We start from the raw sequence: 57,671 nt of genomic DNA, 5'->3' as shown, positions 1-57,671 counted from the left end.
GGTATTTACTTGTAATTAATTTGTATGATGACCATACATACTATGTTTGGTGTGGTCGATCATAGGTAAAAAGTGATACCGTGTCAACGTATCGCACCCTGGCGAACTCCCGGCGAACCATTGATTACGTTACACGTGCACTGACATGACTAATCCGACTTCCCAGCCCCCATCGTCCGTCGAGTTCGACACGCCGAAAATCACGAACGTCGGCACCCTGGCCGACCGGGTCACGGCCGTACTGCTCGAAAAAATCAAGGGTGGCGAGTTTCCTGCTGGCTCACGCCTGCCGCCCGAACAGGTGATCTGCGAGCGCTTCGGCGTGAGCCGCACCGTCGTGCGTGAAGCGATTTCGCGGCTGAAGTCGGACGGTCTCGTCGAAGTCCGGCAAGGCAGTGGTACGGTGGTTCGCGAACCCAACCGAACGACCGCGTTCCGGCTCGACATCGACCCGAAGGATTCCGTCGAGGCGGTGCTGCGCGTCACCGAGCTGCGGCGCGGCGTCGAAGCGGAAGCCGCCGCGCTCGCTGCTCAGCGGCGCACACGCGCACAGCTCGCGGACATCAAGCGCGCACTCGCAGCTATTGAGGCGGCAGCGAAGAAACAACACGACGGCGTCGACGAAGACCTCGCATTTCATATCGCGATCTCCCGCGCGACCGGTAATCCGCTCTACCCTCCGCTGCTCGAGTTTCTCAGCCAGTTCATCCATGCTGCCATTCTCGTGACGCGGACCAATGAAGCGCGCCGCGCCGACTTCTCCGCGCAGGTCCGCGACGAACACAGCGCGATCTTCGAAGCAATCGCCGCACAAGATCCGGTTGCCGCACGACGCGCCGCGATCACCCATATCGACAACGCGGGGAGGCGCATTCAGGAGGCTGACCCGGCGTTCTGGGCGGGCGTCGGCACTGCCGCGGCGCAGCCGCTGCTCACACAGGAAAAGCGCGCCGCGAAGAAAACGTTGCACAGCTAAAGTCACACGGATAGATGTGTTTGCCATGCACATCGACATGATATATGATCATCATACAACTTTTGCGGCACTCCTTCGCCGCGTATTGTATGGAGACAAACATGAAGATCGTGGTGACCGGTGCGGCGGGTTTCCTTGGCAGGCGTCTGATTCGCGCGCTGCTGGCGCGCGGCGAGCTGAGCGGCCCGACTGGACAGTCGCATCGCATTGAGAAGATCAGCGCGTTCGACGTCGTTCCGCTCGAAGGCATCGACGATCCGCGCGTTGAGTCATTTGCCGGCGACATTGCCGATCCTGGTCAGATTGAGCGTCTGATCGATGCCCACACCACCAGCGTTTTCCATCTCGCGGCAATCGTCTCCGGTCAGGCCGAACAGGACTTCGACCTTGGCATGCGGATCAACTTCGATGCGACGCGCGCACTGCTTGAACGGATTCGTGCCCTCGGCACGCAGGCGCGCTTCGTGATGACGAGTTCAGTCGCCGTGTTCGGCGGTGCGCTGCCGTCGACCGTGCCAGATACGCACGTGTGGTCGCCGCAGAGTTCTTATGGTACCGAGAAAGCGCTCGCCGATCTGCTGCTCGCCGACTATAGCCGGCGCGGTTTTGTCGATGGCCGCAGCCTGCGGATGCCAACCATCGTGGTACGGCCGGGCAAGCCGAATCGCGCGGCATCGAGTTTTGCGAGCGGCATCATCCGTGAGCCGGTCAACGGGGTCGACGCGGTGTGTCCGGTCGCACCGGAGACGCTGTTGTGGCTGATGTCGCCCGCTCGTGCGATCGACAATCTGCTGCACGGCCACGACGTGCCGAAGGACAAGCTCACGTTTGGCCGCGTCATCAATATGCCGGGCCTGTCCGTGACGGTCGAAGAGATGCTCGCGTCGCTGCGTCATATAGCGGGCGAAGAAGTCGCCGGGCGCGTGCGCTTCGAGCGGGATCCCGCGATCGAGCGTATCGTCAATTCATGGCCCGGCAACTTCTCGGCGGACTACGCGCGCGCGCTCGGCTTCACGTTTGACGCGGATTTTGACAGTGTCGTGCACGCGTTCATCGAAGACAACGCCGCGCTTGCGCGCTGAGCGGTAAGGCTTCAGAAAAGTTCAATCATGTCCCCATCCCCTGTGCTGCTCGGCTGCATCGCCGACGACTTCACTGGCGCGACCGATCTCGCGAACATGCTCGTTCGCGGCGGCATGCGCACGGTCCAGACCATCGGCGTGCCCGACACGCCGCTCGACACACCCGCGCAGGCGGTCATCGTCGCGCTGAAGTCGCGCACGGCCCCCCGCGACCAGGCCGTGGCCGAATCGCTTGCGGCGCTAGCCTGGCTGAAGACGCTCGGCTGCCGCCAGTTCTATTTCAAGTATTGCTCGACCTTCGATTCGACCGACCAGGGCAACATCGGCCCGGTCGCCGACGCGCTGATGACTGAGCTCCAAACGTCGTTCGCGATTGCGTGCCCGGCCTTTCCTGAGAATGGGCGCAGCGTGTATCGCGGCAATCTGTTCGTCGGCGATCTGCTGCTCAACGAATCCGGCATGCAAAACCATCCGCTCACGCCGATGACTGATGCGAACCTCGTGCGCGTGTTGCAACGCCAGACACCGACAAAAGTGGGGCTGCTGCGCTACGACGCGGTTCAGCGCGGCGCCAATGCGGTTGCGGCTGCGCGCTCGACGTTGCTCGCAAACGGCGTCGGTATTGCGATCGCCGATGCAATCTCGGACGAAGACCTGTACACACTTGGTGCTGCGTGCGCGGACGATGTGCTCCTCACGGGCGGCTCGGGTCTCGCGCTGGGCCTGCCCGGCAACTTCGCGCGCGCTGGCCTGCTGCCGCATTCAGAACACCCCGAACAGCTTCCGGTGGTCAACGGGTTGAGTGCCGTGCTATCCGGAAGCTGCTCGCGCGCGACCCAGGCACAAGTCGAACACTGGCGCAGCACCGGACGACCCGCGTTCCGGATCGATCCACTTGAGCTTGCCGCCGGCAACGCGGTCGTCGATGAAGCTTGCGCGTTTGCCGAACAACGCATTCGTACCGAACCGGTGCTCGTATACGCCACCAGCGCGCCGGAAGAAGTCAGTGCCGTGCAAAAGAAGCTCGGCACCGCGGCATCGGGTGAACTGGTCGAACGGGCGCTGGCGAGCGTCGCGCGCCGCCTGCGAGATTCCGGCGTACAGCGCTTCGTCATCGCCGGCGGCGAGACGTCGGGCGCGGTCGTCAACGCGCTCGGTGTCGACGCGCTGCGTATCGGCTCGCAGATCGACCCCGGCGTGCCGTGGACCGTCTCGCTCGGCGCAGCGCCGCTCGCACTCGCACTGAAGTCCGGCAACTTCGGCACGACCGATTTCTTCAGCAAGGCGCTGACGATGTTCGACGAACTCATGGAGCTCAGCCAATGAGCACGCCGCTCTCATCCGCGGATGCCGCCGAAAACCGGGCGCGCGAAGAAATCGCTCGTATCGGCGCCGATTTATATCAGCGTCGGTATACGGTGGGCTCGGCGGGCAACATCAGCGCGCGGCTCGACGACGGCTGGCTGATCACGCCGACCGACGCGTGCCTCGGTCATCTCGATCCGGCCAGGATCGCGAAGGTCGATCGCGACGGCGAATGGACCAGCGGCGACAAGCCGTCGAAGACGCTCGCATTGCACCGTAACGTCTATGACTGCAATCCGGCGATGCATGGCGTCGTCCATACGCATTCGACGCATCTGGTGGCGCTCACGCTTGCCGGCGTCTGGCAGCCGGCTGACGTACTGCCGCCGATCACGCCTTATTATGTAATGAAAGTCGGTCATATCCCGCTGATTCCGTATTGCCGACCCGGCGATCCGCGTGTTGCCGAGCGTGTGCGCGGACTAGCGAACGGCGTGCGAGGCGTTCTGCTCGAACGGCTCGGACCGGTCGTTTGGGGCGCCAGCGTGTCCGAGGCCGCGTGGGCGCTTGAGGAACTCGAGGAGACCGCGCGCCTGTGGCTAATGACTACGCCTCGGCCAGCCCCGCTGACCGAGGTGCAGATCGAAGAACTACGCACGACGTTTGGCGCGCGCTGGTGAGGCGCGTCGCGCGCGAAGCTGTCCAGAACGCCGATTGCCGATCAACTGCTCCGACCCAACGGGCTCACGCCCCCCCTGATATCCAGACACGACCATGCCACGCTTTGCCGCCAATCTCACGATGATGTATCGGGAACACGAGTTCCTCGACCGTTTCGGCGCCGCCTCGGCTGACGGTTTCAAAGCCGTCGAATATCTGTTTCCCTACGATTACGCCGTCGAGGCGCTCGCTACGCGCCTGAACGAACATGGCCTCACGCAGGCGCTGTTCAACGCGCCGCCTGGCGACTGGGCGAAAGGCGAGCGAGGAATCGCATCGCTGCCCGGCCGCGAAGACGAATTCCGACGCAGCATCGAGACAGCGCTGAGGTACGCGCAAGCGCTCGGCAACGACAAGGTCCACGTGATGGCCGGACTGCTCGGTGCAAGCGACGATCGCGCGCAGCATCGCGATGTCTATCTGAAAAACCTCGACTACGCAGCTTCACAGGCGGCAGCGCACAGCAAGACGATCGTGATCGAGCCGATCAATACGCGCGACATGCCCGGCTATTTCTTGAACCGGCAACACGAGGCGCAGCAGATTTGCCGTCAAGTCGGCGCGGGGAATCTGAAGGTGCAGTTCGACCTGTATCACTGTCAGGTCGTAGAAGGCGACCTCGCGACGAAGCTCAAGGACCTGATCGCGGACATCGGACACATCCAGATAGCAGGCGTACCGGATCGCCACGAGCCCGATGAGGGCGAAGTCAACTATCCTTATCTGCTGAAGCTGATCGACACGCTCGGCTATGATGGCTGGATCGGCTGCGAATATATTCCGAAGGAAAAAACGTCTGCCGGCCTCGGATGGATTCGCGAATGGCTGCCAAACTAATGCGCGGTCCCTACGTTTCCAAGTCGAGGGGTATTGTCAACTTGTTGGCGGGCGTGCGGCCGAACACGAAGTACGTGAGGATAGCTAACTTAAGCGATAACGCGATCCAGCATCGGAGCGCACGTCACACTTTCCCACACCTCGAGGGCCTGGGTGCGTAGGGCCCGCTTTTCCTTTGCGTCGGTGTGGTAACGGCAATGCATGAAGAGATTGGCTACCTGATCTTGGACCGAAGCGAAACGTTGCAGGTGACGCGACGACTTGAAACGAGGGTATTCGTCCTTTTCGTGCTTGTATGGACTCGGCGCCTTTTGCAAGCTTCTTGTTCGTGATGTCGAAACGGTCTGCATGCATGTATCCGGCTTGCAATTGGACGATAGCCGAAGCACGCCCGCAGCCTTGATGAGATCCGCGCACCCTGTCCTTAGCAAAATCGCGGCTTGCCTAAAAGAGCAGCCGGCACGAAAAACAGGCTTCAGGATGCTGGTTCAACCAATTTCGTCATCGCTTTTGAGAAGCTTCGCAAACCAACGCTGGTGGTACTCTCCGCTGAAAACTGTTTGCCTACGCCGTGGTGCCTGGCGAAACATAACTGGCCTCGCCGCTGAGCAGCGCCTGGATGATTCGCGCGTTCTTGTTGGCCAGTGCGACCGCAGTGCAATTGTGTCCGCGTCGGGCGATCATCTGTTGCAGCCAAACACTATGTGGATCGGTTTTACCCTTCACATACCTCAGGACTGCGCGAGCGCCATGGATCAACAGCGTGCGCAGGTAGGTGCCCGCGCCGACTGATCCCCTGCAGCCGTGACTTGCCGCCTGAGGAATACTGGCGCGGCACCAGACCGAGCCACGCGGCAAGATGCCGGCCATTCCTGAATTGCGTGGCATTGCCGACGGCACCGACGACTGCCGTGGCGGTAATGGACCGATCCCCGGGACGGCAGCAATCTTCTTGCATAACGTGGAATGCTTCATGAAGGCCTGGATCGACGTGTCGATGAGATGAATGCGCTCTTCAATCGCAGTCAGGTGCTGCAGCAGTTCTGCCAGCAGCGTCTGGCAGAACGCAGTCAGTTCGTCGGCGCTCGTTCGCAGCAGTTCCGGAATTGCACGTTTGAAGGCTTCCGGCGACCGTGAGATGGTGAGCCCGCGCTCTCCGAGCAGGCCACGCATCTGGGGGTTATCGTACTTTCGGTGCGAAATCTGGCGGTTTGATCCTGAAAGTCCATGTGGATCAATTACTTGCAAAATCCCCGAATGCGAGAAAGTCGCAGAACCGCTGAGCCTTACTGCAAGCGGGTCTTCACGCGACTACCGCCAGATTTGGCACGATTTGGACGATTACCCCTGACCAAACACCGCGACGGCGTCACACTACATCACGCCTTCGCGCTGGAGCTCACCCGCGCATTCGCCGAAGCGATCGCCGTCATGTTGATGATCCGACGCACGGTCGCAGCCGGCGTCAGGATATGCACCGGCTTCTCCGCGCCCAGCAGGAACGGACCCACCGTCACGCCTTCGCCGCCGACCATCTTCAGCAGGTTGTACGCGATGTTCGCCGCTTCGACGTTCGGCATGATCAGCAGGTTCGCTTCGCCGGTCAGCGTCGTGCCCGGGAACGCAGCTTTGCGGACCACTTCCGACAATGCCGCGTCACCGTGCATTTCACCGTCGATCTCGAGCGTCGGTGCACGTTCCGCGATAAGCTTGCGAGCCGCGGCCATGCGTTGCGACGACGCAGACGGCGCGCTGCCGAAGTTCGAGTTCGACAGCAGCGCGACCTTCGGTGTGATGCCAAACTTCTCGATTTCGCGCGACGCCAGCATGGTCATGTCGGTGAGTTGCTCGGCCGTGGGCGTTTCGTTCACATACGTATCGCAGATGAACAGATTACGGCCCGGCAGCATCAGCAGGTTCATGGCGGCGAAGTTCTGCACGTTATCCGCCTTGCCTAGCACCTGTTCGATGAACTTCAGATGCGTGTGGTACTGGCCGATCATCCCGCAGATCATGCCGTCGGCTTCGCCGAGGCGCACGAGGATCGCGCCGATCAGCGTATTGAACTTGCGCATCGCGGCTTTCGCGACGTCCGGCGTCACGCCTTCGCGCGCGCCCAGTTCGTGGTACGCCTGCCAGCATTGCTGATAGCGCGGATCGTCTTCCGGATCGACGATCTCGAAGTCTTCGCCGCACTTGAGCTTCGAGCCCATCTTCTTCAGACGCATCTCGATCACCGACGGACGGCCGACCAGGATCGGCCTGGCGATCTTTTCCAGCAGCACGAATTGCGCGGCGCGCAGCACGCGCTCGTCCTCACCCTCGGCGAACACGATGCGAGCCGGCTCCGACTTGGCCGCCGCGAACACCGGACGCATCACCATGCCCGTGCGATAAACCGTGGTGCCGAGTTCTTCGCGATATGCGTCCATGTCCTTAATCGGACGGGTCGCGACGCCCGAATCCATTGCCGCTTGCGCGACGGCCGGCGCGATCTTGATGATCAGACGCGGATCGAACGGCTTGGGAATCAGATACTCGGGACCGAATTCGAGCGAGTGGCCTTCGTACGCCTTTGCGACTTCATCGCCCTGATCGGTTTCTTCGGCGAGTTCGGCAATCGCGCGCACGCACGCGAGCTTCATTTCTTCCGTGATCGTGGTCGCGCCCACGTCGAGCGCGCCGCGGAAAATGAACGGGAAGCACAGCACGTTGTTGACCTGGTTCGGATAGTCCGAACGGCCGGTCGCGATGATGCAGTCCGGACGCACTTTCTTCGCCTCTTCCGGGCGGATTTCCGGCTCCGGATTGGCCAGCGCGAGAATCAGCGGCTGTGTGCCCATTTCAGCGACCATCTCCGGCTTCAGCACGCCGGCGCTCGAGCAGCCGAGGAACACGTCGGCGCCGCGAATTGCGTCAGCGAGCGTGCGCGCTTCGGTGTTCGCTGCGTAGCGTTCCTTCGACGGATCGAGATTGCCGCGGCCTTCGTAGATCACGCCCTTGGAATCGGTGACGAGAATGTTCTGCTTCGACAGACCCAGGTTCACCAGCAGATCCAGACACGCAATGGCAGCCGCGCCCGCGCCCGAACACACCAGCTTCACTGCGTCGAGCTTCTTGCCGACCACTTTGAGGCCGTTCAGGATCGCCGCCGACGCGATGATCGCCGTGCCGTGCTGATCGTCGTGGAAGACGGGAATCTTCATCCGCTCGCGCAGCTTCTTCTCGATGTAGAAACACTCGGGCGCCTTGATGTCTTCGAGATTGATGCCGCCCAGCGTGGGCTCGAGCATCGCGATGGCTTCGACCAGCTTGTCCGGATCGGATTCGGAAAGTTCGATGTCGAACACGTCGATGCCGGCGAACTTCTTGAACAGACAACCCTTGCCTTCCATCACCGGCTTCGCCGCGAGCGGGCCGATGTTGCCGAGGCCGAGCACAGCCGTGCCGTTCGTGATCACGCCGACGAGGTTGCCGCGCGAGGTGTACTTCTGCGCGTCGAGCGGTTCGTCGTAGATCGCCATACAGGCTGCGGCGACACCCGGCGAATATGCGAGCGACAGATCGAGCTGATTCGATAGCGGCTTGGTGGGTGTAACCGAAATCTTGCCGGGTTTCGGATTCTGGTGATACGCGAGAGCGCTTTGCTTCAGTTGTTCGTCCATGCTGGTAGAAACCTTCCCTTCTTTATTAATTTACTGGACCTGTCTGCGACAGTCATCTGCTGTCGCATTATGGAGGCAGAAGCTCCACGACGGGCGCTGTCTTTGCATTGCTCTTTGGACCCGGCATATACCAGATCAGGAAGCGGCCAAACTCCTGTTGCGACGGAACCCAACAGGTAAAGCCATCCGTGACAAGCCTGATCAACAGCCGCCAATCCATCTTCAACACAGCACAATGTCCGCCACCCATGACATCTTCTCAAGGCGATCGACCATCACTTTCAGTGACTCGAAAGATGTGCGGGAGAACGATATTGTGATTTCCTCGTATCCCTGACTTTGATCGATCGCAATCCTTATGTTTTCGATGTCCCGGGCAACCGACATCAGCACTTGCCAGACTGCCGCGACCCTCAGGCCATGGTTCTTCGCACGAACGGTGAGCTGATGGCGGCTGTCCGGAAATGTCACTGGTGTTCGATTTGTCGTCAAGTGGTCGTGCATAGCCATGTCGGTTTTCAGTGTGTTCGACTATCCGCAGTTCATGCCAGCCAGTCCGGCACCACACCATGGTGATTCGTGTTCTTTTGTGGCGAGAGGCTTAAACTCGTTCCGTGCGCCCCGTCCGCACCCATGTGTGCCCGCTCATTTCACGTCATCGGATGCCTCCGCCTTTCCGGGATCCTGGCCAGTCTCCGCAGCAATGCCCGCGCCAGTTCCCTGTCGGCTGTTGAGACCCCGGCGCTCTCCAGCAACATGCCGATGCGTCCGCGCCAGTACTCCGGTTGGCCAACAAGGGAGGTGGCGGCAATCGAATCGCCTAGGGCTGATAGCTGCTCAAGGCGGATTACCATCGCTTCGAGATGCACCAGATCATTCTTGTGACACGTACTAGTCCACACTTGGTCTCCGATGTGATCTGCTTTCTAAATACATGAGTCGCGCGGTCACCATCGCCCACGCGTGCGATACCACAAGTCATGATGATCCAGGTGTCGAAGCAGTTGTGCCCGATGTCGTTCTCGTCGATAGTGGCCCATCACCAGTGGCAGCGCGATAGCGAGAGCCGAGCATCCGATCACCAGCCCCACCCATGTTTCGCTCATGCCGGGTTCCTCCTGGAAGAACAGTGGTATCGCATCATTCCGCGAACGACTCTAAGGCCGTGGGGCCAGCCACACTGCCGCTTCGCCATCCTGCCATCCGGGTACCTCGACCGGACGGCGTGGCATGTTCGCATTCCGGCGGGTCTCTGCGCAGGATGCAGCGGACCTCGTGCGGAATAGCGTTCCATGTGACCTGAGCGGTGGTGCGTCGCGCCGCCTCACTGCATATGCTGGCCGCCGTTGATCGCGATATTGGACCCCGTCACAAAACCGGCGTCGTCGGAGCACAGGTAGACGACCAGCGATGCTACCTCCTCCGGCTTGCCAAGACGACCGGCCGGAATCTGCGGCAGGATCTTCGTGTCCAGGATTTCCTGCGGAATCGCCGTCACCATTTTGGTGGCGAGATAGCCCGGCGAAATGGTGTTGACCGTTACGCCCTTGCGCGCCACTTCCAGCGCCAGCGACTTGGTGAAGCCGTGCATGCCAGCCTTGGCCGCTGCGTAGTTGGTCTGCCCAATGGAGCCCTTCGAACCGTTGACGGACGAAATATTGATGATCCGGCCCCAGCCGCGCGCAATCATGTCTTCGCACAGCGGCTTGGTCATGTTGAATACCGAATCCAGATTGGTTCGGATGACCGCATCCCAGTTGATCTTGTCCAGCTTTTTAAGCGTCATGTCCCGCGTGACACCCGCGTTGTTCACGAGAATACCGACCGGACCAATCTCAGCCTTAATCTTCTGCGCACAGTGCTGGCACGAGTCATAGTCGGCCACATCTACGGGGTAGGCGCGGAACTTGTACCCCTGAGATTCCATTCTGGCCAGCCAGTCATCTGCACCAGCGTTGTTCGGCGAGTACGTGACTACCACGGCATAACCCGCATCATGCAGTTTCACGCTGATCGCCTCTCCAAGGCCGCCCATACCACCTGTCACCACTGCGATTCGTTTCGTCATCTTACTCATCCGTGATATTAATGTTTACGAGAGTCGCGAATCTCCAGTGGCAGCACTGCACCGGCTACAACTGGCCTTGCCACCATCCACCGCTGCCTTCGGCGCGACCAAAGGCCAGACCAGGCATTGTTCAAATCGCGTGAGTGCTTGTTGGTTTCTTATCTCGCGCAAATGAAATACGGTTCGTCTGCGAACCACGATCGGAGTCGCAAACGCACTGCTTCAAATGCGTTGAATGTTTAGCCGCGCTCGGCTGCGAGCGCCACACCCATACCGCCACCGATACACAGCGACGCCAGACCCTTCTTCGCATTGCGCTTCTGCATTTCGTGCAGCAGCGTGACGAGAATCCGGCAGCCGGACGCGCCGATCGGATGGCCGATGGCGATCGCGCCGCCATTCACGTTGACCTTAGACGTGTCCCAGCCCATTTGCTGATGCACGGCGAGCGCCTGAGCCGCAAATGCCTCGTTGATCTCCATCAGGTCCAGATCGGCCGGTGTCCAGCCCGCACGCTCCAGGCAGCGGCGCGAAGCGGGCACTGGGCCGATGCCCATGACCTTCGGATCAACGCCGGCGTTGGCGTACGCCTTGATGCGTGCGAGCGGCGTCAGACCCAGCGCTTCGGCCTTCTTCGCCGACATCACCACCACCGCAGCCGCACCGTCGTTCGAGCCCGATGCATTCGCCGCCGTCACCGTGCCTTCCTTCGAGAAGGCGGGCTTCAGACCGGCCAGCGATTCGGCCGTCACACCGTGACGCACGAATTCGTCGGTGGCGAAGCGCAGCGGCTCGCCCTTGCGTTGCGGAATCTCGACCGGCACGATTTCATCATTGAAGCGGCCCGACTTCTGTGCGGCTTCCGCCTTGTTCTGCGACAAAGCAGCGAAGGCATCCTGCTGCTCGCGCGTGATGCCGTATTCCTTCGCGACGTTTTCCGCCGTCACGCCCATGTGGTACTGGTTGTACACGTCCCACAGGCCGTCGACGATCATGCTGTCGATCAGCTTGGCATCGCCCATGCGGAAGCCGTCGCGCGAGCCTGGCAACACGTGCGGTGCGGCGCCCATGTTTTCCTGGCCGCCCGCGACGACGATGTCCGCATCGCCCGCGATGATGGCGTTCGCCGCGAGCATCACCGCCTTCAGGCCCGACCCGCAGACCTTGTTGATCGTCATGCCGGGCACCGCGATCGGCAGCCCAGCCTTGATCAGCGCCTGGCGCGCCGGGCTCTGGCCGGAGCCGGCCGCCAGCACCTGCCCCATGATGACTTCGCTGACCTGCTCGGGCCTCAGGCCCGCGCGTTCGAGCGCGGCGCGAATCGCCACTGCACCCAGCTCGGGCGCAGCGATCTTCGCCAGCGACCCACCGAATTTGCCAACAGCAGTACGTGCCGCCGATACGATCACAACATCAGTCATTCCGACTCCTTATATGGCAACAAGTAACTTCAACCGCTTCAGCCACTTTTGCTGAACTTGCCGTGGCAAGTCATTGCGCCGCAGTCAGCTCCCGTTAGGCGCACTGCTTCACGTAACGCCCCGGCGCCGGCTCGATGACCGGATACGCGTTCGAGCCTTCGCCTGGACCCGCCCCCACGCGCGCGCCCCCGTGCTGCGCAAGCCAGCCCGTCCAGACGGACCACCAGCTGCCCGGACGCTGCGCCGCACTGCAACCTTGTTCGCCTGATGTGATAACCGCTTTATACTAGGCTCCTTTCCGCCGCGCCGTCCGGCGGCATTCAAGCGGCGTAACCGTGTTGTGCAAACGCGTCGCGCTAAGCACGTGCGTCCCGCTTGGACGACCTGACACGCGCCTTGAGAAGCGCCTCGCAATCCCGATTGGCAAGGCGCGGTGATATCGGGCTTGCCGATGGACTTGTCTCTCGCGAGCTAGTGCGAATGGCGGGGATCGCCTCGCGTTTCAATCACTTTCAGGTAAAGCGTCGCGGGTTCAAGACACCCGCCGGTCGAGAGCTGGCCGACCGTCTGGCGGTATAGCTCCTGCCACGGCGTTTGTGCCGGTGGAATTTCGAAGCCGGCCATTTCGCGGCGCCGCGCGAGTTCTTCTTCATCGACGAGCACCGTCACGCGGCGCGAATTCAGGTCGACGCGGATACGGTCGCTCGTGCGCAACAGCGACAGCCCACCGCCGACAGCTGCTTCTGGCGACATGTTGAGAATCGACGGGCTCGCGGACGTGCCGCTTTGCCGGCCATCGCCCAGCGTCGGCAAAGACGTGATGCCCTGACGCACGAGGGCCACCGGCGGCGCCATATTCACCACCTCGGCGCTGCCCGGATAGCCCACGGTGCCGGCGCCGCGAATCACGAGAATGCAATGCTGGTCGATTTCGAGCGACGGGTCGTTGATGCGCGCGTGATAGTCTCCGGGACCGTCAAAGACAATTGCGCGGGCTTCGAACGTGTTTTCCGCACCGCGTTCGCTTAGATAAGTCTGCCTGAACGCATCCCCCACTACCGACATCTTCATGATGGCGCTGTCGAAGAAATTGCCCGAGAGCACGATGAAGCCTGCGCCGTGCTTGAGCGGTTCCTCAGCAGTCTTGATCACATCGCGGTCGGCCGCAGGCGCAGCCGCTGCGATGTCGCCGATGGTGTGTCCCGACACGGTCAGACAGTCGCGATGCACGAGGCCAGCCTGGGCGAGCTCGCGCAGCACGGCGGGCACGCCACCCGCCCGGTGGAAGCTCTCGCCGAGATACTCGCCTGCCGGCATGCAGTTCACAATCAGAGGCGCCGCCTCGCCCACGCGCTGCCAGTCATCGAGGCTCAGCTCGATGCCCATGTGACGCGCAATTGCAATCAGGTGCGGCGGGCAGTTCGAGGCGCCAAGTGCGGAGGCCACGACGATGGCGTTTTCGAATGCCGCCTTCGTCAAGATGTCTGAGGGCCGCACGTCCTCGCGCACGAGCTCAACGATCCGCTGGCCGGTGGCGTAGGCCATTTGCCCGCGCTCGCGATACGCGGCGGGAATACTCGCGCAGCCGGGCAGCGACATGCCAAGCGCTTCGGCCAGACTGTTCATCGACAGAGCGGTGCCCATCGTGTTGCAATGACCGATGGACGGTGACGAAGCGGTCGTCAGCTCCATGAAGCCCTCGTAGTCGATCTCGCCGGCTGCAAGCAGATTGCGTGCATGCCAGATGACCGTTCCCGAACCGATGCGCTTGCCATGGTGCCAGCCGTCCAGCATCGGGCCACCCGACAGCACGATGGCCGGCATGTCGACCGTTGCGGCAGCCATCAGGCAAGCCGGTGTGGTCTTGTCGCAACCAGTGGTCAGCACCACCCCATCGAGCGGATAGCCGTGCAGCACTTCGACGAGGCCCAGATAAGCGAGGTTGCGGTCGAGCGCAGCGGTCGGCCGCCGGCTCTGTTCGGCGAGCGGATGGACGGGAAACTCCATCGGGATGCCGCCTGCGTCGCGGATCGCGGCATTGGTTCGCTGCGCCAGTTCGATGTGGTGGCGATTGCACGGGGCGAGGTCGCTGCCGGTTTGCGCAATGCCGATGATCGGCCGCCCGGACTGCAACTCTTCACGCGTCAGGCCATAGTTCATAAAGCGCTCGACATAGAGCGCGGTCATGTCCGCGTGCGACGGGTCGTCGAACCAGTTCTGGCTTCTCAGCCTGCGCGGGGTGGATTCTGACATCTCGCTTATCCCTCAGTCATGTTGAAGGTCGGACCGCTCGCGCGCGGCGCCGTTTCGCGGCGACGCCCGCGCTCGCTGATGCTTGCGATGCCGGCGGCGCCAGCCGCGCCGGAGAGTCAACCCGGCGCACTCCGCCCACGGTTAAGTTACCGGTAACACGACGGATGTTACGCCGCAGTCAGAAGGCGGGCAACTAAGGGTTACCCCTGGACTGAATCCCGCAACCGTGAAGCGATGGCCGACGCTCAGTGACAGAGGTTTTTAGAGCAGTGGCATGACGGTACAAGGCCTGTTCGTGGCCTAACGACAAGGACTGCGTGCATAGGCGCAGGACAAGGACTTCAAGCGCTTTCGCGCGGCACGACCGTGTACTCGATCCGGATGGATCTGGGCCGCCTCGCCGGTACTGTCTCGCCCGATCTGGACGACCCGCTGCCGAACGCGGCAAGGAGTGCCTCGCCGGTGCGCAAGCCGATTCCGTACGCGTCGACCGAGACCGTTGTAATCGTCGGATGGCAGCACGCCGATACTTCGAAGTTGCCGAATCCCGCCACCGCGATGTCGCCCGGTACCGAAAGCCCGCGTCGATGGCATTCCATGATCGCGCCGAACGCGGACATGTCGCTCACGCACATCACTGCTTCGGTGTCAGGCCATTGCTCGAGCAACGCGGCAATTGCCGGCGCACCGTGGCTCATTGTGATTGGCGATTCGCCGACCCGGATGACCCGCGGCGCGCCCAGTTCCAGCGCCTTCACTTCGCTGACGTAACCTCGCATCCGGTCGAGGCCCCGGCGATCGAGTTCGCTCGCCCCGCCGAGAAAGCCAATACGGCGATAACCGCGTTCGTACAGATGACGCACCATCGCACGCGCCGCTTTCACGTTCGAAAAACCCACTGCGGTATCGATCGGATCCGTTGGCAGATCCCACATCTCGACGACGGGAATGCCCGCCCGCTTCAGCAACGTGTGCGTCGCCTCGGTATGTTGTCCGCCCGTCAGCGCCATGCAGCGCGGTTGATGCCGCAACATCGAACGCACGAGCCGCTCTTCCTGATCGAGCCGATAGTCGGTGTCGCCGAGCAGTAGCTGCAGACCATGCGGCGCCATCGCCGTGCTCAGGCCTCTCACGGTGTCGGAGAAGTTCGAACTCGACAGCGACGGCACCAGCACGGCGACGAATTCCGAGCGCCCGGACGACAACGCGCCAGCCGCTGCATCGGCCACGTAGCCAAGTTCGTCGATCACCTTCTGCACCCGCGCGCGGGTGGCCTGCGACACGTTGCGCCCGGCCAGCACGCGGGAGACGGTCATCTTCGAAACGCCCGCGAGGCGAGCCACATCGGACATCCGAGGCGGAGTAGAGTGCAAAAGAGCCGTCGTGTCGGTCATCGATCGTGCGCAGCAAGTCATGGAATCCATATGATACCTGGCGCACCGGCCAGGCCGCCACGCCATGCGGCTTGCGCGCGTCCTCGCACCTCACCGGAACATACATTGGCGCTTCGTGGCCAAGGGAAAACCCCCGCGTCGTCCGCCTTGCCCGTCTGAATACTGACGTGCTAACTTAAAATACGTTACCGGTACCATTTCGCCTTCCGCGGACGGGCGGCCTGGCCGTAATACTGCTACTGACAGACGTCCCATCGTCGCGCCGTGCCGGTTCCACGAGGCAGCGAAAGGGCAAACAACAAAGCCAGATAGGCGTACGAACAAGCGCCGACCTTTTTCCAATGTGTCTGACGCGCAGGAGACGAAATGAGTTCAGAACGGGTTTTCGACAGCGGACTACCATCCCTGACCACCACCCACACAGAGCGTAAGGTAGCTTCAGGCGAGCAGTTGCGTCGTGCGATCGTGACCGGGGCGATCGGCAGTGCGCTCGAATACTACGACTTTGCGATCTACGGGCTGGCTTCCGCAATGGTGTTCAACCGTGTCTTCTTTCCGAGCCTCGGCACCACGGCTGGCCTGCTCGCCAGCTTCGCGACATTCGGTGCGGGCTTTCTCGCCCGGCCGCTCGGCGGCCTTTTCTTCGGCTCGCTCGGCGATCGTAAGGGACGCAAATTCGTGCTGCTTGCCACCGTCGCGCTGATGGGGGTGGCGACGACGCTGATCGGGGCATTGCCGACCGGCGCAATCGGCGCGGTGCTGCTGGTGGTATTGCGGCTGTTGCAAGGCTTCGGCGCAGGCGCGGAGCAAACCGGCGCTGCAACGCTGATGGCGGAAATGGCCCCTGTGAAGCACCGCGGCTTCTTTGCCGCGCTGCCCTTCATCGGCATATTCAGCGGTCTTACGCTGGCCACGTTTACATTCAACATCCTGCAGTCGACGCTCACTGAAACCGAGATGCTGGACTGGGGCTGGCGTTTGCCGTTTCTGGGCAGCATCGTGCTGATCGGTATGGCTATCTGGATTCGTCTGAGGCTCAAGGAAAGCCCAGTATTCGAGGAGCTCGCAGCCAGTCGTGAAGTGATCCAGGCGCCGATGCGGCTGATGCTCAAGTCGGGACGCCGTCCGTTGATCGCGACGGCGCTGATGCGCCTCGGCGAGACGGGCGGATCGACAATTTACACTGCGGTGGCGATTGCCTATCTGTCCGGATTCGTCGCGGCCCAGCACCATCTTCCGCGCGGCGAACTCAGTGCGATCGGCACGCGCGCGGTGCTGCTCGCCAGCCTGCTGAGCATCTTCACCACGCCGCTTTTCGGCGCATTGACCGACCGCATCGGACGCCTGCTGGTCTATCGGGTCGGCGCACTCTTTTCCGTGATCTGGGCCGTGCCGGCGTGGTGGATGATCGGCACCGGCAATCCGCTGTGGGTGACGGTTGCGCTTGTCGGCGGCTTTGCGTTTGGCGCGAACGCCATGCTCGGATCGCAATGCGCGCACTTCGCCGAACTCTTCGGCAACCGCTATCGCTATTCGGGCGTGGCGCTGTCGCGCGAAATCGGCGCACTGCTTGCCGGCGGCCTCGCACCGTTGCTGGGACTTTATCTTGTCGGCTTGTCCGGTGGACAGTTCTGGGTGATGGGCGTGTACATGGCGACGCTCGCGGTGCTGACATTCATCGGCACCCTGCTGTCGACGGAAACGCGGGGACGCGACCTGACCGTGTTGGGCGATGCGATCGGCAAAGGCAGGTAACTGAAGGCGCGGATAACCGACAGGGCAATCGAATTGCTGTCCAGCCACGAAATCGCCAGCAACTAACCGCTAGCTATTGTTGTGAATGGACCCGACTGGGCAGGCAATATGCTGCCCAGCGTTTCCTTCGTTTCATCAAAACATCACACACCATGCTTGCGTCCAACCCACGACATCCACTGCCACCCCGGGCTGATGCAAATGTTCCGCACGGACATGGCCAGCACACTGCGCAAACGTTACCTGCGGCTCAACACATTTATGCTCTGGCTGCATAAAAAGTCCAGATGAAATAGGTTTTCTCAACCAGCTTTTCACCATTGCGATAGGACTCGCGCTCACCGTATTACGCGTGTTGATCGTATGTGCATCGTATTGATACATGGAGGTTTGTCTAATGAGTTCAGAAGTCGGCAAGATCGCATTGATCACTGGAGCAGGCAGCGGTATTGGACGCGCCACCGCTCGCAAGCTGTTTCAGCACGGCTACCGTGTGGTGCTCGCTGGACGAAGCAAAGCACCCCTCGAGGCGCTAGCCGACGAGGCGCAGCAACTCGGCCACGAGGCACTTGCTGTTCCCACCGACGTCACCGACGCCGCTAGCGTCGCCGCCCTCTTCGACGCGATACGACAACGCTACAACCGCCTCGATCTTCTCTTCAACAATGCCGGCCGTGGCGCACCGGCCGTCGATATCGACGAACTCAGTCTGGACGATTGGCACGCCGTCGTGGACACGAATCTGACGGGTGCCTTCCTCTGCACGCGCGCTGCCGTCGCGTTGATGAAAACGCAACTGCCGCGCGGCGGACGTATCATCAACAATGGCTCGATCTCCGCGCACGCGCCACGTCCGAACAGTATTGCCTATACGGCCACCAAGCACGCGATCACCGGCCTGACCAAATCGACATCACTCGATGGACGCAAGTACGACATCGCCTGCGGACAGATCGACATCGGCAACGCTCTCACCGACCTGGCGGCACGCATGGCAAAGGGAGTGCCACAGGCCAACGGTGCAATTGCCGTCGAACCGCTGATGGATGTCGAGCACGTCGCTGGTGCGGTCCTTCATATGGCCGATTTGCCACTCGAGACGAACGTGCAGTTCATGACCATTATGGCCAGCAAGATGCCGTTTGTCGGACGTGGGTAGCGAAGAGACGGCTGCGGGCGAAATCCGGCGTCCAACTGGTTGCGGGTTCTTTCAGCGCTCGAATTTGGCTTCAAGCTGCAGCAGGAAGGGGTTTTCGCAGATACGAGCGAACCGGCTAGAATCTCGTTGCTTTGGTGCTCGAGATGGCGAGAAGCAAGCCACGACAAGGGATTCCAACGAAATTGAGTGCCGCGCAGTTCGAGCAATTTGTCTTGCCACATCTGAGCAAGGGCAGTCGCCGCCCTTCGAAGAAACTGAGCTTTCACGCGATCTTCAACTACATTTTGCGTTTGCTCTACCTGGGCTGCCAGTGGAAGGAGCTGCCGATCGAAAACGATTCGCAGGGCCTCCCGGAGATCCACTACACGCACATCTATCGAGCCTTTCGGCGGTGGCAACCGGACGGCTGTTTTGAAGCCATTTTCGAAGGCTCGGTGTTCAGGCTTCGACAAGACGATCGTCTGGACACCACCGTCATTCATGGCGATGGCACGACCATAGCGGCGAAGAAAGGAGGCGACAACCTCAAAGGCGACAAGGTTGTCGCCTTCTGCGACCGGCATTGCAACGTGATCCCGCCGTTCGTGACGGCCCCTGCCAATCGCAATGAATCGCCTCTGTTGCGAGAAGCGCTGCCGCAACTCACGCGCATCGCCCGTACCGTGGGCTTGGACCTGCGGGGCACCATCGTGAGTCTGGATGGCGTGTACGATTGCCGGCAGAACCGCAAAGCCATTTTTAACCGCGAAAGCACTGACGACGATCATCGCGCTGGAAGGGAATAAGTCGATTTAAAAGAATTTCCGGTTTCAATCGTCCGTCGAAAGACGGCTTTGTCCCCGTCGACGGCGGAAATCGGCGAGACTAGTGGCTTGCGTATTCTGCCTGTCACCCCCCGTAGTTCACGTTTGCCATGGCAACTCGTCTTCTGAAAGCACTCGCTGTGCTGCTCATGACAGGCGCGGGCTTCTGCCCTGTCGTGGCGCACGCGTACGCGCTTGATGCGCAATTCGACTGCAGGGCGCGTCCACACGGGTTCATTGAGCAACTCATCAAGGCTCTGTTGCAAATAGGGTCGGCGAATCGGTTAGAGTTGTCGGAGCCAAACGAACTGATGACCTGCGATGAACAAGCTGAAGAGTCTGGAGGAGTTGTTCGGTGGACGCCATTTTGATCGGGAGATCATCATTCTGTGCGTTCGCTGGTATCTGCGCTACAAGCTCAGCCTGCGCGATCTGGTCGAGATGATGGCCGAACGGGGATTATCGTTGGCTCACACGACGATCCTGCGCTGGGTGAGACGTTATACGCCCGAGTTCGTCAAACGCTGGAACCGCTTTGCTACGCCGGCCGGTCGCTCGTGGCGCGTCGACGAAACCTACATGAAGATTCGAGGCAAATGGGTCTACCTGTACCGGGCGGTGGATCGGGCTGGCCAGACGGTGGACTTCATGCTCAGGGCGAGACGCGACGTGGCCGCGGCCAAAGCCTTTTTCAGCAAGGCTATCAGGCATCAGGGCCAGTCGCCGGAGACCGTCACGCTCGACGGCTATGCTGCCTCGCACCGCGCGGTGCGCGAGATGAAGGCCGATGGTCTGCTGCCTGAAGACACGAAGGTCCGGTCCTCAAAATATATGAACAACTTGATCGAACAGGACCATCGTCACATCAAGTCCAGAACGAACGTGATGCTTGGATTCAGGCGGTTCAGGAGCGCCGCGACCACAATCTCAGGTATCGAATTGACGCATCGCATTCGCAAGGGCCAGTTCGATCTCACGGAGCTCGGCCTCAAGGAGGCTACTGCGCCCGCAGTATGGAATGCGGTCCTGTCCATTCGGTAAGTTATCCTTCGTATAGGAAACTTCTCAACTTGCTTTCCTATTTGCACCAGAACCCACAAGGGGATGTTGAAGGCCCCCGATGTGACACAAAGTGCCGTACTTTATGGCGTTTTTGATCTGCGCACTGAGATGGGCACCTTCCGAAGATCAAAAAAAATGACCTCCGGTATTTGCACTTGCTGCCGCTTCAAGCGAATGCACCTATCGCGCTCCTCTACAACCGCATTAGCCGAATTAGCGGACACGACAAACGCGTTAGCAAAATCAACGGACATCCGGGCGTGCGTGCGTTGCTGAAACGCAACGCCTAGAAAGGCGTGTGAAACCGGTGCTATGCCTTATTTTGGCGGGGCCAAAATACAGGCTTACATTGCGTAATCTATGGGCGCGATTAGCAGTTTTAAGGACTTCAACACAAACCGCGAATGCGGGGCCTTCACCCTTCAAAACGTCGTCGCAACGGTAAGGCTTTGCGGCTGGAGCGGTCAACCGCGTACATCCGCCGCCGCAAGACCGCGCTCCAATGCATGCTTCGCGATGAGTTCCGTCAAAGCGTCGAGGTCGGCCGGCTTGATTAAGTGATGGTCCATGCCGGCAGCCTTTGAGTTCTGCCGGTCCCCCTCTTGCCCGTATCCACTCAACGCGATAAGCAGGCAACCTTGCATGTCCGTGTCTTCGCGCATCCTCCTCGCGACTTCGTACCCCGTCATTCCCGGCAGGCCGATGTCCAGAATGGTCACTTGCGGTCTGAAGCTGCGCGCCAGTACAAGGGCGGATGGCCCATCGTACGCACAAGATACCTCGTAACCTTGCATTTCCAGGAACAGGGCTACGCTTTCTGCTGACGCCATCGAGTCGTCGACCACGAGGACGCGGAGTGCGCGGACGGCACGGAGAGGAACCAGGCCGGGCGCACTCGCGAGCGGCTTCGCCTCGACCCTGGCGGGTAGACGTACCGTGAATTTTGCGCCCTTGCCTCGCCCGTCACTGCTGCAGGTAATTGAACCGCCGTGCGATTCAACAATGTGGCGTGCCAGCGTCAGTCCGATCCCGAGGCCGCCTTGAGCGCGATCGAGCGAGCTATCGCCTTGCGCGAACAGCTCGAACACGCGGGGCAGCCACTTCGGGTCTACTCCCTCGCCGTCGTCGGTGACGCTGATAATCGCCTGGTCATCGCTGAAGTCTGTGGACAGGCCTATGTTACCGGCCACTGGCGTGAACTTCGAGGCGTTATTCAGCAGGTTCGCGACGACCTGCGTCAGCCGTACTATATCGCCCTCGACCATCACATGATCAGCGTGCGCGTTCAACACGAACGCTTGCGAACGCCTGGCGAAATGCGGGCGGCTGGTCTCTATCGCGCGCTCGACCACCAGGCTCAAGGGGACTGGCTCACGGCGCAGGGACACTGTGCCCCGCGCTATGCGTGACACGTCCAGTAAGTCGTCCACGATATGTACCATGTGATCGATCTGCGTGCCAATGATCTCGCAAGACCACTTCAAGAGCTTCTCGTCGGTCCAATCAGCGGACTTCATGACACCTACCGCATTGGAGATCGGCGCGAGCGGGTTGCGCAGTTCATGCGCGAGCATTGCCAGGAATTCGTCTTTGCGCCGGTCTTCCTCCCGCAACGCGGAGAACAACAATGCATTCTCCAACCCGATGGATGCTCGGCTCACGAACTCGGTAATCACCGCAGCCAACTCACTGCGACTCTCACGAACACCAACGCCAAGCGCAAGCACCGCCTTGTGCTGCGCTGTGTTCAGTAACGGATAAAATGTGACTTCGCCGGTCTCGGTGACACAGGGGGCGCGCTGAGGCTCGGCAGATGCACTTCCGAAGATTTCCGCTGTACTACCGCTAAATGCGACAGCCTCTCCAAGCTGAAGCGACTGCTGCGCATGATCGAAAAAGCCCTTGACCGGCACCAGTGGCACGCACGGAGGCTGGCGAGCTTGGTCCACTTCATGCGAGCTCGCAGGGCGCGTGCGGATCACCGAGCGCGGCACGGACTCATTTTCGAGTATAAGAAGGACGCACGCCACGTCCGCCAGCGTGGGCACGGCGGTGTCGACAACGCGTGCCAACGTGGTCTCGACATCCAGGGACCGAGTCAGCTGATGGCTGACATGGGAGAGGAAGTCCGCTCGCTGTCGAGCCTGGTCTGCCGACGCACGCAGGGCCTCGGCACGGGCGAGCTCCTCGCGCTCTGCGGCGCGCGAAATCAGCTCGAGGTTCATTCTGTAAAGCTGTACAAACACCCGGACCTTCGCGCGAAGGATCTCCGATACGACTGGCGAGGATATGTAGTCGACGGCTCCGAGAGAGTAACCGCGCGCCATTTCCTCGTCGTCGACGTGCGCTGTCACGAAGATGATGGGCGTCGCGGCGGTGCGTCGATAAGACCGAAGCAGGCTGGCTGTTTCGAAGCCGTCCATGTCCGGCATGTTGACATCCAGCAAGATCACTGCGAAATCTTGCCTCAACACTTCCTTCAATGCCTCTCGTCCAGACAGAACGCAGACGACGTCCTGCCCTGGCTCCTCCAGCACCGTGCGGAGGACCACATGTTGACTGACCAGGTCGTCCACGACCAAAATGCGCACGCTCTCCGGCGCAGCAACGTCCACATTCAACATGGCCGCCTACCGATGCAGCCAAGCGTGCAACACCGCGAGCAGGTCGTCGCGGTTCACGGGTTTGGACAGGTAATCCCAGGCCCCCGCCTCCATGCACTTCTCCCGATCGCCCTTCATGGCCTTGGCTGTCACCGCAATGATCGGGAGCACCCGACCCACTGGCCGCTTGCGAATCTCTCGCATGGTGCTGAGGCCATCCATCTCGGGCATCATGACATCCATTAGCACGATGTCGATCTCCGGATCCGCCTCTACCTGGCTGATAGCATCGCGTCCGTTATCTGCCCATGCATGACGCATGCCGAGGTCCTCCATCACCGTCGCAAGGGCGAATATGTTACGCATGTCGTCGTCGACGATCAGTGCCTTTTTGCCGCTGAGCGTTCGTTGCGGAGTCCGCAATGCGCCCAGCATGGCATTCGTTTCGGGAGTGAGCGCATCCGACTCGATATGAAGAGCCGCGACGCAAAGGTCCAACAGCATTTCGGGGCTCGCCGCCGGATGAGTGACGAAAGTCTCGCATCGGTGCTGCCATCGCGTGTTTTCAACAACATCGGCCCCGCGAAGGATGACCGATAACGGCGCGAAGCCACGCGATGCGTAGAGCGCTTGCTCGATTTCCTCGGGCGCCACTCGAACGGTGTCATCGGCCAGCACCAGGACGTCGAAACTTCCCGACGATAAATGCCCAAGCACCGTCTCTCGCGAATCGGCGAATGTGACGGCGGCCGGCGACCCGTCAAGGCCATGCACGAGCAGTTCGCGCTCTGCGCCTTCTGGCAAAGCAGCAAGCACCGTGCGCTGCCTCGGACCGACGTATCGCACCAGAGACAAGAGCGCACGGTCGAGAGTTTCCTTTGATTCGATAGGCTTAGGTACGAATGCAAAGGCTCCCGACCTCAGCGCGCGATCACGAGACTCGTCGGTGGAAATGACGCATACCGGTATATGGCGGGTAGCTATATTGTTCTTGAGGCGGCTTAGGACCCGCCAGCCCTCCATGTCGGGCAGGAACAGGTCGAGAGTCAACAGATCGGGCTTGTATTGATCGGCGAGGGTCAAAGCGTCAGCCCCGTAGGCCGTAGCGAGGGCCTTCATTCCTCGCTCTCGTGCGGCGTCCACCATCACGCGTGCGAACGCGGCATCGTTCTCGATAACGAGCATGACACGATCACCTTGCGCAATGGTGTCGCGGTCATCGGAGACTGGCACGACAGCCTTCGCGTCTGTGGCCGTGTCTGGGCGGTATGATTGCGCCTGGGAAATATCGGGCACCTCCGTGATACGCCCGGCACCGTTTGCGGGCGCCCCCGACGCGCTGTCGAGGAACGGGAGCGTCCGGCGCCCCGAACGAGCGCTGTCGTTCTTGCCCGGCAGGTAGAGCGTGAAGGTACTTCCCTTGTTCGGGGTGCTCAAGAGACGAATCTCACCGCCGAGAAGCTTTGACAGTTCGCGGCTGATTGCAAGTCCCAGCCCTGTGCCGCCATACTTGCGACTCGTACTGCCATCCGCCTGCTGAAACGCTTCAAACACGATCTGCTGCTTGTCGGGCGAAATACCAATGCCAGTGTCCTGCACCGAGAATGCCAGCACCTGGCCCCCGTGACCGAACGTCTCGTTGTCATCACCCCATCCGCCGGACGCTTCGTCAATAGTCAACGTCACATGCCCCCTATTCGTGAATTTGAAGGCATTGGACAGCAAGTTCTTGAGAATCTGCTGGAGGCGCTTCAGATCGGTGACGATGGAAGACGGCACGTCGGTGCCGAGCTGTATGAAGAAGTCGACGCTGCGCGCCTCAGCGACATGACGGAAGGTCCGCTCCACGAAGAGTGTCAGGTCGGCGAGACGATGCTCGGCAACGTCCACGACTACTGTTCCGGACTCGATCTTCGCGAGATCGAGAATATCGTTGATCAACATCAGCAGGTCGTTGCCTGACGAGTGAATCGTCTTCGCGAACTCAACTTGTTTCGGCGAAAGATTTCCTTCCGGGTTCTTGCATAACTGGTCAGACAGAATCAACAAGCTGTTGAGCGGCGTGCGCAGTTCGTGCGACATGTTCGCCAAAAATTCCGACTTGTACTTGGATGTGAGGGCGAGCTGCTTTGCTTTGTCCTCGAGCGCTTGTCGAGCTTGCTCGACTTCCGAGCTCTTTCGCTCGACCTCCTGGTTTTGATGAGCGAGCAGGCGAGCCTTCTCCTGTAACTCCTGATTAGTCTGCTGCAACTCTTCCTGCCGGCTTTGGAGTTCGTGAGCAAGCGATTGCGACTGCTTCAGGAGATCCTCGGTGCGCATGTTTGCTTCGATCGTGTTAATCACAATGCCGATGCTTTCGGTCAGTTGGTCGAGAAACGCCTGATGAGTCGAATTGAAGCGCTCAACCGACGCCAGTTCGATCACGCCCTTGACATGGCCCTCGAAGACGATCGGCAGTACAAGGACGTTGTGCGGCAGAACACTGAGAAGTCCTGAGACGATGCGGTAGTCGGTCGACGATGACGGAGCCAGCAAGATCTTGCGCTTCTCGACCGCGCATTGCCCGACCAGGCCCTCGCCAAGCTCCACGCGCTTGCCGTGCGAGCGGTGACCGTCAGACGCGTAACTTCCGACGAGCTTGAGGGAGGTGCCCTGCACGCCTGCATCCAGCACGAAGAACTCAGCCTGTTGAACACCGACGACCGGCGCCAGCTCAGAGAGAATGAGATGGCCGACCGCAACGAGGTCCTTTTGCCCCTGCAGCATGCGGCTGAACTTGGCCAGGTTGGTTTTGAGCCAGTCCTGCTCGGTGTTGAGGGCGGTAGTGTCCTTCAGGTTACGAATCATTTCGTTGATGGTATCTTTCAACGCCGCCACCTCGCCCAGCGCCTCCACCGTGATCGAGCGCGTCAGGTCGCCCTGCGTCACGGCAGTCGCCACTTCCGCAATCGCCCGCACCTGCGTCGTCAAGTTGGCCGCCAACTGATTGACGTTCTCGGTGAGGCCCTTCCAAGTGCCTGCTGCCCCAGGCACTTTGGCCTGGCCGCCGAGCTTACCCTCGACGCCGACTTCCCGCGCTACCGTGGTGACCTGGTCTGCGAAAGTGGCGAGGGTGTCCGTCATACTGTTGATCGTGTCGGCAAGGGCAGCGATTTCGCCCTTCGCTTCCACCGTCAACTTGCGCGCCAGATCACCGTTTGCCACCGCCGTCACCACTCGCGCTATGCCGCGAACCTGGCTTGTGAGATTGCCCGCCATGAAGTTCACGTTGTCAGTCAGGTCCTTCCACGTCCCGGCCACGCCCTGCACGTCAGCCTGACCGCCCAGCTTTCCTTCGGTGCCGACTTCCCGTGCAACGCGTGTGACCTCCGATGCGAACGAGCGCAGTTGGTCGACCATCGTGTTGATCGTGTTCTTCAGCTCAAGAATTTCGCCCTTCACGTCGACGGTAATTTTCTTCGACAGGTCACCCGCTGCAACGGCTTTCGTCACGTCCGCAATGTTGCGCACCTGGCTGGTCAAATTGCCTGCCATGAAGTTCACGGAATCGGTTAGATCCTTCCAGGTGCCAGCCACGCCCTGCACGTCGGCCTGTCCACCGAGCTTGCCGAGCGTCCCAACTTCGCGCGCCACCCGAGTCACCTCCGAGGCGAACGAGCTCAACTGGTCGACCATCGTGTTGATCGTATTCTTGAGCTCAAGAATCTCGCCTTTCACGTCCACGGTGATCTTCTTTGACAGGTCCCCCGCGGCGACTGCTTTGGTCACGTCCGCGATGTTGCGAACCTGGCTGGTGAGGTTGCCGGCCATGAAGTTCACGTTGTCGGTGAGGTCCTTCCACGTTCCGGCCACGCCTTGCACATCGGCCTGACCGCCCAGCTTGCCTTCCGTGCCTACCTCCCGCGCCACGCGGGTGACCTCAGAAGCGAAAGAGCGCAGTTGATCGACCATGGTGTTGATCGTGTTCTTCAACTCGAGAATTTCGCCCTTCACGTCCACCGTGATCTTCTTGGACAGGTCGCCCGCTGCCACTGCCGTCGTCACCTCGGCGATGTTCCGCACCTGCGCGGTCAGGTTGCTGCCCATTGAGTTGACTGAGTCGGTCAGGTCCTTCCACGTGCCGGCGACCCCCTGGACATCGGCCTGGCCGCCGAGCTTGCCTTCCGTGCCGACCTCGCGCGCCACGCGCGTGACCTCGGACGCGAATGAGCGCAACTGATCAACCATGGTGTTGATTGTATTCTTGAGCTCCAGGATCTCGCCCTTGACGTCCACCGTAATCTTCTTCGACAGATCGCCCGCGGCGACCGCCGTCGTAACATCGGCGATGTTGCGGACCTGCGCCGTCAAGTTGCTGCCCATCGAATTGACGGAGTCGGTCAGATCTTTCCATGTGCCCGCCACACCCTGGACGTCTGCCTGTCCGCCGAGCTTGCCTTCGGTGCCCACCTCGCGCGCCACACGCGTGACCTCGGACGCAAACGAGCTGAGCTGATCAACCATCGTGTTGATCGTGTTCTTCAACTCGAGAATTTCGCCCTTCACGTCCACCGTAATCTTCTTGGAAAGATCGCCCGCGGCCACTGCGGTGGTGACGTCTGCAATGTTGCGAACCTGTGCCGTCAGGTTACTGCCCATGGAATTCACCGAGTCTGTGAGGTCCTTCCAGGTCCCCGCGACGCCTTTCACATCGGCCTGGCCACCGAGCTTCCCTTCCGTGCCCACTTCGCGCGCGACGCGCGTGACCTCGGAGGCAAAGGAGCGCAATTGATCAACCATCGTGTTGATGGTGTTCTTGAGTTCCAGAATCTCCCCCTTCACATCCACCGTGATCTTCTTGGACAGATCACCGGCGGCAACCGCAGTCGTAACCTCCGCGATATTGCGCACCTGGCTGGTCAGATTGCCCGCCATAAAGTTCACGTTGTCGGTCAGGTCCTTCCAGGTGCCGGCCACGCCCTTGACGTCCGCCTGTCCGCCCAGCTTGCCTTCCGTGCCGACCTCGCGCGCCACGCGCGTGACCTCAGCCGCGAATGAACGCAATTGGTCGACCATCGTATTGATCGTATTCTTCAGTTCCAGAATCTCGCCCTTCACATCGACGGTGATCTTCTTCGAGAGGTCACCGGCAGCAACTGCCTTGGTCACCTCCGCGATATTGCGTACCTGACTGGTGAGATTGCCCGCCATGAAGTTCACGGAATCAGTTAAGTCCTTCCAGGTGCCAGCAACGCCTTGCACGTCCGCCTGTCCACCAAGCTTGCCTTCCGTGCCGACCTCACGTGCCACTCGCGTGACTTCCGCTGAGAAAGTGCCCAACTGCTCGACCATCCTGTTGATGATCTTCGCGGTGCGCAGAAACTCGCCTTGCAGCGCACGTCCGTCCGCTTCAAGCGCCATGCTCTTACTCAGGTCCCCCTGTGCCACTGCGCCGATCACCCGCGCGACTTCACTCGTCGGATGCACGAGGTCAGCGATCAGCGAGTTGACCGAGTCCATCGAGCTGCGCCAAAAACCACGCGCGTCAGGAATCGCGGCCCGCTCATGAATCCGGCCTTCCTTGCCGACGGCTTGGCTAAGTCGTGCCAGCTCATCTGACATTCGCAGGTTTTGGTCAACGACTGCATTGAATGCGTCAGCGATCTTTCCCGCAAGACCGGTCCAGTCAGACGGAAGAGAGGCTCCCTTGCCCTTTAAGACTGCAGTCAGGGCTGTGTGGACCGCCCTGTTGCACTCGTGACCGTGGTCGATCGCCTCCAACAGCCCATTTGACTCGCGAGCCTGACGTAGCCAAAAGCCGCTCAGCCCCACCTCGCCGAGACGCTTCCCGCGGGCTGGGGGCGCGCCAGATGCGACGTTGAGTTCTTCAAGAGACTGGCTGTGACGTTGGCATTGATCCGCTAATGCCGCCAGTTCCGCCGCAAGTCTGCCCTTCAATCCGTCCCAGTGGGCAGGCAGTTCGCTGATGGGCTCGCCGCGGCGCACGGCGGCCACCGCTCCGATCATCAATCGCAGTTCGCTCTCGCTCATCGCGTCCTTGCCAGTAACCACGGCGTCCATTGAATGTCCCTCCATAAAGCGTTTGTCGGTTTCGAGCCGCGGCAAGCATGGTTTGATTCGTGATCTAATGTCCAGCCCTACTGCTCGCTTGTACGCTCTTTTACTGTCGTTGCCGCATTGCGCGCGATTATAGACCGCCGACGCTTACGCCATGCTTTGCAGACAGTGGGAGTTCGTTGCAAATGCGACGGGTTGAACAAAGCTTGCCGGGACGGGATAAAGGCCTGCGACCGCAAAGATCGGTCGCGAAAGCCGGTTCCGAGCATCGGCATCACCGTTGCAGTTTATAAGCGAGTACCGGTTCGGTATCTCGCCATGCGGCGAAACGTCCGACAGCGGAATCGCCGTTGCGTGAACAGCGGATTCGGGCAGCACAAGGCAAAATGGCCAGTAGGCGAAGCCTTCTTTTTTGCGACTGTGGCGAGGCTGCGCGAAACTGCAGACAGGACGAAGACACGCTTTGGCGCGTGTTGTGATGGTGAGGATGCCGAAGCGCGTCGCTTGACGACGGTCGCCAGTGCGCACGCGTCGTCGGTTACGCGGCTAGGCGCGACTGCCGAAGACCATTGCCCTGCCGCCAGCTGCTGCGCCAGGTAGCGACTTCGGGACGCTTGTCGGCAAAGTCTTGCTGTTGAAGTTCATAGATTCCGCTAATGGTGTCCGTTGGAGCGCTAATCGTGTCCATTAATTCCGCTAACGCAGCCGACCGCTGTTATTGAACATACGCATCTCGCGATGACGGCTGATCGCGTCCAGTGCAGCAGCGAAGTGACGTGACCGGCGAAATACAGAAGCGGGGACTGTTTCTAAGAGCGCGCGGTGCACGCGACAGAATTTCGCTGTTGGTTCCACCCACTCACGTTTCCAGCGAGGCGCCGATACGTCCGCGTCATTCAGCACGAGGCATCTAAAGCAGTACGGCATGCAACGCCGATCAACGAGCCAGGTCGATGGCGTCTGAATGTGCCTCAATCTCTCGTCATCAAGACGTGCGAGCGTTGCTAATCGGTTCAGCGCTGACTGCGAAATCGGAGGGAAAAGAATCCATCCGGCAGTTCCGGGCGCAGGCAGCTCCTCGTTTGTGCTGACGTCCCACAGCATTGCAACGCTCACTTTGTATCGCGCCGCGACACGGCCTAAGCAGCTTCCGAAGGCTTCTTCGTAGAAGGGCCTCGGAGCAATCGGCCACCGAACGACACTACTGCGCGATTCGGCAGACATGTTCAAGGTGCGTGAGGTGAGGTTGACCCGGTTTGACGGACAGATTTGTAGTCGGCGATTCGATTTGGTCTAGCCTCCGTTAAGGGTTGACTCGCGGGTTGTCCACGGCCGGGCGGCGGGTCGCTTCTCTCGACCCTGACGCTGCCCGGCGGTGGGCAACCCGCGCTGTGGTGAGGGCTGATGCGGCGCATGCAGGTTTTCGAATTCGAGCGGCGAGCAATACCCGATGCTGCTGTGCAGGCGGCGTACGTTGTACCAACCTTCCAGGAACGAGAACACGCGCCGACGCGCCTGCTCATGAGTTGCAAGGTGTTCGCGCGATAGCAGCTCTGCCTCGAGCGTGCCGAAGAACGACTCACACATCGCGTTGACGCTCCTATGTCAAGCGAAGGCTTTGGAATCCGCTAGATCGGCGAGAATGAGAGGATAGAGTTCTCTGACTATGTACCGCTTCAAGCAGCGGTGAATTTCTTTCTTCGACATACCCTGATGGGTGCGACGTTGCACGTACGCTTTGGTTCTCGGGTCACTGCCCATGCGGACCATCGCTATTGTCCATAGCGCGTTGTTTGCAGAACGGTTTCCCCCGCGATTCAGTCGATGCCGTACTGTTTTACCAGATGACGCCTGGAGAGGGCTCGTTCCGCAAAGCGCTGCGAGAGACGCTTCATTTTTTAGTCGTTCAGGGTTGTCGCCCGCAACAGTAACGAGTATCGCGGCGGTGCGAGGTCCGACACCGAAGCGCCCCCTAAGCCGACGAGCGTACTGGTTGGTAAGCTTCTCCAACATTGCATCAAGCGCCTTCAGTTCATCCTCCAAAGCCATCCACCGCTTCGCCAGCAAGCGAAGCGTGATGGCCAGAGTCTGCAACATAGGAGTGTTGCCCAGCGACCTGACGCGAGCGCAGTTCGCAACGCATTCGGCGATCTTTGTGCTCGAAAGGCGCTCGCGAATGTCTTGAGGTGCGCTGACGAGCAAGCTTCTCAGCTGATTGATGGCTTGGGTTTTCGCCTTAACAGCACTTCGCCGTGAGACGGTGACAGCGCGCATAGCCTCAGCAGCGCCCGATTTGTCTTTTGGGATCGCTGCGGCCTTGCCTGAAAGCACGGCGCGTGCAGCGCTTTCGGCGTCGGTGGTATCGGATTTGCCTCGAAACCTGCGATCCGCGCGGTCCGGCCGATTTACCTCCCGGACTTCAATCTCATGATCCAGCAGGACGCGCGTCAGCCCGGCGCCATACGTGCCGGTCTCTTCTACGCCGGCGCGACGAAGCACGCCGAACGATTGCGCCCAGATGAGCAGATCCAGGTATCCGCTTGCACTTGCCGAAACAGTGAGGGTTCCGAGCAGTTTTCCCGTCTGATTGATGACGGCTCCAACATGAACATCCAGATGGGTATCAACGCCTAAAATCACTTCCACTTGTTCCATCCGTGTCTTCCTTGTGGGTGAACGCATCGCCAACCCCAATCGCAGGACAGGACACTCACGGCGCATTACAAAGCTCCTATCAGGTCACAGACGCTGGGCCCGGCAACGCTCGGGGAACGTCGAATCCAATCGACAGGTCAACGCGAAGGCAGCGCGGCCAATCATAGGCTGGGTCAGATCGGAACGACGTTCAAGGCGTATTTTGGACTGAGTGTCATAGGCGTCGCCGGCGGTCCCCATTGACGGTTGCACGCCGGCCTCGCGACAACGTCGGCCGAAGGCAATGGACGTGTACTGGGCGGATTCAACCGGTCGTCGCAACACTGGATTGTTGAACAGACCTTAGGTACTCGTCCAGGGCTTCCGCAGGCGTCTTCCATCCAAGAGTTTTTCGCGGCCTTGAGTTCAACGTATTAGCAACGGCTCGGATCTCCCGAGCACTCCACCGGGACAGGTCTGTGCCTTTTGGAAAGTATTGTCGTAGAAGTCCGTTGGTGTTTTCATTCGTGCCACGCTGCCACGGGCTTTGCGGGTCGGCGAAGAATACTTTCACGCCAGACTCTATAGTGAAGCGGGCGTGATCGGAAAGCTCCTTGCCACGATCCCATGTCAATGACCGCCATAACTCAGCAGGCAAGCCTGTCACAGTCTTCTTGAGTGCGTTGGCCATCGTGACGGCCCCGTAGCCGGCTAGCGCAGGCCCGTTCTTCGTCCGCGGAATCAACCCGTAGCCTTTCTCTCGAGGTAAATGCACGAGCATTGTGAAACGGCTTGATCTTTCCACCAGCGTCCCGATGGCGGATCGATTCAGGCCAATGAGGAGGTCGCCTTCCCAATGGCCCGGCACAGCACGATCTTCCGCCTCTGCAGGCCGACTGGAAATCATCACCTGTTCACTGACATGCGCCCACGCCTTAGCACGTGCTCTCGCTCGCGGAACGCGCAACGCGCGCCCGGTGCGCAGGCAGCCCACCAGCTCGCGCTTGAGTGCGCCGCGCCCTTGAATATAAAGCGCTTGATAAATGGCTTCGTGAGAGATGCGCATAGACTCATCATCCGGGAAATCTACGGGCAACCGATTAGCAATCTGTTCGGGTGACCAGCCGTTGACCCACTTTCGGTCCCCGCGATGCGGCTTATTTCGCCCCTTAAACGGTGCCTGCCTGGGCCCGGCAATTTTACGACCGTCAGCATCATGTACCTTGCCCTCCAAGCGCTCCTGTACATATTGACGCAGTTCTACATTAGTCGCCAGTTTCGCGGGCTTGGGTCGTTTAGCGAACCGTTCTGCCTTCCACTGCGCAACCGAAGCACGATACTCGAGACACCCACCTCGAGTCGCAGCATTGCGCGTAAGTTCTCGTGATACGGTTGATGCATTTCGTCCGATACGGCGGGCGATCTCGCGCACCCCGAACCCCTGGACAGAGAGCAAGGCTATTTCTTCTCGCTCAGCGAACGACAAGTATCGACCAGCGATGGGTTTGGACATGAATAGTGGCATGCCGCCACGATAGCGGAACCAGCGCGAGCCCACCGCTTGAGATGCGCCCACCGCCTCCGCTGCTTTCTCGCTTGTAATACCAGTCGCGATCTGTTGCCAAAACCGACGCTCGATCTAATGTCCAAGTGATGGCGCGCCCGGCGAGTACATCGCTGCTCGCCCTGTCAACCGATACACCTGCTTTGCACTTCGTCCCATGCAACGCCTCCTCGATCAAAGGTGTTGCGACGACCGGTTGAATCCGCCCAGTAACCATCGACAAGAGTGGTGCCAATCTGGCCGGGCTGCACGCCGTGAACGCCGAGCGTGAGACGCCTATCAAGAGCCGCCGGGTCAAGTATCTCAACAAAATAATCGTGGAACAAGACCCTAGGGCGATAAAGCGCCGTAGCCGAACCATGTTGGAATTCAGGATATTTCATTGTGCGCGCGTCTTGTTAAGCGGCATTGAACTTAAGGGCAGATGAAAGACTGCGGTATCGGACACACTCCCCCGGAGCAGTTCTACTCGTTAGCGGTATAAGTAGTCCTCAGCATGCCTGCCATTGTTCAACGCACTTTGACAGAAACTCTCCCGGTCCTTCTTCAGCATTTCCGTCGCCTTCGGATATTTCGTCACGTAAATCGACACGAGTCGACCCCAACGCGGCTTATGCGTGGGCAGGTGTCGCGGCCATCCAGATAGCCTGCAGGTCGGCCTTGGCGCGACCCCGTTGCGACTTTGGCAGCGCATTAGGGACGTTGCCCATCTTGTCGAACCAGCAGCGCTAGCCTCGCGTCACAGAAAGCACTTACTCCAGTGCGGCCCAGAAGCACATCGCGCCATCGCCTGCTCGGCATGTCCGAGCAGGCAGTGGTGCATCAACCCGTCCGGCAATGCCGTGGTCATCTTCGCGTCGCCGAACACACCCGACCATTCGACGAAGTCCAAGTTTGTATAAGAGCGAACGCGCCGTTTGAACGTCGCCGCGAGAGTGAAGGCAAGCGTCCTTTGATGCCTTGATGGGCGAACCCGGCCCGTGGCCCTTCCCGGCAACGCCAATTGCCAAGGAGCCTCCCTATCCACCGTCCATTTTTTCGACATATCTTTCGATCCGACGTGAATAACCGGGCGTTATTTGAAACATTGGCGCGTGTTTTACGCAATGCCGTTGCGTGCTCAGCTTCACCAATGCGACTCACTAAGATTCAAACGCCCGTGGCGTACCCTCCGTCAACGGGCAACGTCGTCCCCGTGATGAACGCGGAGGCCGGCGAAGCTAGAAACAGTACGGCACCCACCAGATCGTCTACTTCCCCCCAGCGTTTTAACGCGCTGCGAGCCGCGATCTTATTGGCGCTGGGCGGATCCTCCCAAAGCGGCCGCGTCATGTTGGTACGGTGATAGCCCGGCGCAATGGCATTGACCCGCACACCGGCGATGCCAAAGGCGTGCGCCAGCGATCGCGTCAGGCCCAGAATTCCGCTCTTGCTCGCGCAATAGGCAGGCACTTCAACGTCCGCGATATAGCTGAGCATCGAAGCAACATTGATGACCGTACCCTTGGATTTCTCCAGACGGCTGCGCGCTGCCATCGACAGACGCATTGCCGCCGTGAGATTCACATCAATCACCTCGCGGAACACATCATCGCGGTACTCGTCCGCCGGACGCGCGACACCCGCGGCATTCACCAATACATCAAGCTCATCCAGTTCGCCCACGAAGCGCTGGATATCGTCATGATTGCGTACATCCAGCATTGCAAAGCGGATGCCCTCAAGCGTACGGTCTGCGTTCAACGCGTCGAGCTTGGCGGCCGAACTGCCCGTCGCGATGACGCGAGCATTCAACGCAGCAAATCCTTGCGCGATGGCAAGCCCGATTCCGCTCGTCGCGCCCGATACGAGCACCGTCTGGCCCGAAAACAATCCAGGCCGAAACGCGTTGATCTCCCGCCCGCGCATCTTTACGTCTTCAATCTCGGTCATCTCAGGTTGTCTCCCGCTCAGGTTGTTCAGATTCGTCGGCCCGCTCCAGCAACTGCGCGTAGCGGTCCATCGCCTTCAATGCAGCGACGACCATGCTCGCGTCGACGGGATACGGCTCGTTATGGATGATTTCGCCGGGGCGGCAAGCTCGCATTGCTACCCTTTGCAAGGCGGCCTCATCGTCAACGTTGACGTTGACGTCGCCAAGACGCGTGGGCAAACCGACGGCGCGGCAGAACCCAAACACCCGCTGACGCTCTTCATCCGCAGCCGGCCACAGGAACAACGAAGCCAGTGTGCCGATTGCGACTTTCTCGCCATGCAACAGGCCGTGCGACGAAGGCAGGTCCGCGAGCCCATGATGAATGGCATGCGCCGCCGCTACGCCCCCCGACTCGAAGCCAATGCCCGAGAGAAGTACGGTTGCTTCGAGCGTGGCATCGAAATCGGCGGAGACGGTCTGATTGCGGCAATCGGCAATTGCCTGCACTGCGTGCGCGAACAACGTATCGCGACACAGCCGCGCTGCTTCAAACGCGAACGCCGTGCCACGACCGCCGCACAGATTCGACGCGAGCGAACGGCGGCACGCGTCTGCTTCGTAAAACGTCGCGAGAGCATCACCAATGCCCGCGATGAAGAACCGCACCGGCGCCCGCACGATCAGGCTGGAGTCGAGCAGCACCAGATCTGGATTTCGCCGCACGAAGCGATCACGCACCACACGCCCTGCTTCGTCATAGATTACGGCAAGTGATGAACAGGGTGCGTCCGATGCTGCGATGGTCGGCACGCACACAAACGGCAAGAGCAGATCGTCGGCAGCGGCACGACCGGTGTCTACCACCTTGCCGCCGCCGAACGATACGACGATATCCGCGCCCGACTCCGTGATCCATGCCGCCGTGTCGGCGATGGATTGTTCGGTGCACGCCGCCTGCACTGCGCGAACCTGCAACGTGACGCGACTGGCGCGAGTCAGCGCTGGTTCGAGCAGCGCAGCCACGTTGCTGTCCACGAGACACGCGGCCTTCGTGCCGAGGCGCGCCAGTTCGGCATCAAGCGAATCGAGCGCGCCCGCACCCTGGACATAGCGCGAGGGGAAAACACTGGTTCTCAACATGGTCGTGTCAGTTCGTCATGAGTGAAGGAAGATTCAGCGCCGCCGCCAGTTCTCGCTCTGAGCGCACGATCTGGGCTGCGGGATGAAAGAGCGCGGCGCCGGCATCGTCGAGTGGCCATGCGAGCACGCGCATGCCTGCGGCAATTGCCGCGAGCGCGCCAGTCGGACTGTCTTCGACAACAATCGCCTGGTTCGGGTGCAAACGCAGCAGGTACGCCGCACGTTCGTAAGGTTCGGGTTCAGGCTTGCCGGCCCTCACGTCGTTCGCGCTCACGCTGACGAGTTGCGGGTCCTGCAAATCGAGCGCGTTCAGATTCGCTTCGAGCAGCATGCGCGACGAGTTCGACACAATGGCCTGTGCTAAGCCGGCTCGCTTCGCCGCGCGATAAACGTTCCGCGCGCCGGGTCGTGGTTCAAGTGACCGCGCGCCCTCGATATAGCAGCGAGCGCGGAACGCGGACCACGCGGCGAGATCTGTGGACAGCCCGAACCGTTCGCAACACAACGCATGCACTTCGCGGCCAGTCTTGCCAAAAATCAGTGGGTGCAGCTCGTCGCCCGCTTCCACGCCGTGATGTGCGAGGACGAGTATGAGCGTGCGCAGATGCAACGCTTCACTGTCGGCGAGCGTGCCGTCCATATCCCAGAGGATTGCTTTGAAATCACGATTGACAGTCATGCGTTGTCCAGAGAGAGCCTGTCGAGATCGTCGTAGAACTGCTGTGAGTGCAGGTACAGACGTTCGAAAATGGGCATCATGCGGTCGTAAACATCGCTCGCGTTAGGGTCCGGTTGAACTTCTCGCTCGAAACGCACCAGTGCCTTGACCGCGTCGCCGATGTTCGCAAACTGGCCGTGCGCGGTCGCCGCAAGGATCGCGCAACCCATCACGCCGCATTCCACTTCAGCCGGCACGAGAATCGGCGTGCGATACATACTCGCCTTGATGTCGAGCCACAGTGCCGCTTTGGCACCGCCGCTTGCAGCGACCAGGCGGTCTATCGGCGCTGCTGGCGACTGAAGCAGCGCAATATGCCGGCGCACGCCAAACGCGACGCCTTCGAGTACTGCACGATGCAAATGCGAGAGATCATGCCTGGCCGCAATGCCGAAGAATTGCGCGCGCGAATTCGAATGTTCGCCGAGTCTTTCTCCCGTCAGATACGGCAGGAAAAACAGTCCCTCCGATCCGACCGGCGCGCTTGCTGCCTTTTGCGCAACAGCGTCGTACGACAGGCTGTTTTCGTGAAACGCGCGACGCGCCCAGCGCATCGCATCGCCGCCTGAATCGAGCAGCATGAAGCGGCCCCACAAGCCTTCACAGGTGGCCAGGTTCGACACCTCGGGATGCAGCATCGGTGTGTCTGCGATCACCGTGATGATCGATGACGTACCCGTGATGTCGGACGCAAGTCCGGGCGCGTACACGCCAGAGCCGAGCACCGACACCGGGTAGTCTGCGCCGCCCACCAGCACAGGCGTGCCTTCGCGCAGCCCCGTTGCGGCTGCCGCAGTCTTCGTGACGCTGCCAAGAAGATCGAGCGGCGCACGGATCGCGGGGAGCTTGCGCCCATCCAGGCCGAGCCCATCCAGCATCGTCTGTGACCACGTGCGTGTAACCGGGTCCATCAGGAAGCTTGTGGATGCGTCCGACCAGTCACATGCGCGCTCACCGGTCAGGCGAAAGTTCACATAGTCCTTCGGCATGAACACAGTGGTGGCGCGCTCATAGGCGTCAGGCTCATGCTCCTTGATCCACTGCAATTTGAAGCCAGGCCAGGCCGGCGTGGCGGGGTTCGCCGTCCGTGCGAGGTACGACGAGGCGTCGTGCCGCGAGCGAAAGGCCTCGACCTGAGCAAGTGCGCGCTTGTCGTTCCAGAGCGGCGCGGCTTCGCGGGTGAGTTCGCCGTTGGCATCAATCAGCACCGTGCCATGCATCTGACCGCATGCGCATACGGCCGCGATATGGGCCGCTGCGTTCGGCACGCTGTCGAGCACTTCGCGGATGGCGTGCACGGCCCCAGTCCACCAGTCGGCTGGACGCTGTTCGGACCAGCCGTAACGTGGCACGATCTGCTCGTGCTCGCGCGCCGCCAGGCTTCCGATTACGCCACGCGAATCGACCAGCGCGGCGCGTACGCTGCCGGTGCCGACATCAATGGCAAGGTAAAACGTCTCCATTATTGTTTTGCTCATCCTTGGGGTTTGGGGATCATCGCAGCCCGGGTCACGTCAACGCATGCACGAGTTCGGGAACCGAGCTGAACAGATCGCCCACGATACCGTAATCGGCGACGCTGAAAATCGGCGCTTCCGGGTCCTTGTTGATCGCCACGATCACCTTCGAGTCCTTCATGCCGGCCAGATGCTGGATCGCTCCCGAGATGCCGACCGCGACATACAGTTGCGGCGCGACGATCTTGCCCGTCTGTCCGACCTGATAGTCGTTCGGAACGAAGCCAGCATCGACTGCGGCACGTGATGCGCCGAGCGCCGCGTTGAGCCTGTCAGCCAGTGGCCCGAGCACCTTGGTGTAGTTCTCGCCGCTGCCCAGACCACGCCCGCCCGACACGATGATCGCTGCCGAAGTCAGTTCCGGACGGTCCAGCTTCGTCACTTCGCTGCTCACCAACTGCGACAGTCCGCTGTCGGCTGCGGCTTCGATCTTCTCGACCGTTGCGGTGCCGCCCTCTGCTGCCACGGGGTCGAAACCGGTTGCACGCACCGTGATGACCTTGATCGGGTCTTGGGACTGAACCGTTGCGGTAGCGTTGCCTGCGTAGATGGGACGCACGAAGGTGTCAGCACTGTCTACTGCGGTGATGTCGCTGATCTGCGCGACATCCAGCTTCGCTGCAATACGCGGGGCGATGTTCTTGCCGTAAGCGGTTGCCGGCGCGAGGATGTGCGAGTAGTCCTTCGCAATGTTCAGCACGGTGGCTTCGACATTTTCTGCGAGGCCTGCTTTGAGATGCGGCGCGTCGGCCAGCAACACCTTTGAAACGCCTGCAACCTTCGCTGCCCCATCCGCTGCGCCTCGGGCGTTGTGACCCGCGACCAGCACGTGCACGTCACCACCAACGAGTTTGCCAACCTCAGCCGCCGCAGCGACCGTATTCAACGTCGACGCCTTCAGCGACGCGTTGTCATGTTCCGCAATTACCAGAATCGTCATTTCGTCCGCCTCCTCACAGCACCTTGGCTTCGGTCTTCAGCTTCTCGACCAGCGTCTTCACGTCAGCGACCTTTACGCCGGCGCTACGCTTCGCCGGCTCGGCCACCTTCAGCGTCTTCAGGCGCGGCGTCACATCCACGCCGAGGTCTGCAGGCCTGATCGTCTCCAGCGGCTTCTTCTTCGCCTTCATGATGTTCGGCAGCGTCACGTAACGCGGCTCGTTCAGGCGCAGATCGGTCGTGACGACTGCGGGCAAAGTGAGCGACAGCGTTTCCGCGCCACCATCCACTTCACGCGAAACTGTCGCCTTGCCGTCAGCCACCACCACCTTCGACGCAAACGTCGCCTGCGGCATATTCGCCAGCGCAGCCAGCATCTGACCGGTCTGGTTCGAATCGTCGTCAATGGCCTGCTTGCCGAGGATGACGAGCGATGGCTGTTCCTTGTCGACCAGCGCCTTCAGCAGCTTGGCGACAGCCAGCGGCTGCAGTTCTTCCGAAGACTCGATCTGGATGGCGCGATCCGCGCCAATCGCCAGCGCCGTGCGCAGCGTTTCCTGCGATTGCGTCACGCCTGCCGAAACCGCAATGACTTCGGTCGCCACGCCCGCTTCCTTCAGACGCACCGCCTCTTCCACGGCGATCTCGTCGAACGGGTTCATCGACATCTTCACATTGGCAATGTCGACGCCTGTGCCGTCCGACTTTACGCGGACCTTCACGTTGTAATCGACCACTCGCTTCACTGCCACCAGAACCTTCATCATGGATTTCCTGTCTTGACCAGCCGCCACGCACGCTGCGTCTGAGCGCGGAAGAGTTCACATGCGCCATGCCGTTCAACAGCAATGCGTGCGTCGATCTCCTCGGGCGAGATGGTGTTGAAATCGAATAAGCCATAGTGATGCGCGACCATCACTGGCACGTGTGCTTCCTTCATCAGCTCAACGGCTTCGTCAAGCGTGAAATTTCCCGGCACACCGTTACCGCTGCGCGCTTCGTCGCGGCCATTTACCGGTAGCAAAGCAACATCCGGTTGCCGCTCTGCGATACGTCCCGCCAGTTCAGCGTACGGCACGCAATCGCCCGAATGATAGAGACGCACGCCGCAAGCCTCGATCACGTAGCCGAGCCATGGATGCTGGCCCTTGTCGTCCGCCTCGAGCGTTTCATGTGCGGACGCGATCGGCGACACCAAGCAGTCGTCCCGCACCTGCACGCGCATTCCCGCATTCACTGGAATCAGGCGGTCCATGCCGACACCGCAGCGCTTGATTGCTTCGTCCACCGAAGCCGCCGGCACCACAAATCGCAGCGCCGGAAAGCGCCGTGCGAGCGGCTGCAGCGTGCCCGGGTCCATGTGATCGGTGTGACGATGCGTGCACAGCACCAGATCAAGCCGGTCCAGATCGTCCGGTGCAAGCGGCGCAGGCAGCATCCGGACATGCGGATAGCGCGTGCCGCGATATTTTTCGGCGAGCGAATCGGACAGGTACGGGTCGATCAACATGCGAAAGCCCTCGCAGTCGATCACAAAACCCGCTTGCCCGAGCCAGTAAAGCACCACTTGTCTGGTAAGCGGCGCACGGGTGTGATCCGCGAGACGCTCCGCCAGCGTCGCGGCGAATTCATCCACACTAATGCGGACTGCGCCTTGCGTGGCGGCTGACCCCGTAACGGACGGCATGCTCACCAGCACACATAGCCGCCATCAGCCAGCACAATCGAGCCGGTCATCAGGCTTGCGGCTTCACTGGCGAGAAACAGTACCACCGACGCCACTTCGTCCACGCGTCCTAGCCGGTTCATCGGCGTGCCGCCGACCCAGTGGCGGTACATCTCCTTGTCCTCATAGACGTACCTGTTCATTTCGGTGTCGATGTACGTCGGCGCCACCGCATTCACACGAACGCCGCGTGCGCCCCATTCCGCCGCCAGCGACTTCGTTAGATGATGCACGGCCGCTTTGGATGCGTTGTAGTTCGCCTGCTCCTGCGGCCGGTTGACGATAAAACCGGACATGGACCCGACATTCACGATGCTGCCCGCGCCGCGCTCCAGCATGCCTTTGCCGAAGGCGCGGCAACTCCAGAACACGCCGTTCAGATTGACGTCGATCACCTTGTTCCAGACCTCATCGGTCATCGTTTCAGCCGGATGATTCGAGATCGCAATGCCCGCGTTATTGACCAGCACGTCGACGCGGCCGTGCCGAGCAACCACGGCGTCGTTCACGCGTTGCGCGCCCTTCGGGTCCGTCACGTCGAGCAGTTCGCTTTCGACGCACAAGCCACGCGCGCTCAGCTTGCTCACCGCCTCGTCGAGCAATGCCGCATTCATGTCAGTCAGCACGACGAGCGCGCCCGCTTCAGCCAGTGCTTCGCCGATTGCGAGGCCGATGCCGCGCGCCGCGCCGGTGACGACAGCGATCTTGTCGTCAAGCTTGAATTTGTCCAGATACATCGATCGATCCTTCGCGTGTTTCAGGTGTTGAATGCCGGAATGCCCGCTCGGTCCCGCTCAGACAGCCGGACGCGAGGGAGCCGGTTTGCCCGCTTCGGCTGCGATCCGGCAGATTTCGTCAAAAGCCGGCCCACGTGACGGAATATCGACATGAAACACCTCGGCGATCACGCGTGTCCAGCCATAGATGAAGTAGGTCCAACCATCTTCGATCTGCAATTGCTTCGCCCTCTGCTGCGCCCGTGCCTGATCGAGAAAGATCAGGTCGCCGCGATAGTTCAGGTCCCACACCACTGCTTGTTGCGGGAACTGCGCTGCATTGCTGAGCGGCGAGCCCGGTGCGTCCTTGCCAAGTCCAGTGGCATTGATCACCAGTGCGCCTGGCGAGAGTCGCGCCAGCACAGCGTCGTTATCTTCCGGACGCGGCGCAACGACATATTCACACGGAATGCCCGCGGCCAGCTCACGATGGATGCGTTCGATTTCCTCGAGGCGCGCCGCCGACCGGTTCGACACGATCACTTTCGAAGGACGATTCGCGCCACGGCTTTGCTGCATCAGATGCCATGTCAGCGCAATGGTGGAACCGCCCGCACCCATCGAGAACACTTCCGCGCCAGTCCGCGCGAAGTACTGTTCCGGCAAAAATCCGTCGAGCGCAAAGCCGGACGTAATCGGGTCTTTTGCGTGGCAGACGAACCTGCCGTCGCGTTTGGACAGGCAGCTGGTCTCGCCCATCATCAATGCATGCGGGTCAATCTCGTCGAACAGATCGCGACATGCGGCATAAAGATCAATTTTGTGCGTCGTGACCAGCGCGCCGAGCGATAAAGGATCGTTGCGCAAAAACTCAACCGCCTCGCAATACGCCTGCGGCGACGAATGTGGTTTGAAATCGATGCCCTTCATCTCGACATCGCCGAGCCCCAGATGCTTCGCCCACGCCGGAAAAACCCGCATGATCGAGCTTTGCGCCGTCGTAACGCCAATGAAATAAAAAGTCGGGCGTTGTGCCGGTTGATAGCTCATGGCGTCACTCCTTCGCCGCTCTTTGCGCGGGTAACCAGCATGTTTACTTCGTTTTCCGAACGTTCCCGATATGCCGGGTTCGGTTCACTGCGCCAGCCGCCGTTGCCGTCATCGACAATCCGCAACCGCATACCGTTCGATTTTTCGATGATTGCGTAATCCTGCCCCGAGTCCGCCGGATAACAGAACAGCATCACGAAGTCGCTCGTGCCAAAGTTCACTGACCGGTGAATCCAGCGCGGCGGCACATAGCACACCGTGTTCGCGCGAATTTCAACAATACGCGTTTCGCCGTCCGGCGACTCCATCAGCATGAGCCCCTCGCCCTTTAGTCCGAAGTACAACTCAGGCCGATCGATGTTCGCGTGAATGTGACCACGCGTCATGTAGTACTCGTCACCCACCTTGCCGGGACTCATGCGCGTGACGCCCGTAATCAGGTCGCCCGGTTGGTCGCTCGGACGGTGATCGGTTACGTCGTACACGACATCGTTGCCATGCGACGATGCGAGCGCACTGAACGCGATCGTATCGGAATACATACCGTCGAGGTCCGCGAGGCGCTTCTGATAACGCGTGCCAGTGCCGTCCATGAGGCCGGTCTCGAGGTTTACGTCGAATGAGCGCGGTTCAGGCCATTCCATGAAATCCATCTCCAATGTGTAATCGTGTCAGGCTAAGTATAACGTTAACTTTAGTAACGTTAAAGTTTGACATATGTTCTTTCATTGGGGTTTTCCCCAAACAAATTGAGGTTTACTCGCTATTATTGATAGTGTTACTATCGTTCACGTTTAAGCAAATTCAAGATTGGAGGCGCGGTGACGGGTCGTGCTGAAAATGTCCAGAAGACCGTCAGCATCCCCATCCAGCCCACGACATTCGTCTTCGGAGACATTCGATGCAGGACACAGCAACACCCGCCGCTGCCGCCCTTACCTCTGAGCAAAGCGCCCGGGCGGTCGGCGCCTTGCGCGACACATTGGGCGCTGACGTCGTTGTCTTGCCCGCCGAATTCGCAGGACGCAAACACGCGGACTGGAGTCGCACGCCAAGCGCCGATCCAGTCGCGCTGATCCGGCCGCGCACCACCGAACATGTCGCGACCGCCATGAAAATCTGCCATCAGTACGGGCAGCCGGTAGTCACGCAAGGTGGACTGACAGGGCTCGCAGGCGGCGCCTGCATTCTCGGCGGGGAAGTGGCGTTGACCCTGGAACGGATGAACGGCATCGAAAGCATCGACACGGTGGGTGCGGCCATGACCGTGCTCGCGGGTACACCCTTGCAAACCGTGCAGGAGGCCGCGGACGCGGCTGGCTTTATGTTCCCGCTCGACCTCGGTGCGCGCGGCAGTTGCACGATAGGCGGCAATCTGGCAACCAATGCGGGCGGCAATCGCGTCATCAGGTACGGGATGATGCGCGAGCAGGTGCTTGACGTTGAAGCAGTGCTGGCTGACGGCAGCGTGGTCGGCGGCCTGCGCAAGATGATCAAGAACAACACTGGCTACGACCTGCGCAATCTGTTGATTGGCAGCGAAGGCACGCTCGCCATCATCACAAGGGCGGTGTTGCGGCTTCGTCCAAAGCCGCACGCCGTATCGACCGCATGGTGCGGCCTGCCCAACTACGACGCCGTCACCACACTATTGCGCGAGGCGCAGGAACGTTTGCCCGCAGGCGTATCCGCGTTCGAGGTGATGTGGCCGGGCTATTACGATTTCGTGCTGCAACGTCTGCACGAATTGCGTGCGCCGCTCGAGGGCAGGCACGCATACTACGTGCTGCTCGAAAGCAACGGCGCCGACCCTGAACGCCAGGCAGCGGCGTTCGAAGACTTCCTCGCGGACATGCTCGAGAGCGGCGTGATTGCCGACGCGGCGCTCGCTTCATCCGAAGCCGACGCGGCCGCATTCTGGGCGATTCGCGACGCACCCGGCGAGTATCCGCGCCTGATTCCGGGTCGCGTTTCTTTTGACGTGAGCTTTTCGATCACCGACGTCGGCGAGGCCGCGAACCGCTGCGAAGCGCGCTTACGTGCGCGCTGGCCGAACGCCACCATTCTGGTTTATGGCCACCTGGGCGACGGCAATCTGCACATCGTCGTGCACGAACCCGACTGGCCGCCCACGACGGCGCCGGAGGTTCAGCAGGTCGTCTACGGCGTGACCGGCGAAATGGGCGGTTCCGTCTCAGCCGAACACGGCATTGGGCTGAAGAAGCTCAAGGTGCTGGCACTGTCACGCACACCTGCAGAACTCGCCGCCATGCGCGCCGTCAAGGCCGCTCTCGACCCGTTGAGCCTGTTGAATCCCGGCAAGCTAATCCCGCCTTGACACCGCACCCAAGCTTTTCCCATTTTAATCACTCGCGTAACACCCAAAACGAAGGAGGAGACATGACGCATTTCGTGAAGCAGGTACTCAGTGGCGTGGCATTGGCCGTCGCGGCAGCGGTAGCAGCCAACCCTGCCCTGGCCGCTGACAAGATCAAGGTCGGCATTTCGATGAAGGTGCTCAACGCGCCGTACTTCGCCGCCGCAATGGAATCGGCCAAGGCACGCGCCACCGAACTCGGCGAGGATGTGATCGTCGCCGATGCGCAAGGCAAGATGGGTAAGCAGATCTCCGACATCGAAGATCTGGTGACACGCGGCATTAAGGTGTTGATCATCGATCCGGCTGACCCCAAGGGGCTCGTCAACGCCGTCAATGCGGCCACGGCTGCCGGTGTGAAAGTGGTCGTGATCGACAGCACGCTCGATCCGAAAGCCAACTATCTGACGCTGGTGCAATCGTCCAACCGTGAAAATGGATCGCTCGTCGGTCAGTGGGTGGTCGACACGATGGGCGACAAGCCTCTGAAAATCGCGCTGATTTCCGGCGAAAAGGGTAATCCGGTCGGCAAGGAACGTCGCGACGGCGTGCTTGAAGGGATCATGGAAGCGCAGCTCGCCAAGACCGGTAAGGTCAACGTGCAGGTGGTAGGCCAAGGCTGGGGCAACTGGTCAGATGAAGGCGGCCTGAAGGCGATGGAAGATCTGCTCGTCGCGAACAAGGACATCAACATGGTGCTCGGCGAAAACGACAGCATGGTGCTGGGCGCACGCCGCGCGATCGAAAGCGCGAACCGCCATGGCATCACGCTGGTCGCTGCTGCCGACGGTCAAAAGGAAGCGCTCGCGTTGATCAAGCAGGGCAAGTACGGCGCCACTGCGCTGAACGATCCGGCGCGCGTCGCGCGGACCGCGGTGGATATCGGCGTGAAGGCCGCACAAGGTCAGGCGGTGAACGTGCCGAAGATCTCGTATACGCCGTCGGCTGTGATCAACAAGAGCAACGTCGACACTTACTACAACCCCAAGGCGATTTTCTAACGTTGCAGGTTGTGGCAGCCACGCGCCGGATTCCCGGCGCGTGTACGCACTGGAGACAGTCAAATGAGTCCGTTCATCGCTTTGGCCGGCATCGATAAACGCTTCGGCGGCATTCATGCGATCGAAGGCATCGACTTCGATGTCTTTAGTGGCGAAGTGCATGCGCTCGTCGGTGAAAACGGCGCCGGCAAATCGACGCTGATGAAGGTGATGGGCGGCGGCCATCAGCCCGACGCCGGTACCATCCACGTCGAAGGCCGCGAGATGAGCTTTCGCAATCCGCATGCGTCATTGGCCGAAGGCATCGCGGTGATCCACCAGGAAACCGCGTTGGCGCCGGATCTATCCGTCGCGGAGAACGTGTTTCTTGGCGCGATGCCGGCCGTGCTCGACTGGCGCGCGCTGCGTGAAAAAGCACGTGAACTGATTGCGAGCCTCGGTTTCGATATCGATCCGGCCGCGCTGGTCGAAACCATGTCAGCCGCGCAATGCCAGGTGATCGAAATTGCCAAAGCGTTGAGCGGCACACTCAAACTGCTGGTGCTTGATGAACCGACCGCGGCGCTGGCGCCATCGGATGCTTACCGTTTACTCGATATCGTGCGTGATCTCAAGTCGCGCGGCGTGGGCGTCGTGTATATCTCGCACCGGCTTGAAGAAGTGTTCGCCATTGCGGACCGCATCACCGTATTGAAGGACGGTCGTCGCGTCGATACCGTGAAGCCCGCTGACATCACGCGTGACGAGCTGATTCGTAAAATGGTAGGGCGCCCCCTCTCCGTGCTGTTTCCGGAGCGTCACGCAACGAAAGGCGCCGAGGTACTGAAGGTCACGAAACTCTCGCGCGGCAAGGCGGTACGGGACGTCTCGTTCGATCTGAAAGCGGGAGAAGTGGTCGGCCTCGGTGGCCTGATCGGCTCAGGCCGCACAGAAGTGGCACGCCTGATTTTTGGCGCTGACCAACGCGACGCCGGCACGATCGAACTCAAGCAGAAGAAGCTCAACATCCGCTCGCCGATGGCAGCCGTTCGCGCCGGTATCGGCTTCGTGCCCGAGGACCGCAAGGGCCAAGGTGCCGTGCTTTCCATGCCGATCCGCATCAACGCCACACTTGCGGCGTTGAAGTCGGTCAGCGGTCTATTTGGCATACTCGCGTTTCGCCGCGAACGTGCCTACGTAACGAAGCTGATGGAGTCGCTGCGCATCAAGGCACGTTCAATGGATGCGGACGTCGCCACACTGTCCGGCGGCAACCAGCAAAAAGTGGTACTCGCCAAATGGTTTCATGCGGATGGCGACCTGATCATTCTCGACGAGCCGACCCGTGGTGTCGACGTCGGCGCCAAAGTCGAAATCTATACGTTGATCAATCAGCTCGCGGAGCGCGGCAAGGCCGTCCTCGTGATTTCCTCCGATCACCAGGAGCTGATGGGCCTGTGCGACCGGATTCTCGTGATGGGCGAAGGCCGCATCCGCGGCCAGCTCGATCCTGACGACTACAGCGAGGAACGCATCCTGTCGCTGTCCTTGCAGCGCGGCGACACCGGCAGCCATGCCCTCACCGCTACGCTTTCACACTAAGACATTCGGAGACTCACATCATGAATTCCAGCGCCGTTACGCCGGACGCGCACGGGTCGAGCTCAGGCCGCGCACACCTGAAGCAATGGTGGTCGGTCGCGCGCCGCTTCAACACAGTCGCGATTCTGGTCGTGCTCGGGATCGCCGCCTCGTTCGTATCTGATGACTTCCTGTCGGTGTCGAATCTGGCCAACATCTCGAGGCAGGTGGCGGGCGTCGGCATCATGTCGGTCGGCATGCTACTGGTCGTGCTGACGGGTGGCATCGATTTGTCGGTCGGCTCGGTCGCGGCGCTCGGCAGCGTCCTGTCGGCCATGCTGATTCCCGAGCATGGACTCGTCTTTGCGCTGTGCGGCGCCCTGCTGGTCGGCGCGCTGTGTGGTCTCGTGTCGGGCGTGCTGGTTGCATGGTCGAGGCTCACGCCGTTCGTCGTCACGCTGGCCATGATGACGGTGGCGCGCGGCATTGCGATGATCGTGTCGAACGGCTCGCCCATTCTCGTCGATGATCCGGGCCAGGCGCTGCTCGATTTCGGCCGTCATGCGTATTTCGGCATTCCCGGTCCCACGCTCGTCACGCTGATCGCCTTCATCGCTGGCGGCTTCGCCTTAAACCGGTTACGCGCTGGACGTATCGTGCGGGCGATCGGGTCGAATGAAGAAGCGGTGCGTCTGTCAGGCGTGCCGGTTGTACGGCATGTCCTCGGCACCTATGTGGCCTCGGGCATGCTGGCGGCGCTGGCCGGCATCATCTCGACGTCACGTGCAGGGGTCGGTGCGCCGACGGTCGGCGTGGGCGACGAGCTGACCGTGATTGCGGCCGTCGTGATTGGTGGCGCGAGTCTCGCGGGCGGCAAAGGCGGCGCGCTGAATACACTGATGGGCGTGCTGATTCTCGGGGTGATCGGCAACATCATGAATCTGGCCAGTGTGCCCGGTTACCATCAGCAGGTGGTGATGGGCGTGATCATTGTCGCCGCCGTGTTGTCGCAGCGCGGCGCGCGTTTGTGGCGCCGCTAGTTCTTCCGATACACTTTGATATTGAACCTTTCCCGCGGGGCGTCATTCTTGGCGTCCGCGCTTATCCTGCGAAGGAACGTTCAGTGTCCGATTACAACATCCTCGAACTGATCGACCGCGCCCGGCCGGACCTGCGGCGCGGCAGCCGTCAGGTGGCCGAATACATCCTCGCGAATCTTGCTTCGATTGCTGATATCAGTCTTGCCGAACTGGCCCGCCTTGCTCAGGTCAGCGAGCCGACGGTGCTGCGTTTCTGTACAACCATCGGTTGCAGTGGTTTTCGTGAGTTCAAGATTCGCGTGGTGAAGAGTCTCGCACTTGGCGCACCTGCGGCGCATTCAGTGCTGGTGGGCGGCGACGATCCGGAAACCGTCGCGACCAAGATTTTTGACTATACGATCACGAGTCTCGACTGGGCGCGTAAGAAGCTTGATTTTGCGGCCATTGGGCGCGCGGTCAACGTGTTGTCCGCAGCAAACCGCATTGAGTTTTTCGGCTTTGGCGCGTCGGGTATTGTTGCACTGGATGCCCAGCAGAAATTCCCCCTGTTCGGCGTGCCCTGCGTCGCTCATCAGGATTCGCACCAGCAATTTATCGCCGCGTCGATGCTCAAGCCTGGCGACGCCGTGGTCGCGATTTCGAACACTGGCGCAACACGCTCTCTTGTAGAGGTTGTTCGCACTGCGCGCGAGCGCGGCGCGAGCGTGGTCGTCATCACCGGTTCGGAAAGCCCGATCACGCGTTACGCGGATGTCGCCGTGATCGCACAGACGCTGGAAAACACTGATGTCTACACGCCGACCACATCGCGGCTTGCGGCGCTGGTCATCATAGATATTCTCTCGACAAGTGTAGCGTTGCGCAAGGGCGATCAGCATACGCGCGACGTTCTGCACATGAAGAAGCGGCTAGCCGAAATCCGTTCATCCGGCGTAGTTTGACAGCGGGAGAAGGGCCTTTTCGTCAGTGATATAGTGGTTAGTACTGCTAGAAGCGAGTGCGATTTCTCCGGCATCACTGCCGACGGCCTCGGCCGAGTCTAGCGCCATGACCGGTGTGTCCGCCTTGATGTGATTTTCACGATGGGTTGGGACGGCCTTGTCACGTTGCCGATCACCGGACGAACCGTGCGCAGGCGAAACAATCGCTCAGAAAACAGCAGACGGATTCCGGGTGAGACCGGTGAAAAGACGCCAGGCTTCAAACCGGGTCGCGAGATGCTTTCGATAAAGCGAAGCGCGCAGCAAATGACGCTTGAGCGCGAAGTGTTGCCGGATCGGACCGAAGCACGACAGGAACGCCTGCGTGCGCCCGGGCAGGCGGAAACCACGCATACGTCGCTCGCGCTCACGTGTGGGCTGATGGCTGTTCTCTGCCCGGTTGTTGATGCGGGCTGCCGCCTTGACGAACACATGCTTCACGTTCGCCAGCTCCGGGATTTCGGCCTTTGCTGCGGGGTAACTGCGCAACTGGTCAGTGACGATCTTCTTCGGCACCTCGCGACAGGCCGCCACTACAGGTTTAAAGAATCGTTTCGCGGCGGCCTTGTCGCGCCGCTTCTGTAGCAGGATGTCGAGTTCGATGCCGTGCTGGTCGACGGCACGCCACAGCACATAAGGTTCACCGCGCAATGACACGAACACCTCATCAAGGTGCCACGTGCTGCCCGGCTGGCGGCGGGCAGTCTTCACGCGATGTGCGAAACCAGCCCCAAACTTGTCTATCCACCGCCGGATCGATTCATGGCTGACGATCACGCCACGCTCGAACAGCAACTCCTCGATATCGCGCAGGCTGAGCTGGAACCTGAAATACCAGCGTACGGCGTGGCTGATGACTGATGCCGGGAACCGGTGACCGTGATATAGCGATTTCGTTTTCTTCATCACTTCATCTTAACTGACCGCAGCGCCAACGTGACAAAGCCCCGTTGGTTTCTCTTCGTCGTCTTCAAGGTTCCTTTGTCGGCATTACCGCGAGCTCAGCCTCCGAGTGTTCCCCTGATCCGACTGTCCAAATTTGCGCGGCCACCTCTTTATGCCGAGCCGCAGTGCTCTTCCAACTTCTCGTTTCTGCACGGTGTCTCGCATGCGGAAGAACTGTCGGCGCGCGCTGCGCACTTCGGATACGAAGTGGTCGCGGTCACCGACGAATGTCGCTCATCGGTATCGTGCGCGCCCATGTCGCCGCGAAAGCGGGAGGGCACGAACAGCTTGCTCACCCGAGCATGGACCGACGTGAATCGTTGTAGATGACGCGCCGACATGAAGCTCCGCATCACCTTCTCGAGCACGCGTGTGTGCTGGTGCGAATTCTCCGCCCGGTTGTTCAGTCCGTTGTGCTGCCGATGCTCGACGTTCGGGCCCAGTTCGTTGTTCGCCGCCGCGTAGCTGCGCAGCTTGTCCGTTACGATCACTTGTCGCTGCGCCACACCGAACTAACTTCGTCGCCCAGCACCGCACCGTTTCGTAGATAAGCTCGATTCCGTGCCGCCAGCATCTCCTCAACCCTGCGCAGGCTGAGCGCGAATCGGTATTACAGCCAAACCGCTTACCTAATGATTTCCCACGAAAATCGAAGGCCTTGAACGAAATCGGCGCCTCGGCCCACGGCAAAATGGAGACACAAGCTTTCTTCATGCCCCATTAGATTCGTCGACCCCGGCGTCAACTTGACCATACCATCAGGACTGCTCAAAGCCGATCACAGGCCTTTAGCCAGTTTTTTTCCGAATGTTAGTCAATCTTGAATTGTCCGACCGCACTGGCCAGGTCATTCGCTTGACTTTGCAGCGTTGAGGCAGCGGCAGTAGATTCCTCAACAAGAGCGGCGTTTTGCTGCACCATCTCATCGAGTTGTGCGACGGCGCGGTTGACTTCCTGAATCCCCCGCGTCTGCTCGTCGGAAGCACTGGATATCTCTGCCATGATGGTGGTCACGCTGTTGACTGATTCCACGATCTCTTCCATCGTCGCGCCTGCTTGACGGACCTGCGCAGAGCCGGAGGCAACGCTGTCGACGGTTGCTTCGATCAGCACTTTGATTTCTTTGGCCGCCTGGGCGCTGCGCTGTGCCAGACTGCGCACCTCGCTTGCTACAACAGCGAAACCACGTCCCTGTTCGCCTGCGCGCGCTGCCTCCACTGCTGCATTCAGTGCGAGGATGTTCGTTTGAAAAGCAATGCCGTCGATGACGCCGATAATGTCGCCGATCTTGCTCGATGCGGTTTCAATCGACTCCATCGTACCGATCACGTCGGTGACAACTTCTCCGCCGCGCGCGGCGACGCCTGACGCAGACGATGACTTGCTGTTCGCCTGTTTCGCGGCGCTTGCCGAAAGAGTCACGGTGGACGTGATCTCTTCCATGGACGCGGCCGTTTGCTGAAGGCTTGCCGCTGCCGCCTCAGTGCGACCGGACAAGTCAATGTTGCCCGTGGCGATCTCGTTGGCAGCGAGCCGCACAGATTCGCTGGTGTCGCGAATCAGTTTCATGACGACCAGGAGTTTATCGACGAATTGGTTGAAGGCACGCGAGATCTGCGCAACTTCGTCGCGGCCGTCGGCAGGAAGACGCGTCGTCAGGTCGCCAGATCCCGATCCGATCGCTTCCATGGCGTCGCGAACGGTCGCAAGGTGCTTGAGCGAGACCGTTGTGACCGTGCCCATGACGACGGCTGCGACGATTACGATGAGCACGAGCGCCATGACAGCACTCATGAGCTGCGAGCGCATTCCGGCGGTCGCTTCTGCTTCGTCGAGTGCGACCACAGCATGCCAATCAGTCCCAGCAATCGGTGTGGCCTTCATCAGTTTTACTGCACCACCGACTTCAATGCGAACCGGAGTCCGCGCACCGATCAATGCGGCAAGCGAAAGATCGGGAGCGAGGTCGGTTACCGGCTTGCCGATCAACTTCGCGTCGGAATAGGCAATAATATTGCCGTTACCATCGAGCAGCATGCCAAAGCTTGCCGGTGTGGGATGGATCGAGTTGACGTTCGCGCTTACAGTTTCCAGGTTGACATTGCCACCGACGACCCCCTTAACGCCTTCAACCTCGGCGATAGGCGCTGCAAATGAGATCACTAGCTTACCGGTTCCCAGGTCAACGAAGGGTTTGCTCACGAGGGGATGTCCGTTGGCAGTAACTTCCTTGTACCAGGGGCGCGTAGTTGGATCATAGTCAGCGGGAATACCTTCGGGTGCCGAAAATTTCGCTGTCTTATCGGATCGCCCAACGAACACGTTGCTAAAATTACCCGCATGCATGATGTCGAGAAGCGACGGAAGCGGATCGGACGAGCTCGCGGATGTCTGCAAAGACTTGATCATCTGGGAACGTGTGGCGATCCAGTCGTTAATGCCGGCAACGTGGCCTGCAGACACGGCATCGAGATTTGCCGCAATGGCTTCGTCGTTATACGACTTCGCGACAAAATAATTGAGTGCTGCGTTGGCGAGCAGCGCGACGACGACGATGGTCAGGCAAGCGGCAAGAATGCGTGTGCGAATTGAAGCGAACATTGGGCGTCTCGGTTAGTGTTATAGCGAACGGCTCCCTCTTCTTAACGGCACGCCTATCGGGAAATTAAGAGACCGCTTCAAAAAGACTGCCCGTACGTCTGAAGACGTTCCAGCAGACGAGCGCGCAACCAAGTTTAAGGAATGCCTCGTGAATGTCGGCTCGACGCTCCAAGCGAATGCGAAGACGACGAAAATTGTGCAGCCATGCGTGAGTACGCTCGACCACCCAACGGAACTTGCCGAGTCCGCTGCCGTGTTCCGTACGGCGCCTGGCGATCACCGGTTCGATACCGCGCGCACGAAGCCGCTGACGATGCGGCTCGGAGTCATAGCCACGATCTGCGTAGATGAACTTTGGGCTTGCGAAGCGGTCGGCCACGTACGCCGCGAAGTGGCGGGACCGCATCGATGAGCGGCAGCAACTGGGTAACGTCGTTGCGATTCGCGCCAGTCAGGATGGCACTGATGGGGACGCCATTGGCGTCGACGAGGATGTGATGCTTCGAACCTGGTCGCGAGCGATCGGTGGGGTTCGGGCCGGTTTTTCGCCCGCCCCAACGGCTCGCACCGAGGATGAATCGACCGCTGCCCGTGAGAAATCGAGTTCGCCGGCTTCGCGTAACTTCGCAAGCAGCAGTTCGTGCAACGCGCTCCACACGCCGGCCCTTTGCCAGTCGCGCAAACGCCTCCAGCAGGTTGGCCCGGAGCCGAATCCCAGCTTGGTCGAGAGGTCGCACCAGCGTACCCCGGTCTTGAATACGAACAGGATGCCGTTCAGTGCAGCCCGGTTGGAAACCGGGAGCCGTCCTGGGCATTTCTTGCGGCGTGGCTTTGGCGGTGGCAGCAAAGGCTCTATCAATGCCCACAGTTCGTCATCAATGATCGGTGCGCCCATCCCCTTGGTTCCGGTCGTTGAGACGACCAAGGTTAACAGCTTGCCGATAAGGCAAACAGCCCCCTCGGGGTGGAATTCAGTGCAAATCAACACACTGGATTAAAAGTCCTCACTGCTCGCGCAGTTTGCGGTGCGTTGCATCGCACGGTTGGATCCGCAGCATGACGGGGACAGGTGTAGCAATGAAGCAAAGACGGCGGATCTACTACACAGACATCCGGGCACCAGCGCATGTCGCTTCTGTCCACCGCAACCTTACCGTCATGCGACGCCTAAACGAGGCGCGAGGAGGGCGACGTTCAAGCAGCAGGCCGTGGCAACACATCACACAATACCCGCCGCGATGTAAGCGGTCTTCACCGTCGTGAAGAACTCTTGCGCATAGCTGCCCTGTTCTCTCGCTCCGTAGCTGGACTTTTTGCGACCGCCGAACGGCACATGGTAGTCGACCCCGGCCGTCGGCGTGTTGATCATCACCATGCCGGCCTCGACGTTTCGCTTGAAATGGCTTGCGTACTTGAGCGACGTCGTGCAAATTCCTGCTGACAATCCAAAGCGCGTATCGTTCGCTACGGCAAGCGCCTCGTCATAATCATTGACCCGAATGACCGACGCAACGGGGCCGAACACCTCTTCCTGATTGATCGTCATGGATGGGTGCGTACCGGTCACCAATGCAGGCGCGAGAAAAAATCCTTCCGTGTCGGCATCTACACGAGCACCGCCGAACACGCTTCCGCCTTCACGCTTTGCGAGTCGAATATAACGTTCGTCCTGCGCAAGCTGCCTCGCATCGACGACCGGTCCTATGTGCGTTTGCGAATCCAGCGGGTTACCTACTTTCAGCAGCTTCATGCGTGCATGCATTGCTTCGACGAACGAGTCATGCATGCCGCTACCGACGATCAGACGACTCGATGCAGTGCAACGTTGTCCAGTTGAATAGAAAGATCCGCTGATGCAGGCTTCGACAGCGACATCCATATCAGCGTCGTCGAGCACAACCATCGGATTCTTTCCCCCCATTTCAAGCTGTACCTTTTTCCCGCTCGACACACATTTCTCGGCGACAGCTCGACCCGTCGCCGCCGAGCCCGTAAAGCTGATTGCATCGACGTTCGGAGACCGCACAAGCGCTTCGCCCACGGCCGCACCTGGTCCCATCAACAGGTTGACGACACCGGGCGGCGCCCCGGCGTCAGACAGGATTTTTACGAGCGACCATGCACATCCCGGCACCAGTTCTGCCGGCTTGATCACGACACAATTCCCATATGCAAGAGCCGGTGCAATCTTCCAGGCCGGTATTGCGATCGGGAAGTTCCACGGCGTGATGAGACCAACTACTCCTATCGGTTCCCGAGTGACCTCGACCGTCAGACCTGATCTGATCGATGCAAGTAGTTCGCCATCGGTTCGCAACGCTTCTCCAGCGAAGAACTTGAAGATCTGCCCCGCTCGCTGCACTTCGGCGGCAGCTTCCGAAAGCGTTTTGCCCTCTTCTCGCGATAGCAGCGTCGCCAGCTCCGCCTTCCGAGACAGGATGATCGAAGCCGTCTGATCTAATAAGTCAAAGCGTTCCTGTGGACCACTCTTTGACCATGAGCGGAAGGCCTCACGTGCCGCAGCGGCTGCGATCTCGGTCTGCGGCATATTGGCGTCGGCGTATTCACCGATTACATCGTTGCTATCCGACGGACTCACATTGGGTCGCCAGTGTTCGCCGGCTACCCACTCACCGTTGATCAGGTTTCTATACTGATTCATTTAACTTCGCCAAATGAAAGGAATCTTTCTGTGTCCCGGATACCTTATTGAAGGGTTATACCGGCCTGTGCAAACTGGTTACGTTGCGAGCGGTGGTGTCGACACGGCGACGTCCGGCTCATCGACGCGCTTTCCAACCATCAGTGCGTAGACGAGCGCAGCCAGAAGCGCGATTCCAGCACTGATAAGGAACGCGTCGACAAACGAATGAGTCCGATCGACGACAACACCGGTGACAAAAGGCGCGAACGAGCCGCCGAAATAACCGCCGAAGTTTTGAATGCTCGCAAGGGATGCCGCCATGTGCCGCGGCGCAGCCACAGACACAAGCGCCCAACTCGCACCACATGCCATCTGGACAAAGAACATCGCTACGCTGAGATAGAGAATCGCAAGTGTCAGATTCGGCGTGAACGCAGCGGGAACCGTAAATAAAGCCCCACCAATCAGACCGATACAGATAGGCCATTTTCGGCTTCGAATCGGTGCGATACCGCGGGCCTGCAACGCATCAGCAACGAAGCCGCTCGATAACATGCCAACCGTGCCGAAAAGATATGGGATCGACACCAACCATCCGGTACTTGCGAGCGATAAATGACGCTCACGCTCAAGATATGCAGGCAGCCACGTCAGGTATAGCCACAGCATATAGATGATGCCCGCATTGCCGAGAATCATGCCCCAGGTGGTACGCGTCAGAAACAGATTGCGCCATTCCGACATGGTCATCTTTCGCTCGACCTTGGTGTCACTTGCACCTTCATTCAGATAGTCAGCTTCTCTGTCCGAGAGCGTCACGTTTTTGCGGTCACGATAGATCAAGTACCAGCCGATCGACACCGCAATTCCGAAGCCGCCCATGATCATGAACATTTGTCGCCAACCGCACGACAGCATCATGACGGTCAGAATCGGGGGCGCAAGAGCCGGCCCAATCGTCGATGAAGTAATGAAGATGCCCGTCGGCCGACCTCGCTCACGAATTCCAAACCACTCGCTGACCACTTTCGCGCCAGCCGGAAAGTTTGGCGATTCACCTACTCCGAGCGCGATACGCGCAATGATGAACTGATGGAGATTAGTTATCAGCCCTCCACTAAACTGAGCGGCGGACCAGACGAACATTCCCAGTCCGAGCATCACTCGCGAACCAAATTTGTCGAGAAGCACCCCGACCGGCAGTTGCGCAAAGGCGTAAGCGAACGAAAAGGCAGACAGCAATATTCCCATCTGAGATGCCGACAACCCGAGTTCACTGCTGACGGAATGGTTCGCGATAGACAATGTGCTCCGATCGAGATAGTTGACAATTCCGGCCAGCGTCAGAAGCGCTATTGATGCTACCTGTATCCGCTTTAATTTCTTCGACTTCTCGATCATTCCGTCTCCATATATTTTCGAAAAATAAGTATTTGCTTTCACA

At 60.2% G+C, this 57,671-nt stretch carries 40 protein-coding genes and 6 pseudogenes; 15 read left to right on the top strand and 31 right to left on the bottom strand.

Features of this window, described 5'->3' with window-relative positions; translation table 11 throughout:
- Window positions 1–145: 145 nt before the first annotated feature.
- The 5 genes from RW095_RS08630 to otnI all read left to right on the top strand — a co-directional run bounded on the left by RW095_RS08630 (window position 146) and on the right by otnI (window position 4,920).
- Entirely contained in the window at window positions 146–976 is an 831-nt protein-coding gene (locus RW095_RS08630; protein WP_317015703.1) for a FadR/GntR family transcriptional regulator, read from the top strand.
- A gap of 101 nt (window positions 977–1,077) precedes the next feature.
- Window positions 1,078–2,058: a D-erythronate dehydrogenase gene (gene denD, locus RW095_RS08625; RefSeq protein WP_317015702.1), complete on the top strand. Its 981-nt coding sequence runs from the start codon at window positions 1,078–1,080 to the stop codon at window positions 2,056–2,058.
- Between the two features lie 27 nt (window positions 2,059–2,085).
- Entirely contained in the window at window positions 2,086–3,384 is a 1,299-nt protein-coding gene (gene otnK / locus RW095_RS08620) for a 3-oxo-tetronate kinase (RefSeq protein WP_317015700.1), read from the top strand.
- Window positions 3,381–4,043 carry a 3-oxo-tetronate 4-phosphate decarboxylase gene (gene otnC, locus RW095_RS08615; RefSeq protein ID WP_317015698.1) on the top strand — a complete coding sequence of 221 codons (663 nt, stop codon included), beginning with the start codon at window positions 3,381–3,383 and terminating at the stop codon, window positions 4,041–4,043. The genes otnK and otnC overlap by 4 nt, the downstream gene beginning before the upstream one ends.
- Before the next feature lie 94 nt (window positions 4,044–4,137).
- Entirely contained in the window at window positions 4,138–4,920 is a 783-nt protein-coding gene (gene otnI, locus RW095_RS08610) for a 2-oxo-tetronate isomerase (protein WP_317015697.1), read from the top strand.
- Between the two features lie 564 nt (window positions 4,921–5,484).
- Here otnI and RW095_RS08605 read toward each other — a convergent pair.
- The 7 genes and pseudogenes from RW095_RS08605 to RW095_RS08575 form a co-directional block, all read right to left on the bottom strand.
- Window positions 5,485–6,096: pseudogene (locus RW095_RS08605) on the bottom strand (IS110 family transposase); the annotation flags it as partial.
- Between the two features lie 203 nt (window positions 6,097–6,299).
- Window positions 6,300–8,585 carry an NADP-dependent malic enzyme gene (locus RW095_RS08600; RefSeq protein WP_317015696.1) on the bottom strand — a complete coding sequence of 762 codons (2,286 nt, stop codon included), beginning with the start codon at window positions 8,583–8,585 and terminating at the stop codon, window positions 6,300–6,302.
- A gap of 222 nt (window positions 8,586–8,807) precedes the next feature.
- Entirely contained in the window at window positions 8,808–9,095 is a 288-nt protein-coding gene (locus RW095_RS08595; protein WP_317015694.1) for a hypothetical protein, read from the bottom strand.
- Between the two features lie 814 nt (window positions 9,096–9,909).
- Window positions 9,910–10,653 (bottom strand): acetoacetyl-CoA reductase, encoded by a 744-nt coding sequence (gene phbB / locus RW095_RS08590; RefSeq protein ID WP_317015693.1) that lies wholly within the window; start codon window positions 10,651–10,653, stop codon window positions 9,910–9,912.
- A 239-nt stretch (window positions 10,654–10,892) separates the two neighbouring features.
- The gene (locus RW095_RS08585; RefSeq protein ID WP_317015691.1) at window positions 10,893–12,074 is read right to left on the bottom strand and encodes an acetyl-CoA C-acetyltransferase; all 1,182 of its coding nucleotides are present in this window, start codon (window positions 12,072–12,074) and stop codon (window positions 10,893–10,895) included.
- A 471-nt stretch (window positions 12,075–12,545) separates the two neighbouring features.
- On the bottom strand, window positions 12,546–14,327 hold the full coding sequence (locus RW095_RS08580; RefSeq protein WP_317015690.1) for an IlvD/Edd family dehydratase: 1,782 nt from the start codon (window positions 14,325–14,327) through the stop codon (window positions 12,546–12,548).
- Window positions 14,328–14,668: 341 nt separating this feature from the next.
- On the bottom strand, window positions 14,669–15,679 hold the full coding sequence (locus tag RW095_RS08575; protein ID WP_394365018.1) for a LacI family DNA-binding transcriptional regulator: 1,011 nt from the start codon (window positions 15,677–15,679) through the stop codon (window positions 14,669–14,671).
- 408 nt (window positions 15,680–16,087) lie between these two features.
- On the opposite strand from RW095_RS08575, the gene RW095_RS08570 reads away from it, so the two are divergent.
- The 4 genes from RW095_RS08570 (at window position 16,088) to RW095_RS08555 (ending at window position 20,479) form a co-directional block, all read left to right on the top strand.
- The gene (locus tag RW095_RS08570) at window positions 16,088–17,476 is read left to right on the top strand and encodes an MFS transporter (protein ID WP_317015687.1); all 1,389 of its coding nucleotides are present in this window, start codon (window positions 16,088–16,090) and stop codon (window positions 17,474–17,476) included.
- 397 nt (window positions 17,477–17,873) lie between these two features.
- A complete protein-coding gene (locus RW095_RS08565; protein ID WP_317015685.1) occupies window positions 17,874–18,635 on the top strand; it encodes an SDR family oxidoreductase in 762 nt (253 codons plus the stop codon).
- 143 nt (window positions 18,636–18,778) lie between these two features.
- A complete protein-coding gene (locus RW095_RS08560; protein WP_317015684.1) occupies window positions 18,779–19,420 on the top strand; it encodes a transposase in 642 nt (213 codons plus the stop codon).
- Window positions 19,421–19,768: 348 nt separating this feature from the next.
- Complete coding sequence (locus RW095_RS08555; protein WP_394365051.1) at window positions 19,769–20,479, top strand: IS6 family transposase; 711 nt, start codon at window positions 19,769–19,771, stop codon at window positions 20,477–20,479.
- 485 nt (window positions 20,480–20,964) lie between these two features.
- Here RW095_RS08555 and RW095_RS08550 read toward each other — a convergent pair whose 3' ends face one another.
- The 6 genes from RW095_RS08550 to RW095_RS08525 all read right to left on the bottom strand — a co-directional run bounded on the left by RW095_RS08550 (window position 20,965) and on the right by RW095_RS08525 (window position 33,433).
- Window positions 20,965–23,124 (bottom strand): ATP-binding response regulator, encoded by a 2,160-nt coding sequence (locus tag RW095_RS08550; RefSeq protein ID WP_317015681.1) that lies wholly within the window; start codon window positions 23,122–23,124, stop codon window positions 20,965–20,967.
- A gap of 6 nt (window positions 23,125–23,130) precedes the next feature.
- Window positions 23,131–29,163 (bottom strand): HAMP domain-containing protein, encoded by a 6,033-nt coding sequence (locus tag RW095_RS08545; RefSeq protein WP_317015679.1) that lies wholly within the window; start codon window positions 29,161–29,163, stop codon window positions 23,131–23,133.
- Window positions 29,164–29,856: 693 nt separating this feature from the next.
- Complete coding sequence (locus tag RW095_RS08540; protein WP_317015678.1) at window positions 29,857–30,384, bottom strand: TniQ family protein; 528 nt, start codon at window positions 30,382–30,384, stop codon at window positions 29,857–29,859.
- Window positions 30,385–30,453: 69 nt separating this feature from the next.
- The gene (locus RW095_RS08535) at window positions 30,454–30,747 is read right to left on the bottom strand and encodes an IS3 family transposase (protein ID WP_317014817.1); all 294 of its coding nucleotides are present in this window, start codon (window positions 30,745–30,747) and stop codon (window positions 30,454–30,456) included.
- Between the two features lie 18 nt (window positions 30,748–30,765).
- Window positions 30,766–31,815, bottom strand: coding sequence for an IS110 family RNA-guided transposase (locus RW095_RS08530; RefSeq protein ID WP_317015676.1), 1,050 nt, complete (start codon window positions 31,813–31,815; stop codon window positions 30,766–30,768).
- Between the two features lie 304 nt (window positions 31,816–32,119).
- A complete protein-coding gene (locus tag RW095_RS08525) occupies window positions 32,120–33,433 on the bottom strand; it encodes an IS30 family transposase (RefSeq protein ID WP_449406535.1) in 1,314 nt (437 codons plus the stop codon).
- 134 nt (window positions 33,434–33,567) lie between these two features.
- Between RW095_RS08525 and RW095_RS08520 the strand changes: the two are divergent.
- A pseudogene (locus RW095_RS08520) lies at window positions 33,568–33,842 on the top strand (IS6 family transposase); the annotation flags it as partial.
- Between the two features lie 45 nt (window positions 33,843–33,887).
- Here the strand turns inward: RW095_RS08520 and RW095_RS08515 are convergent.
- The 12 genes and pseudogenes from RW095_RS08515 to RW095_RS08460 form a co-directional block, all read right to left on the bottom strand.
- Window positions 33,888–34,149: pseudogene (locus tag RW095_RS08515) on the bottom strand (transposase); the annotation flags it as partial.
- A 20-nt stretch (window positions 34,150–34,169) separates the two neighbouring features.
- A pseudogene (locus RW095_RS08510) lies at window positions 34,170–34,256 on the bottom strand (ATP-binding protein); the annotation flags it as partial.
- Between the two features lie 251 nt (window positions 34,257–34,507).
- A complete protein-coding gene (locus tag RW095_RS08505) occupies window positions 34,508–35,290 on the bottom strand; it encodes an SDR family NAD(P)-dependent oxidoreductase (protein ID WP_317015675.1) in 783 nt (260 codons plus the stop codon).
- A gap of 1 nt (window position 35,291) precedes the next feature.
- Window positions 35,292–36,413: a glycerol dehydrogenase gene (locus RW095_RS08500; RefSeq protein ID WP_317015673.1), complete on the bottom strand. Its 1,122-nt coding sequence runs from the start codon at window positions 36,411–36,413 to the stop codon at window positions 35,292–35,294.
- 7 nt (window positions 36,414–36,420) lie between these two features.
- Window positions 36,421–37,092 carry an HAD family hydrolase gene (locus RW095_RS08495; protein WP_317015671.1) on the bottom strand — a complete coding sequence of 224 codons (672 nt, stop codon included), beginning with the start codon at window positions 37,090–37,092 and terminating at the stop codon, window positions 36,421–36,423.
- On the bottom strand, window positions 37,089–38,594 hold the full coding sequence (locus tag RW095_RS08490) for a xylulokinase (protein WP_317015670.1): 1,506 nt from the start codon (window positions 38,592–38,594) through the stop codon (window positions 37,089–37,091). The genes RW095_RS08495 and RW095_RS08490 overlap by 4 nt, the downstream gene beginning before the upstream one ends.
- A gap of 46 nt (window positions 38,595–38,640) precedes the next feature.
- Entirely contained in the window at window positions 38,641–39,588 is a 948-nt protein-coding gene (locus RW095_RS08485; protein ID WP_317015668.1) for an electron transfer flavoprotein subunit alpha/FixB family protein, read from the bottom strand.
- Between the two features lie 13 nt (window positions 39,589–39,601).
- Window positions 39,602–40,351 (bottom strand): electron transfer flavoprotein subunit beta/FixA family protein, encoded by a 750-nt coding sequence (locus tag RW095_RS08480; RefSeq protein ID WP_317016658.1) that lies wholly within the window; start codon window positions 40,349–40,351, stop codon window positions 39,602–39,604.
- Complete coding sequence (locus RW095_RS08475) at window positions 40,351–41,286, bottom strand: MBL fold metallo-hydrolase (protein WP_317015667.1); 936 nt, start codon at window positions 41,284–41,286, stop codon at window positions 40,351–40,353. Before RW095_RS08475 ends, RW095_RS08480 begins: the two co-directional genes overlap by 1 nt.
- Window positions 41,277–42,050: an SDR family NAD(P)-dependent oxidoreductase gene (locus RW095_RS08470; RefSeq protein WP_317015665.1), complete on the bottom strand. Its 774-nt coding sequence runs from the start codon at window positions 42,048–42,050 to the stop codon at window positions 41,277–41,279. Before RW095_RS08470 ends, RW095_RS08475 begins: the two co-directional genes overlap by 10 nt.
- A 57-nt stretch (window positions 42,051–42,107) precedes the next feature.
- Complete coding sequence (locus RW095_RS08465) at window positions 42,108–43,079, bottom strand: shikimate dehydrogenase family protein (RefSeq protein ID WP_317015664.1); 972 nt, start codon at window positions 43,077–43,079, stop codon at window positions 42,108–42,110.
- Window positions 43,076–43,723, bottom strand: coding sequence for a glucose-6-phosphate isomerase (locus RW095_RS08460; RefSeq protein WP_317015662.1), 648 nt, complete (start codon window positions 43,721–43,723; stop codon window positions 43,076–43,078). The genes RW095_RS08465 and RW095_RS08460 overlap by 4 nt, the downstream gene beginning before the upstream one ends.
- Window positions 43,724–43,980: 257 nt before the next feature.
- On the opposite strand from RW095_RS08460, the gene RW095_RS08455 reads away from it, so the two are divergent.
- The 5 genes from RW095_RS08455 to RW095_RS08435 all read left to right on the top strand — a co-directional run bounded on the left by RW095_RS08455 (window position 43,981) and on the right by RW095_RS08435 (window position 49,998).
- Window positions 43,981–45,417, top strand: coding sequence for an FAD-binding oxidoreductase (locus tag RW095_RS08455; RefSeq protein WP_317015660.1), 1,437 nt, complete (start codon window positions 43,981–43,983; stop codon window positions 45,415–45,417).
- Between the two features lie 62 nt (window positions 45,418–45,479).
- On the top strand, window positions 45,480–46,457 hold the full coding sequence (locus RW095_RS08450; protein ID WP_317015659.1) for a substrate-binding domain-containing protein: 978 nt from the start codon (window positions 45,480–45,482) through the stop codon (window positions 46,455–46,457).
- Between the two features lie 63 nt (window positions 46,458–46,520).
- Window positions 46,521–48,038 carry a sugar ABC transporter ATP-binding protein gene (locus tag RW095_RS08445; RefSeq protein WP_317015657.1) on the top strand — a complete coding sequence of 506 codons (1,518 nt, stop codon included), beginning with the start codon at window positions 46,521–46,523 and terminating at the stop codon, window positions 48,036–48,038.
- Window positions 48,039–48,058: 20 nt separating this feature from the next.
- Entirely contained in the window at window positions 48,059–49,057 is a 999-nt protein-coding gene (locus RW095_RS08440; protein ID WP_317015656.1) for an ABC transporter permease, read from the top strand.
- Window positions 49,058–49,140: 83 nt separating this feature from the next.
- A complete protein-coding gene (locus RW095_RS08435) occupies window positions 49,141–49,998 on the top strand; it encodes a MurR/RpiR family transcriptional regulator (protein ID WP_317015654.1) in 858 nt (285 codons plus the stop codon).
- A gap of 207 nt (window positions 49,999–50,205) precedes the next feature.
- On the opposite strand, the gene RW095_RS08430 is transcribed toward RW095_RS08435, so the two are convergent.
- The 6 genes and pseudogenes from RW095_RS08430 to RW095_RS08405 form a co-directional block, all read right to left on the bottom strand.
- On the bottom strand, window positions 50,206–50,943 hold the full coding sequence (locus RW095_RS08430) for an IS6 family transposase (RefSeq protein ID WP_317015653.1): 738 nt from the start codon (window positions 50,941–50,943) through the stop codon (window positions 50,206–50,208).
- A 320-nt stretch (window positions 50,944–51,263) separates the two neighbouring features.
- Window positions 51,264–51,476 (bottom strand): annotated as a pseudogene (locus tag RW095_RS41410) (DDE-type integrase/transposase/recombinase); the annotation flags it as partial.
- A gap of 316 nt (window positions 51,477–51,792) precedes the next feature.
- Window positions 51,793–53,583 carry a methyl-accepting chemotaxis protein gene (locus RW095_RS08420; protein ID WP_317015651.1) on the bottom strand — a complete coding sequence of 597 codons (1,791 nt, stop codon included), beginning with the start codon at window positions 53,581–53,583 and terminating at the stop codon, window positions 51,793–51,795.
- A gap of 64 nt (window positions 53,584–53,647) precedes the next feature.
- Window positions 53,648–54,478: pseudogene (locus RW095_RS08415) on the bottom strand (IS5 family transposase).
- Between the two features lie 324 nt (window positions 54,479–54,802).
- A complete protein-coding gene (locus RW095_RS08410) occupies window positions 54,803–56,245 on the bottom strand; it encodes an aldehyde dehydrogenase family protein (protein ID WP_317015650.1) in 1,443 nt (480 codons plus the stop codon).
- Between the two features lie 78 nt (window positions 56,246–56,323).
- Window positions 56,324–57,628 carry an MFS transporter gene (locus tag RW095_RS08405; RefSeq protein WP_317015649.1) on the bottom strand — a complete coding sequence of 435 codons (1,305 nt, stop codon included), beginning with the start codon at window positions 57,626–57,628 and terminating at the stop codon, window positions 56,324–56,326.
- Between the last annotated feature and the right edge of the window lie 43 nt (window positions 57,629–57,671).

The organism is Paraburkholderia kirstenboschensis (assembly GCF_032806925.1).
Taxonomy (GTDB): domain Bacteria; phylum Pseudomonadota; class Gammaproteobacteria; order Burkholderiales; family Burkholderiaceae; genus Paraburkholderia; species Paraburkholderia kirstenboschensis.
Note: the sequence above shows the minus strand (reverse complement) of the source record. Positions and strands in the feature narration are given on the sequence as shown.

Coding starts and splice junctions, on each gene's coding strand:
- RW095_RS08630 (WP_317015703.1), top strand. CDS start 146: ATGACTAATCCGACTTCCCAGCCCCCATCGTCCGTCGAGTTCGACACG.
- denD (WP_317015702.1), top strand. CDS start 1,078: ATGAAGATCGTGGTGACCGGTGCGGCGGGTTTCCTTGGCAGGCGTCTG.
- otnK (WP_317015700.1), top strand. CDS start 2,086: ATGTCCCCATCCCCTGTGCTGCTCGGCTGCATCGCCGACGACTTCACT.
- otnC (WP_317015698.1), top strand. CDS start 3,381: ATGAGCACGCCGCTCTCATCCGCGGATGCCGCCGAAAACCGGGCGCGC.
- otnI (WP_317015697.1), top strand. CDS start 4,138: ATGCCACGCTTTGCCGCCAATCTCACGATGATGTATCGGGAACACGAG.
- RW095_RS08600 (WP_317015696.1), bottom strand. CDS start 8,585: ATGGACGAACAACTGAAGCAAAGCGCTCTCGCGTATCACCAGAATCCG.
- RW095_RS08595 (WP_317015694.1), bottom strand. CDS start 9,095: ATGGCTATGCACGACCACTTGACGACAAATCGAACACCAGTGACATTT.
- phbB (WP_317015693.1), bottom strand. CDS start 10,653: ATGACGAAACGAATCGCAGTGGTGACAGGTGGTATGGGCGGCCTTGGA.
- RW095_RS08585 (WP_317015691.1), bottom strand. CDS start 12,074: ATGACTGATGTTGTGATCGTATCGGCGGCACGTACTGCTGTTGGCAAA.
- RW095_RS08580 (WP_317015690.1), bottom strand. CDS start 14,327: ATGTCAGAATCCACCCCGCGCAGGCTGAGAAGCCAGAACTGGTTCGAC.
- RW095_RS08575 (WP_394365018.1), bottom strand. CDS start 15,679: ATGTCCGATGTGGCTCGCCTCGCGGGCGTTTCGAAGATGACCGTCTCC.
- RW095_RS08570 (WP_317015687.1), top strand. CDS start 16,088: ATGAGTTCAGAACGGGTTTTCGACAGCGGACTACCATCCCTGACCACC.
- RW095_RS08565 (WP_317015685.1), top strand. CDS start 17,874: ATGAGTTCAGAAGTCGGCAAGATCGCATTGATCACTGGAGCAGGCAGC.
- RW095_RS08560 (WP_317015684.1), top strand. CDS start 18,779: ATGGCGAGAAGCAAGCCACGACAAGGGATTCCAACGAAATTGAGTGCC.
- RW095_RS08550 (WP_317015681.1), bottom strand. CDS start 23,124: ATGTTGAATGTGGACGTTGCTGCGCCGGAGAGCGTGCGCATTTTGGTC.
- RW095_RS08545 (WP_317015679.1), bottom strand. CDS start 29,163: ATGGACGCCGTGGTTACTGGCAAGGACGCGATGAGCGAGAGCGAACTG.
- RW095_RS08540 (WP_317015678.1), bottom strand. CDS start 30,384: ATGTCTGCCGAATCGCGCAGTAGTGTCGTTCGGTGGCCGATTGCTCCG.
- RW095_RS08535 (WP_317014817.1), bottom strand. CDS start 30,747: ATGTGTGAGTCGTTCTTCGGCACGCTCGAGGCAGAGCTGCTATCGCGC.
- RW095_RS08530 (WP_317015676.1), bottom strand. CDS start 31,815: ATGGAACAAGTGGAAGTGATTTTAGGCGTTGATACCCATCTGGATGTT.
- RW095_RS08505 (WP_317015675.1), bottom strand. CDS start 35,290: ATGACCGAGATTGAAGACGTAAAGATGCGCGGGCGGGAGATCAACGCG.
- RW095_RS08500 (WP_317015673.1), bottom strand. CDS start 36,413: ATGTTGAGAACCAGTGTTTTCCCCTCGCGCTATGTCCAGGGTGCGGGC.
- RW095_RS08495 (WP_317015671.1), bottom strand. CDS start 37,092: ATGACTGTCAATCGTGATTTCAAAGCAATCCTCTGGGATATGGACGGC.
- RW095_RS08490 (WP_317015670.1), bottom strand. CDS start 38,594: ATGGAGACGTTTTACCTTGCCATTGATGTCGGCACCGGCAGCGTACGC.
- RW095_RS08485 (WP_317015668.1), bottom strand. CDS start 39,588: ATGACGATTCTGGTAATTGCGGAACATGACAACGCGTCGCTGAAGGCG.
- RW095_RS08480 (WP_317016658.1), bottom strand. CDS start 40,351: ATGAAGGTTCTGGTGGCAGTGAAGCGAGTGGTCGATTACAACGTGAAG.
- RW095_RS08470 (WP_317015665.1), bottom strand. CDS start 42,050: ATGTATCTGGACAAATTCAAGCTTGACGACAAGATCGCTGTCGTCACC.
- RW095_RS08465 (WP_317015664.1), bottom strand. CDS start 43,079: ATGAGCTATCAACCGGCACAACGCCCGACTTTTTATTTCATTGGCGTT.
- RW095_RS08460 (WP_317015662.1), bottom strand. CDS start 43,723: ATGGAATGGCCTGAACCGCGCTCATTCGACGTAAACCTCGAGACCGGC.
- RW095_RS08455 (WP_317015660.1), top strand. CDS start 43,981: ATGCAGGACACAGCAACACCCGCCGCTGCCGCCCTTACCTCTGAGCAA.
- RW095_RS08450 (WP_317015659.1), top strand. CDS start 45,480: ATGACGCATTTCGTGAAGCAGGTACTCAGTGGCGTGGCATTGGCCGTC.
- RW095_RS08445 (WP_317015657.1), top strand. CDS start 46,521: ATGAGTCCGTTCATCGCTTTGGCCGGCATCGATAAACGCTTCGGCGGC.
- RW095_RS08440 (WP_317015656.1), top strand. CDS start 48,059: ATGAATTCCAGCGCCGTTACGCCGGACGCGCACGGGTCGAGCTCAGGC.
- RW095_RS08430 (WP_317015653.1), bottom strand. CDS start 50,943: ATGAAGAAAACGAAATCGCTATATCACGGTCACCGGTTCCCGGCATCA.
- RW095_RS08420 (WP_317015651.1), bottom strand. CDS start 53,583: ATGTTCGCTTCAATTCGCACACGCATTCTTGCCGCTTGCCTGACCATC.
- RW095_RS08410 (WP_317015650.1), bottom strand. CDS start 56,245: ATGAATCAGTATAGAAACCTGATCAACGGTGAGTGGGTAGCCGGCGAA.
- RW095_RS08405 (WP_317015649.1), bottom strand. CDS start 57,628: ATGATCGAGAAGTCGAAGAAATTAAAGCGGATACAGGTAGCATCAATA.